Below are 57,671 nucleotides of genomic sequence, written 5' to 3'. Positions count from 1 at the left end.
ATCAGGGGTCATTTCATCGCCGTTAATTCTAACAGATATGGGAAAATTCTTCCCAAGAGTGGCTCTGATACCATCAATGATCTCATCAATGAAACGCATCCTGTTGTCAAAGCTTCCACCATATTCATCCGTTCGCTTATTATAATATGTACTTAAAAACTGCCCAATCAAATAGGAATGTGCTCCGTGAAGCTCTACGCCGTCATAGCCTGCCTTTTTGGCACGCACTGCCGCATCAACAAACTTCTGCTCAATCTCCTTTATTTCGGTAACAGTCATCGCCCGAGGAACCGCCCCCCCCGGCGCAGCAGGCACTGCGCTGCAGCTGATGGACTGTCTGCCAGCAAGCGCCGGATTCGATGTGCTGCCGGCGTGATGCAGCTGGGCAAAAATACAGCAACCATATCTGTGAACAGCTTCTACAAGCTGCTCACAGGATGCGATATTAAAATCCTGTGCCAAACGTAGCTGATAGTTCGTCGGTATGCTGGTAACATCATCCACACCAGTGTACTCGTTGATAATCAAACCCAATCCGCCTGCAGCACGTTCCTCATAGTACCTAATCAGCCTCATGGATGCCGTACTGTCAGGATTGGAGAAATCCGTACCCATAGGAACCATTACGCCACGGTTTTTGATTTCCAGTCTGCCGATATATCCTTTCTCGAATAGCTTTTTATATTTCGTTTCCATAAGAAATTCGCTCCTTCGATACTACTTTTTCTCTCTGTTATGATAGTAATGCCCCTGATTTGCCACCGGCTCAACTGTACTAACCCAGCGGTTCGTATAATTGAAGAAACCGGCAATATAAGCTGCTTCAAGTATCTCGTGATCGTTAAATCCCGCTTCTCTGAGATCCTCAACCTGTTTTGCATCAATTTCTCGTGGGTATGCTGTAACAAAATATGCATAATCGCATAATGCTCTCTGCTTTTTCGTCAATTTAGCCGCTCTATAGTTATATGTTAGCTGATCCACCCATGCCGGGTCACCTGTCATACCTCTTAGGTAATCTCCGTGTGACGTCAGGCAATACATGCATCCGTTCGTTGAGGAAACCACAAGACCCATCATTTCCTTATCGGCATCACTCAAATAACATTTATCGTTAAATAATGAGCCTTTGAAATTAAGGAAGCCCATATATTGGGATGCATTGAGAGGCAACACCTTAAATAGGTTATTGATAAACCCCCAGTTTTCCGTCATTGTATCAACATTCTTTTCAAATACCGCAAATTCCTCATCTGTCATTTCACTTCTATTCGGTTTCTGTAAACGTGACAACTGTTCATCAAATTTTAAACTCATCATTCTTCTCTCCTTTTGGTTAATCAAATATGATTCTATATATTAAAATTATAATGCTTACTAAGGATTGTGTCATAACTTGTGCATTTTTAACTCAAAACCCAATTCTATGCAAAAAATAAATGCAATTCATTTAATTTTTTCATTTTTCCTTCTATTTTGGATACATTGCTGTTCACTTCACATTGAATGCTCAACTGGCGGAATCCCTTGCACCATGCTGCATAGATAAACCTATTTCAACATTTTTTTAATTTCTTCACCGAGAATCTTCATACCTCTGTGGATATCTTCCTTGGCTGTGGTTGAATAGTTCAAGCGGAGAGTATTTTTTACGTTGCCATTGGGATAAAAGCCTGAACCAGGAACAAAGGCAACTTTTCTTTCCAGACACTTTTTCTGTAATTCTTTAGCATCCATATACTCCGGAAGAACCACCCATGTGAAGAGCCCGCCTCTTGAACGGGTGAATTTACATTCTTTCGGTAAATACTCATCTAGAGCCGCCATCATTTCGTTTCTTCTCTTTCTGTATACCTCAATAATCTCAGCAACATGTGCATCCAGATCATTATCTCTGATGTATCTGGCAGTCTCCATTTGAGAAATCGTAGAGGACTGCAGGCATGCGGCCTGTTCCATAAGATTGTATTTCTCCAATATTTCCGTTGAAGCACAAACCCATGCAAGACGGTATCCGGGAGCAAGTATCTTTGAAAATGTTCCAAGGTATACTACGAGTCCCTTGGTATCAAATGACTTTAATGTAGGCATCGACTCCCCTTCAAATCTTAATTCTCCATAAGGATTGTCCTCTATCACAGGTACTTCATACTTGTTTATGATATCAATAAACTCCTTACGCTTCTGTAAACTCCACTCTCTTCCTGTGGGATTCTGAAAATCAGGAATAACGTAAATAAATTTTATATTCTTTTCCTTATCCAAAATTTTTTCAAGCTCCGACATAATCATTCCGTCTTCCTCAGTAGGAATTTCAATGAATCTCGGTTCACAGGTCTTGAATGCATTAATCGCTCCTAAGTAAGACGGACTTTCAAGCAATACTACATCATCCTTATCCAAAAAAATCTTGGCGGAAAAGTCCAACCCCATCTGAGAACCAGGGGTTATCAAAATATGATCTGCGTCCGTCTTAACCCCTTGTTTTTTGACCATTCTGTCAGCAATCTGCTCTCTGAGCTCCAGGAAACCTTCGGTTGAAGAATACTGCATAGCATCCGCGCCGTTCTCTTTCATAACCTTCATTGCAGCTTCCATCATCTTTTCAACGGGAAACATTTCCTTTGCAGGCATACCACCGGCAAAAGACAGCACTTCAGGTTGAGACAATACTTTCAGCATATCTCTAATTTCCGACCCATTCTGTAAATTCATTCTGTTTGCATACTTTACCATTTTACAACCTCCTTTGTTGGTACTATTACTATTTTATTATAATCCGCTACAATGAAAGTGTCATAACTTGATCATTTTTCGCCAAAAACAATAATTTGTACAGTTTTCATTTCCAATATCTAAAAAAAACCTGAGTATTGCATTTTGTACAATGCAATACTCAGGTAAATAGTTGTTTTTTCTATCAATATATAAAAAATCCGAAAAAATTAGTAAAAATATTTATTATCGCAGAAAATACATTTCCAGCATTCCTTGGATATCAAGGCTAATCACTTTTCGAGCGGTATCAGACAATCCATGTTCTATAGCAAAAATAATTGTATCGTGACATTTTTCACGATTCTGTAATTCCGCCCTTGATTTTTCTGAACCTATTAAATACTGCAAATAGCACCTATTCCTCAAAGTATAGATACCAATATCCTCATACATTTTTATAAGGTATTTGTTCCTTGAGCTGTTAACAATTTCCGTATGAAACTGGTAATCAACCTTTGCCGCTTCTATAGGATCATTACTCACAAGGGATTCCATATATCTTTTTTGAAGCTTATGTAAGTTATCAAGCTGTTTTTTTGTTATATACCTGGCCGCATAGAATGCAGCCTCTCCCTCAACGCAGACTCTCGCATCGCAGATTTTCAAGCAATCATCCGTACTAAACGGCGCAACCATGGAAATTTTATTCCTTTCTTTAATCAACAGCCCATCGGCAGTTAATGCATCGATGGCATGTTTAATGGGAGAACGTGAAACACCAAGTTCGGACGCAATTTTACTTTCGTTCAGTTTTGTATTCGGTTTCAGCTTCACTTCTAAGATTTCCTGTTTCAAACATTCATAAATCAGTTTCCCAACCTGTTCAAATGGATTTTCTTTTCTGAGTCTGTCCAAATCTTCAAAATTCATATTGTCCCTCCTGTCCCTATTATCCTTAACAAATCTTGTTTTTTACCGAAGCTTGTTGCAGTTAAAACAGTGTTATGGATAACCTGAACACGCACTCCCTTGCTTCCCTTTATGAGGCCTGTCAAGGCATGGAGGTTGGCTTAATATTGCGGAGATGAAAGCAGCTCAATTCCCACTGTTGTTTTATACTTTCATAATTCATCCCACGGCTTTTCCACAATGTAAACAAAGAAAGGCTTCTTGCTTTGGAAGCTTGCAATTAGCCGTTATTTTCGCCGTAATGTTTCGTTTGGCAACACCCTTGCAAACCTGCATGGTACTGCTTTCATAATATTCCTATTATGTTATTCTGTTTTATTGTATTTGTCAAGAAACATTTGTAAAAAAATTCTGATTCGAAGAGACGCTCTTCTTAGCACGAAAAAGAAGTGTGAAACAGCATTTGTCAGGGCTGATATGGAGCACCTTATGGGATGAAAAAGTTATGAGCGTGTGCGCAGCGCAACACAGACGGTGCTTCTTTGAACAGCTACCTTTTGTATCCTTTACTGTTGCTTCAAGCTCCGATGATACCGAATTGGGTTTGGATTCACATATCTTTGCTGGCTTCGGAATGTTCCGCAAACACGAGGTGTAAAGCCGAAAAACAGTTGCATTTCTATTTCTATAGCAGCGAGAGGTGTATCTCTCATAAATCTTGTAATCACTTTATTCAGTCCTTTCTTTTTCTGCAAATCGGGCAACAAAAAAGAGGTTATGTTTTTCAGTAACGAAGAACATAACCTCATGGTTGTTTTTCCCGATGGCAGATTTATTAAGTTGTTTTGGGGGTTATGAAAACAAAGACATCAAGATTTTTTATCCTGACGTCTTTGGATTTTCCTATCTGAAATTGAAATTTTGGAAGCTACCCTTTGGCATATCTGAAAACAATTAAACTTTTTTATGTAATAGATCCTTATAGCCTATTCTTCCATATTTAAACTATTGCCTTCCACTTCTCTTAAGTACATTCATAGCTTCTTCACGAAGTTTACTCCATGCAGGCATAGGTATACATGCCTTTTCATTTAATTCTTGAAATTTTTCATCTAAAGCCTTCATTTCGTCAACCGCATTCGCACAATGATTACTAATAACAAACTTACCCGCCGGAGTTTTTATCAATAAATATAATGCCTTCTGCTTATTTTTACGATTTTTTGTATAAGATTCTTCTTCTCCATCAGGGCGAATCGGATAGCCAAGCTTCTTCAAAACTTTATGCGCTTCGACTATTGCATCCATTGCAAGACTGATTTGTTCTTTATTTGCAATTTTCAAGTTGCAATCCAGAATATAGCAAATATAAGCGGTTGGCAAAATATGTGCAGCATGAGATAAAAGCCACCCCTCCATATTTTGTTCGAATGTCAAACGATATCCCGTTTTTTCAAACGCCATCATAATATTGTTATGAAATCCTAGAGATAAATTTTCGGTTAAGCCACCTATAATCATCGATACTTTAAAATGCATGCTAATAATTTTATCTTTTTCTCTCCGTCCACCAGTCCCTTGAAATCCAAATGCAACTTCTTTTTCTGTAAAAGACTGATTAACAATCTGTGCCTGACAATATGAAGGATTCATATTATTTCCTACCAATATAATATGGCGACTTATATTTTCAGAAAGTTGGGGAATTATTTCCAATACTTGATTGTACTGCACCACCACAAAGATCAAATCGAACTTGTCATTTGGCTGCAGCTTATCAATTGTTTTTACATGATCAATGGTGGTACTTAATTGACCATAATGGCGAATTATCAGACCATTTTTATCAATACTCTCTTTCCAGCTCCCTCTTGCTAAAATTGTTACGTCATTCTTACCTCTGCATAATTCGTGTGCTAGTTCACATCCAATAATTCCTGCACCAAATACTAAAATTTTCATATTCCTCGTTCCTTTCCATATGTGCAAGACAAATTGCATATCATTTACCTGACATGTTGTTTCAATTCTATTCCTATATCCTCTATCATTTGGGACATTACATAAAACCTAAGTGACTTTTAATCGAAGTGATATGGTAAACATGTTTACTATATCACTGGCAATCCTAATTTGTCAACATGTTTACTTGTTTAGTTTTTCATGCTATAATGTTTTATATCAAAACCATTTGCCATACGGGAGTGAAATCAACTTTGGAGAAGAAAAATGTATATGGAAAATTATAAAGAAGAACTTGATGTATTAAATGATATGCACCAATCATATAGCCTTCTGTTTATAGCCTTAAATAAAATACAAGCAGAAGCAGATTCACGCTTGGAAGACCTTACTTTAAGACAATTAATGTTACTTATTGCGATAACACACCTAAATCCACAAGAAACGACCATCGTAAACATTGCCAGTGCCCTTGGTACTAGTAAGCAGAATATAAACCGCCTTGTAAATTACATGGTCAAATCAGGTTACCTCTCTCGTAAGTATGGTCAAATTGATAAAAGGAATGTTAATATCGAAATTACCAATAAAGGCCTATCGGTAATGCAAAAAAACACAATCAATTCCAACAAATATTTTCTTGAACTTTTTAAGAATTTTTCAAAGAAAGAAATAAAAGCACTCCACCAAACTCTTAAAAAACTGGCAGACTATGATTACAAAAATCAAAACCCCTTTGAAAAACAAGTTGCTATTGATATCGGAAAAAACTCAGAGGACATGAAAAAATTTCTAAAACAAATTAGGGAAGTATTTTTGTGACCCAGTAAAATTAAAGTAACGGATGAGCTACTACGCCGATCAGCATTGTTAGAAACAAAATCAGAAAAAACGGAATAAAGCCAGCAAAACAAGAATTCGCTTGTCCTGCTGGCTTTTCCGTTAATCTTAAAGACTGGCTAAATTCTCTAAAATCAGTCTGTATTTTCTTTCTCGCATAATTCAACTTTTAAGAAACTTCATTACTGTTGACTAATTCAGTCCGTTAAGCATATGTTTGTGCTTTTCTAAAATCAACACTAAGCTGAACAATCATATTCAATTAGACTCCATTTTAATAGTAGTGGTTATCTGGAGAAATCCTTTTTCGCCTCCTTTAAAATCGCATATTTTATAACTTTGTATTTCAAACAAATAATCAACAACATTGAAACTATCTGTTTATGCCAATTCCTTTGTAACAACTTAATCAGGATCATTTGAATTAATCCACAAATTTGCCAAATGTACAGCTCCACGAAAGCCAACAAAAGGAGGTTCGTAAGGGTAAATCCTCCACTTTGTGTCAGGGTTCGAAATTTGCATATTTGTGTTTTTTCCACTCCACTCCAATGCCTCTCCGCTGGCCATAAGCCAGCCTTTGTCGTGACTAAAAACAGCTTTGCTCCAATCGTCTTCTGATAAATATGGGATATCTTCGTCTTCCATATCCTGGCAGTCACACCAGCAAATCCCCTTAGTAAATGATAACTCATCGCATCCGTATGATAGAATACCCTTTACAACATCGGCATGACCACCTAGTGACAGCGTTGCTGATTCTGGAAAGGAACGAACAATGCGCCTAAAATTTGGCATAACCTCCTCTATTCGTCCAAGCGAAGCCTCCTTTTCATCTATTAAAAATTCGCTGTTAATCTCCATATCAAGAAGCTGCGCTATCTTCATAAGCCAATTTGCCGTACCTTCTATGCCATAGGGACGACCCATCAGATACGGTGTGCCAAAGCGCTTTTCCATTTCTCTACCGGCATCTTTCCCCTCTTGACGAACAATGAGATTTATATGGGCTCCGCCCATGCGTTCAATTCCCTCAACAGATACGTCTGATGACAGAATACACAGCGGGTCCATGTTGAAAGCCCCCTTCATAATACGAATTATTTCATCTGCATCAGCTTGAAAACGGAACAAATCGGCGCAAGAACCAATCAGATTGAAGGTTGGAAGCTGTGTCCTTCCCATATCCTTTGGCAACGTTTTAACCAAGAATGTAAGAGCCTCCTGTACCCCTTGATGCTGCGTTCTATCAAAGCCGCCGCAACCAAAGGGAACGAAACAAGTATCAGGATATTGTGCTTGCAACCCCTCACAGATGGCAGAAATATCTATTCCAATAACCTCTGGAATAGAGGAAGGCGTCAAAAAGATTACCCGAACACGTTCACGCTCAATGACGTCTTCTATGACTTTTTCCAATCTTGACGTATCGCCCAACGCAATGTCTGTTTCATTGATATGGGTAGAGTACAGTTTACAGGCGTTATATACCCCTGCCCGTTTTAATGCTACCCCAGTGTAGAGCATATGACCCATACAGCCAAATTCAATAATTGCCGCATTACGGATCGTGGACAGTGTCCATAAAACACCCATGCGTCCTGATGGAACGGGTTTAAATCGATGAAGTCCCATATGTACCCCCTTTTGAAAAATGGCTTGATTTATTTACCGCACATAATAGTCGTTTCAAAACAGCATTTGACCGCCCGTAGCCTACCTGTCCATAAAAATCGAACATGTCTGTTACCCACGGAAACGTATCATTTGTATTTGGAAGATAGCCGATACCTAAATCAGGGCTAAGCTCTTGTAAAATCTGCAAAGCCGTATATTCATTTACAACTCTACACACAAGGGGATCATAGCCGCTTTTTCGGATTGACTTGGCATAATTCTTATCTTCTGGATAGTACTCTTCCATATGTAAGAGCAAAGGCTTCATTCCTAGCTTTGTGATAAAGTACTGGGTTAGCGGAAGCGGAAGATCAACCCGGAGAGACAATACATATTTAAGTCCATGACATATATTTGCCGCCTGCTTTTCCAAAACAAGGGCTTCTTTACGTTCCTCATCAAATACACCTTTGCAGGAAAGATTGAACTGTTTTGCTATCTCCTCATAGGCTTTGTCTATCTCCTCCACGGAATAGCAGTTATGTAAAGAAATAAACGGCACCCCAAATTCTTTTTGCATTTTTATAGCCAGTGGCTGTGTATAGGGAGACACAACAATATTTAATACTGCATCTGGCGCCACACAAAAATCATCCAATGAAGCACCTGGCGCTAAATATCTCAGCTTCAGACCATTTCTTTCTAAAAAAGGAAACAAAGACGGCAAGGGCGTGTGCTCCTCCTTGGGAGAACGTCCCAAAATGTTGACACCATTAGATACTGTGATTTGTCGCTGCATAAGGGCCACCAGAGCCTCCATGGTTTTCCATGATCCAGCGGGATAGCTGACATTTTTAAATTGTCCCAGCATCACGAACGCAACACGGATAGATAGCTCCGACTGTATTTCCTGTATAACCCCTTCAAAATCCTCTCCTATCAAGTCAGGAATACATGTAGCAATAAGCAGAATAGAGCGAGCCCCTGCTTTCTCCATTTTTTTCAGAGCCTCCATTACGCCATCTCTGCATCCAAACACAACCTCACGTGAATCCAGAACATAAAGCCAGTGAAGCTCGCCTTTCTCACCCTCTGGGTAAGGGCTGAACAGTCTGGAATGGGTGGTGCATTCCGGCATTCCAACAAGAAGAGAGGAAAGCCCTTCAATATCCTCGACAATTACAGAAGCCATACGCATGGGGCAATGCGTCCCCGGTGATACATCCGGTGTGAGGAAGGGAATCCCTTCACCGCTCTTGATTTCAGACAAACATTTTAATCGGAGCAATGAGCTTTTCATGCTTCCACCTCCAATAATAATTTAGCCAGCCGTTTGTAATGTGAAGCCATTTGAGAATCCGAAAAAGCCTCTACGACTGTTTTTCCTTGTGCCTCAGCCTGTTGTACAACCGGATCTCGCGGAATACGGTATACAACCTTTGTCCCAAGTTCCGCAGCAGCTTTATTCACAAGATTATTTTCATCTTCAATATTTTTTGCGTTCAGGATTAATCCTTTCAGGGAAGCATAACCTCTTTTCCCGAAACACTTTACTGCATTCGCAATATTCGAAGCTGCATACAGAGACATCATCTCACCCGAAGTAACAATGCACACATCATCGGCATATCCTCCTCGAATCGGCATAGCAAAGCCTCCACATACAACATCCCCCAAAACGTCATAAATCACTATGTCAGGATTATATATCTCATAAGCATTCAACTCTTTCATTTTTTCAAAGGCAGTTATGATTCCTCTTCCAGCGCAACCCACACCAGGAATCGGGCCTCCGGATTCTACACAATATACGCCCGTACTGCTTTTAACAACAATATCCTCAAGGGATGCATCCCCTTTAATTCTAAGCGTATCCAATACAGTGGGAATACTGTTTCCACCAGTCAGGTTTCTGGTAGAGTCTGCCTTTGGATCACACCCAATTTGCATAACAACATATCCCATGGCCGCCATAGCAGCCGACATATTGGATACAGTCGTGGATTTCCCTATGCCGCCCTTCCCATAAATCGCTATTTTTCTCATTATATTCTCCTTTTTAAGCCAAATCATAAGACACGCAAATAGGTCTACCTGTCCTTGAATCCATAATTATTTCAGCATCAATACAAAATGCCTCTCTGAGCACCTCGGTAGTCATAACCTCCACGGGAGTACCCGTACATATAATATTTCCGCTACGGATTGCAATCATATAGTCAGCGTGCCGTGCCGCAAGATTCAAATCATGTAAAACCATGACAATGGTATGCCCTCGTTCCCGGTTCAATCTATATAGCAGTTCCAATATTTCAAGCTGGTAAGACATGTCAAGATAAGTTGTAGGTTCATCTAATAATATGATATCTGTCTTTTGTGCCATTGCCATTGCAATCCAAGCACGTTGGCGCTGCCCTCCGGAAAGAGTATCAACTTCTGTCGTTTCCAGCTCTGTAAGCTTTGTTACTTCCAATGCCCACGATATGGCATTTTTATCTTCCAAAGAAAGCTTTCCAAATCCACGCTTGTGGGGAAAACGACCATAGGATACCAATTCTCCCACCGTTAACCCAGGGGGAGTTTGGGGCGATTGTGGAAGAATGGCCATTTTCTGTGCTACTTCCAAAGTAGAGAGCTTGCGTATGTCATGTCCATTTAAATATACAACTCCGTTTTTGGGCTTCAATATTCTCCCTATTGCTTTCAAAACCGTTGACTTGCCACAGCCGTTGGGGCCAATTATGACTGAAATTTTTCCCTGTGGTATATTCAGTTCCAAATCATCGACCACAATTGAGTCGTTATAACCTATCGATAGATTTTTGGCTTCCAAATTGTTCATTATGATTCACATTCCTTCCATTATTTGCTTCTCACCAACAGATATATAAAATACGGTGCACCAATGATTGCCGTCATAACACCAGTAGGTATTGAAGAAGGCTGAATAACTGTTCGCCCTATTGTATCAGCCACAGTAACTACAACCGCTCCCACAAGTGCACAGACAGGCAATAGAATACGATGTCTCGGCCCCACAAGGCGTCGTGCCAGATGTGGTGCAACAAGCCCTACAAACCCAATGTTTCCTCCTACTGCTACACAACATGCAGCGAGCGCAACTGATACCGCAAGCAAGATGCGACGCTCCTTTTCCACAGATGCACCAAGACTAAAAGCCACCTCGTCGCCTAAACTCAGTACATCCAGTGATCTAGCCTTTAACATAACGTATGGAATCAGCAGGCAAAGCCATGGGAAAAGCGCCCCTGCAAATTTCCAATTGGCCCCTAGAAACTGCCCTGCTTGCCATGAGGCAACAGAATTATACTGTTTTTCATCCAATCCCACTACCAACACCATGGTGAAAGCGGAAATCCCCGCTTGGACAGCTATACCTGTCAGAATTAGTCGTATCGGCGCAAGACCTTCACGCTTTTTATATGCAAGCACATAAACAATGACTGCCGCGGCGCTTGCACCTATTAAGGAAAAGAGCGGCAAAGTGAATATTGACAGGAAAGTATCTCTTCCGAAAAATATCACGCAAAGGATTACAAGCAATCCTGAACCAGCGTTGATACCAAGGAGTCCCGGATCCGCCAGAGGGTTTCTTGAAACACCTTGTATGATGCAACCAGACAGAGAAAGTCCCATTCCAACCAAGATAGAAATCACGATTCGAGGCAAACGAAATTGAAATAAAACAAGCTCCTGCTTCTCAGTTCCATACCCTAGAATTGTATAAAGCGTATCAATGGGAGATAGTTTGGAGTACCCCGTACTCATGCTAACAAAGAAAGAAACCACCAAAAACAGTGCGCAAACCGTAACTATTAGTATGTTGCGGGTGTGAAGCCTCTTCTTGTATGCTTCATTTTTCTCAAATAATGTCATCATTCGGCTCTCCTTTGTTTTCTGGCAAGATACAAAAAAAAGGGCACTCCTATCAGTGAAATAAGTGCACCAATAGGCATTTCAGAGGGCGGATTTATCTTTCGAGCACCCAAGTCCGCCGCAACCATCAACAAACTCCCCATAACCGCTGAAGACGGAATAAGCGCGCAATAGTCCACACCCACAATAAAACGTGCAATATGCGGGATGATTAATCCGATAAAACTAACAGCGCCCACGACCGAAACCGATACACCAGCCAAAATAACGATGATTATGGAGCAGATAATATTTACCAATATGGTTTTTAACCCAAGTCCTTTCGCCACTTCCTCCCCAAGACTCATGAGTGTTATTTTCGGTGAAATCAAAACTGCACCTATCAGCGCTACAACTATACACGGCGTCATAACAGCTATCTGATTCCACGTTGATGCGGATACTCCTCCCACAACCCAGAACATTATATTTTGTGAAACATCAAAGCATAGTGCAATTCCCTGACTGAGCGCGGTAAGCAATGCGCTAACTGCCGCTCCTGCGAGAACCAAACGCATAGGAGCATTACCACCTCGCCTAGAAGAACCAATCCCACCTACAAAAGCAGCACTTAAAGCTGCTCCAGCAAAGCAAAACAAAACGATTTCTATATATGTAAGTTTCGGCAGAAATGCAAAACATATAGACAATGCAAGTCCTGCACCCGCATTAAGCCCCATAAGCCCGGAATCCGCCATAGGATTACGGGTAATCCCCTGCATGACTGCCCCTGCAACAGCAAGCGCAGCTCCAACAAGGGTACTTGCAATTACCCGAGGTAGGCGGAGGTCAATAATGATTAAATGCTGTTTGTTTTCTGGATCGAAGCTCAGCAGCGCATCCAGAATTGTTACAATTGGCGTATCGGAAACTCCCTGAGTAACAGAAAACGCTGCAAGAAAAAGTAATAAAACCAATCCAACAATGACGAGAGCATACATCTTTCTGGTATTTGTGTATTTGCTTTTTTGCGGCACTGCCTTCGTCAATTTTATTTCATTCAAGCAATTATCTCCTTTCATATAGACTATCAGCAAGTGCTAGGCGCAGCTAAAATTTACGGTTGCCCCTAACACTTTTATTTTGGGTATGATTATTCTTTGGTATAAATTTCTATCAGTTTTTCAGCGGTAAGATTCATAGCAAGTGGACCAAAGGTGTTCATATTTTCATCAAAATAATATATTCTCCCATTTTTAACCGCATCAAGTGACTGCCACACAGATGAGTCTTTCATACTTTCAACAAAGGTAGTCGCTGCATCGTAATTGTGCTGAAACACTATGTAGTATGGATCCATTTCTGTTACAGCTTCAAGTGAGATAGTCTCATATGTGTCTGGATATCCTTCAGACCTCGTAAGGCCAAAAGTCTCGTAGTATACCGCATTGCCCCGTGTGATAAAACCTTTACTGTCTGTACGAAACAATACAAACGTTCTGTCCGGATACTTCTGTGCTACTTTTTTAGCGTCAGAGATTTTTTCCTCGATTTCTGCAATTAGGTACTGTGCCTTGGTCTCTTTGCCTACAATCTCAGCACAACCTAAAAGCTGGTTCTGCCATGTTGCGGTATAGTCCAGCAACACCACTGGTGCTATCTGTACAAGTTGATCGTAGTTCTCGTCAACACCACCTTGGGCAGCAAATGTTACGATAACATCAGGAGCCGACTCCAAAATCGCCTCGAGATTGATTTCTTTTGCACTCCCAAGGTCCATGATTTCTACGCCTTTAAGATAAGGTGCAAACATCTCGGAGCTTGAAAGTTCTTCCGTCTGCCCTAATGAATTTCCAATCGCACACGATGTTGGCGGCGTACCCAACGCAAGGAAGTCTTCCATATAGTAGGAATGTAGAAGCGTAATCCGTTCAGGTTGCTTATCCAAAAAGACCTCATGTCCTGCTGCATCTGTAATCGTTCTTGGCCATTTAGCAGTATCCTTAGTTTCCTCAGTTTCTGTTGAAGCAGAAACTGGTTGCGAAGTTGTTTTCTGTGTAGAAGCATTGGCACATCCGCTAAACAGCGCTAAAGCAAGCGACATGGCTAAAATTAATCCTAATACCTTTTTCAAATTGTTTCCCTCCTAAATAAAAAATTGTGTTGGTTAGCTTTATCTAACCAACACAATTTTAGCAAATACAATATTATTAAGGAATAGGCTTATCTTGAAAATATTATGGATTATTCCTGAATTTCTTTCTCATCTCACTGGGTGGAAATCCAAAATGTTTTTTAAAAATTCTGCTAAAATACAAGGGATCCACATATCCCACTTCATTTGATATTTGATGTATCGCAGAATCAGTTGTAAGCAAAAGCTCTTTGGCTCTGTTGAGTCGGTATGCAATCAAATAATCACCTGGCCCCATACCGGCGTATTTGTAAAATAAATAATATAATTGATTCGTATTCATTTCATATAGCTCAGCCAATTCACTTATCGGCATTTCATCGGCATAATTGTCCTGTATATAGCAGCTTATTTTTGAAAACACACTATTATCTCCGCTGACTGCTTGATTTTCGGCACAAACAAACATTTCTTCTAGGATACAACGAAATAGTGTTTCTTTCTGAAATGCCGATATAGCACCCGGCATATGAGAAACCTTCCACAATCGATTTATCAAGCCCTTCAATCGCGGACTCTGCCCGCTCTCTAGCTCAAAATGTACGTCAGGCAGAAAAATAGCATCTGTAGATTTCTGCTTTATGTCATATAATACAGATATGTATTGCAGTTCTGTACTTCCTATCACTTTTTTATCCAATTTCATTTCTGCGCCGCCGTGGATTACTTTTTGAACATCTGTTAGATAGGAGGTTCCGTTAAAATCAAACTGAGCTTTACCGCCTATAGGGAAAATAAATCCTGGAAATGGAGCTGAGCTTTGCCTTCCTTGTTTTCCGGCAACAACTTTATAACGGTATACTCCTTGGACGTGGAAAGATGATGTTGTAAAACACTCAACAAGTTGGTTCAATGCAAAGTCCATTATAAAGACACCTTTCTTCATGTAGTTTAGAGTTTGTAGTTAGTATTATCTAACTCAATATCATAACATTTCCTACAGTATTTTGCAAAGATTAGCATAATCGACAGAGCATGAAGCGTGTCTGTACTTCGTTCCACCCATACTAGCCGCTAAAACAAAACCCTCTATTTCATACTCTTATCGCCACTTCAATTATTGTCGCTTAATTTATATCACACTCCATATCCTTGTCAAGTATTGTTTGTTATATCACTAAATATCACACTTGTTCAGAAGAATATCCTAAACTCCTTGGGGGGAACTTTGAACTGCCTATGGAATGTGCTGCTACGTCGATCAGCATTTCAAGACACAAATTTGAAAAAATGGCATAAGCCAGCAGAACAAGAATTTCCTTGTTCTACTGGCTTTATTCTGTGTATTTGCACTATCAAAATTACCAACAGTTAGCCTATCCTAATTTATAGTCAAAAAAATTTTTTCTTTCACTATTTTTCATATTGTTCCTTATCCATTCATTACATTTTTATCCATTTACATTCATCTGTATTCGTACAAAAAACTATTACTCCATAAATAAACATTCATTCATTTTTTTGCAACAGCTCTTCACGATATGTTTTTTTATGTACGATTCATTTTTCTTAATAGACCAAATTCTTTTTTCAACATTAATATTATGATAAATGTTAGAACAAAATCTATTACGAATGATCCTATATAGACGGAACTTATTCCAAAGAACATAGGAAGAATGATCATGAGCGGTATGTATAAAAACAATTGTCTTCCTATACCGATTAACATAGCTGGTTTTGGCTTTTTGATTGCAGGCCAAAATGTCATGGCAGTAAGTACGACTGAAAGCAATGGTGCTATGGATATGAATACTCTGAAATTCAATATTTGGTCCCCACTAAATGTAGAAAACGGCAACATTATTTGTAATACATTTTCTGAAAACACCATTGATGTCAGCCATAATGGAAGCATTACAATGAGTGCCGCAAAGGAAAAAATCTTAAATGCACGAATAGTTCTGTCATATTGCTTTGCTCCAAAATTAACCCCCACTGCGGGCTGTAATGCTCTCATCAGACCGTAAATTGGTGTTAAAAACAAATTATAGAGTCGAAATACCACGCCATAAAACGCCAGGTCTGCAGTTGTTCCATATGTTTTTAAAGCTTTCATAATAATAATTCCCTGGATAACCGTCATAATTGTCATAATAAAAGAAGGCATTCCAAGGGATATGATTTCCTTTATGATATCCTTATCAAAATAAATTCTGAAAAAATTCACGTCAAAGCTTGCCTTGCCGCGAACACTGTAAATAGTAAATAATAGCACATAAACAAACATGCCAATATTAGTTCCCCATGCAGCTCCTTCCACGCCAAAGTCAAAGATTACCATAAATAAATAATTTGCTATGATATTAATAAGAAGTCCGATACCCATCATAATTGCAGCGGTTTTCATTCTTCCCTCGGCTCTGACAATCATATTGTAACCAATCCCAGCAATCCAGAATACACTTCCAAACAAAGTGATTTTAAAGTAATTACTAGCAAAAACATATTCCTCTCCGGTTGCACCCATAACATTTAAGAGAGGTTTCAAAAAAACAAAGCCAAAAATCATCATTATAATCGTAAGAATAAGAATCAGAAGGTTTACATTTCCAATTAACCTATTTTGAATCTTTTTATTATTTTCACCAATTAAAATACTTAGATATGAACCTGCACCAACTCCCACCAAAGAACCTAATCCCAAGGATATTTGTGTTAGGGGATATACAACAGATATTCCTGCTAAAGCAGTTTCTCCTACTAATCTTCCAACAAAAATACCGTCAAATATGACATTAAGCCCAAATAAAACCATTGCTATAATTGCTGGTAATGATAATCTGTAGCAAACCTTCCATAGATTATCATTTAATATCATTTCTTTTTCTTTATTCATTCTTTTTGTCCCCCCTTTTATAATATCGACATATGCTTCAGATAGGCTAAAAGCATTACCTTTAACATGTCTCTTACCTCTGCTTCATCATTATTTCCAAGTATATTGCTCCCCACTATCAAGGAGTTCATAAAAAAATCACACGCCGCATTGGTAAGAGGTATATACTCTGGTAAATTTTCATTGATGCAAAACTGAATAAATTCTTCTTTGGATTCATTATAGATCCTATTATATAATTCAGTTAACTCCTTGTTTGAGCGTAATTCCGTTAAAAAAATCGCGTATATTGTTTTATATGGATTTGTATCTAATATTTTATCTAAAAGCATATTCATAATTAATTCTTCTCGACTCATGCCTTTATTGTTACTAACATATTCGACAACTAGCTTTTTTCTATATGTCATCGAATCTTTAATCAATTCGGAAAAAATCTCCTCCTTATTTTTATAGTGGTAATACACTCCTCCTTTGGATATTCCCATTTTTTCTATAATATCGTCCATTGTGGTTTTGACCAGTCCTTTTTCAATAAAGAGCTTTAAAGCCACTTCTTTAATTTGCTTTTTTCTCTCTTCTTTCTCTAGTCTCACCCTTGTCATTTAATATACCCCCTTTCACTACCGACTATATAGTCGGTAGTGAAAGCTTACCATTCTTCATTCCTATTGTCAAGGTATCTTTGCATTTTTTGAGCTTATTAATAAATCTTATCATTTATTCCTTCATACAGAAGATCTGCATTCAAGCAGAACAAGTTTATCACCAAAAGTTGAAAATAATCAGTCCATGGTATCTAATTAGATAAATCAATATTTCTCACATTTTTTCATGAATAAATAACTATATTATATCAGCGCAAAGGACATCATAAGTAGCAATGAGCGAATGGCAGCCGATGCCACACATATATTTTATCTTTTACTAAATCACTTTTCTCCAAGCAAATATCCTTCAAGCTTTTCTAAGGTTTGGCAACTAATTAAATGCTCTATCTCGCAGGCATCTTTTTCGGATACTTGCTTGTCTACACCAAGGACTTCAGTTAAAAATCCTTGAATAACCCGATTACGACTTCGTATGCAGAGAACTTAAAAAGCTTTGTACTGACAATATAATTGAAATAAATAATAATAGGATTTATATTTTAAACGAAAAAGATCTTATTGATTTACTTCAAAAATAAATAATTTTATTTAATAATTTGTTTTATTTTTACGTCACTTCTTGCAGTCTTCCTTTGACATATCAAATATCTAAAGCACAAACAAAAAAAACTGACAGATTAATATGCACCTGCCAGCCTAAATGATTATCCTAAAATATCTGTTTTTATAGGTTTTGCTACAACATAATTCAGAGGGAAGGAGGCTTGAAAAATTCTAGATTCTACAATTTCAAAAGAATTCTCATTTAAAAATTTATGGTAGCTCTGTTCAGTCCATTTATGATAGGCACGAAAACCCGTGATCCTCATCAGCCTTGATAAAGCCTCTGCCTTTAAGCTTTCTGCATGAACGAAAGTTGGTGCAATTAATCTTCCCTCTGGTGTTAGAACCCTTTTGATTTCCATTAATACCATATCTGGATTAGGCATAACATGCAACGCATTTGCAATCATAACCGCATCAAAGCTACCTGAATCATATGTAAGTTTGCATGCATCCTGCACATCAAATTTTAGAGAGTTCGCTCCCATCTGAGCAGCCTTTTTCCTCGCTACTGCTATCATATCAGTAGAAAAATCGATAGCCTCTATATTCAGAATATGTTCACATAAACCAAGAGCAATGATACCCGTTCCAGTAGCAATCTCCAGAACATGCTCCTTCGGCTTCAAAAGCTGTGTCGTCCGCTGAATGATTTCCTTATAAGTTGCTTCGTCCTTTTTCATGAAAAAGTCATACACAGATGAAAGCCTATTCCAAACAGATTCTTCTTTTCTTGCCATACCTATACCCCATCTATTCTGCTCTACCCACAAAACTAGCTATTTTGATATTGTGTTTTTAACATGGTTGAAAATAGCCCTTGCTTTTCCTTTAACTCTAAAGGTGTGCCGATTTCCGCAATAACACCATCTTTAATCACCACAATCTTATCTGCACCTAACACGGTCCTCATGCGATGGGCAATAATCACCACTGTCTTATTCCTTACAAGTTCACCAAGAGCACTTTGTATTTTGCTTTCATTTTCCGCATCAAGGGATGCAGTTGCCTCATCGAGAAGAATAATAGGTGCATCCTTTAGAATAGCCCTTGCAATAGAGATGCGCTGTCTTTCGCCACCAGATAATTTTTCTCCATTTTCGCCAATTAAAGTTTCATATCCCTGGGGTAGCTTGTTGACAAATTCGTGGCATTGGGCAAGCTTTGCTGCCCGAATGACTTCCTCATCAGTGGCGTCCTTCTTTCCCAGACGGATATTATCTTGAATGCTTGAATTAAACAAAGTGACATCTTGAAATACTATAGAATAATACTGCAGAAGTGTCTCCGGATCAATCTGTGAGATTTCCTCTCCGCCTAGGGTTATTGCGCCCTTATCAATATCCCAAAATCTTGCAGCTAATTTTGCTATTGTGCTCTTTCCTCCACCTGAAGGCCCTACAAGTGCTGTTACATCCCCTTGCCTTGCTGTAAAGCTGACGTTATTTAAAATTTGCTTACCATCCTGATAGGAAAAATCAACATTTTTAAATTCTATATCGTAATTCTTTGGATTAAATTTATCTCTTCCATCCTGTCTTGGCATTTTATCCATTTCTTTCATGCGATTAATCCGCACATTTAAAAATAAGAGCAGTGCAAAATTTTCCATTGCCTCCATGATTGGATTGTAAATGCGAGCAGTTACAATAAGAAATACCAAATATGTAAATATCCCGATTTCCCCTTGTGTCAAAAGATACGCACCGTACAGGATTACGCTGGGCAGCCCAAGCTTTAAAAAGACATAGGACAGATTAATAAATGCGCCGATTAAAAGCTCCCCTTTAATCATAAACTTTTCCAGCGTATCGAGTTGCGTATTTAATGCATTTGAAAAAGACTCCTCTCTGTTATAGGCTTTTATTTCATGAGCTGAGTCAAGCCCTTCTTGGATTTTTTCTGAAATATCCCTTTTTATATCATATAGCTTAGCATGCATATTTTTTTGAAGTGATTTAGTTAAAATAAAGATAAATGCTGCAACAGGGACTACCCAGAAAACCGCAATAGACAACTGCCAGTTATAAAAGAACATCATCACACCCATAATGAATACAGTTACTGCTGCAGCATAAATCTGAGGTACCGAATGGGAAAAGAGCATCTCGATCTGGGTCGCATCATCCATGATGGTTGCGCTTAAATCGGCGATATCTTTTTTCCCGAAAAAAGCCAATGGCAGCCTTCGCAGCGTTTCTGCCAAGCTAATCCTTCTTTTGGCACTTTCTTCATAAATCTTCGTATAAGCCGAATTATATTGAAATAAACCAATAACCAACATGACTACGAAGAAAGCCAAAGACATAACTGCATAATATGAAATGGTCCTTTGTGTGGCACTGGAGGAATTCAATAGCTCACCCATGTATTCATCCAAAAATTTAAAGCCTAAAATAACTGGAGCCATAAAGCTGATATCCATAATTATTGTCCAAATGATAGCATGGAAAAGATCCTTTGCTCCTTTTTCCGATAAAGCATATTTATTTTGAAAATACTTAAGCATATTGACCTCCTATCACTGCATCGTTGTCCTTTATTTTCCAATCTACAGATTTTTGGTATTCCTCCCACATTGCTTTGTAAATGCCTCCCTGCTTAAGCAATTCTTTGTGACTTCCCTGTTCCACAATCTTCCCTTCTTGAATAACCAAAATTCGATCCACGTTTTGCACAGTTGTAAGACGATGTGCAATCATGAGAGTGGTTTTCCCTCGACTAAGCTCCTTCAAAGCTTTTTGAATTAAATGCTCATTCTCTGGATCGGCAAAGGCAGTGGCTTCATCAAGCAATACTATAGGAGCATTTTTTACAATAGCTCTTGCTATGGCTATTCTTTGCTGTTCCCCACCAGAAAGATAGGTACCTTTAGAACCTATGATTGTATCAAGTCCAGTTGAAAAATTTTCAATAATCTCTCTTGACTGTGAAAAATCAATGGCTTTTTCAAGTTCTTCTTTTGTAACATTTTCTTTTCCAAATATAATGTTTTCTTTTAAAGAATCTTTAAATAGCTTAGTATTTTGGAATACTAAGGAAATACTGTTCATCAGTTCTTTTTTCGGGATTTCCTTGACGTTTACACCACCAACCAATACCTCCCCGTCATCAACATCCCAGAATCTTGCCGCCAGCCTAGCAATCGTGGTTTTTCCACCCCCAGAAGCTCCCACAAGGGCTATCGTTTCTCCTTCATTTAATTTAAAACTGATTTTTTCCACAGCAGGCTTATCGCTACCTGCATATGAAAATGATACATTTTTAAACTCTAGACTATGATTTTTTATGGCAATTTTGTTTTCTGTATTGCTCATGGCAGGGTATTCTAGAAGATGATCCAATCTGTCGATTGCCTGCTCCGCAATCATGGTATTTTGCTGAAAGTGCATAGATTTCATTAAAAGCATAGTAAATATTGGTGATATAAGCATATAGAAAACAAAATCTGCAATGACAAGGGCAAGATTTTCTCCTCTTCCTACTAAAAAAATAGCCATTGGAATTAAGAAGAATGCTGCCGATTGCATAATTGTACTGTAAAACGACATGGGCTTTTGCCAAAGCAATGTATATGCATGAACCATATCCTTGTATTTGATAATGCTGTCATAAAAACGCTTAAACGAAAAAATACTTTGCCCAAAGGTTTTTACCACAGGAATCCCACGAATGTATTCTACAGATTCAGAACTCATTTCCTCCAAAGAATCATAATACATTTTCTGAAAATTTTTCCCTTCAGCACTCATCATAAACCGCATGGTTATAAAACCCAATGCAATGGGTACAAGAGAAGCTACCCCCATTCTCCAATCCACAGTAAAAATCAAAATGATAAGAATGATTGGTGATACAACACTTCCTGCCATATCCGGAAGCTGATGTGCCAAAAAGCTATGAGTCGTTGCTGCGCCGTCATTGACAATCTTACGTATTTTACCGCTGGAATGTTCATCGAAAAATCCCAATGGCATAGAAAGAATCTTTTTCATTCCAAGCTTTTGCATTCCAATTTCTACACGAAAGGCAGCTAAATGAGAGCACATAAGGGAAAGAAAGTATACTAAGATACCTCCTACGGCACTTCCGAATGCAAGCCACGCATAAAAACCGATGCTTGATAAATTAAGCGCCTGGGAATTTGACAAAATATCCCGTGTAATATACCATACCAACACAAATGGAACAATATTAAGTACTGCCGATAAACCTGACAAAATCAAGGCCAAAGGCAAAAGAATTTTCTTCTTCCCCATATAAGGTGTAAATCTTGATAATATAAATTTCTTTTTCTCTTTTATCATATTTGACCCTCCTATTTTCTTGCAATATCCACGTCCATGTCCCCAGTGAGCATGCTGACCGTCTGCTTAAAAACGTTTCTAAAACCATTTCTAAGCATAGCATCACTAACCTCTCCTTGCTTCAATTGAAAGTCAAATCCCCTCAAAACGCTTGGCAACCAAGATACCACCATCTCCTTAGGTCTGGTTTCCTCATGGGTTAAGCCCTCTGAAATGCACATAAATACCCCATGAGGGTTTAGGGCATCATATATTTTCTTTACCGCCAAGTCTAGGTTGTGCTTGGCAAAATTTAAGGTTCCTATGGCAAGAATAAAGTCATAGCACTCTCCAATGGAATCCTTCAGGTAATCACCTGTCATTACCTCTACCCTACTTTCAAGGTTGTTTTCCTTTATCGACTCCTCGGCAACCCGTCCAACCTCGGCCGTATCAAAAATAATAGCCTTCAGCTCAGGATGATGCTTTACAATTTCCAAGCAAATCAAGCCCGGGCCACCACCAAGGTCCAGCATTTTTCTAAATCCCTTAAATTCCGGAAGCCCAGAAACCATATCCGAAATTTCCTTAGCTCTGCCACCTCTTTGTTGTGTCTTCATCATTTCAGCCCAATCTCCAAATATGGAATAAGCCTCTAATCCCTCTTTTTCTTTCGCTTCACTGCCAGGGCCTTCCTTTATCAGCTTAACCATATCAATTTCATCAAAACCAGTACCAGCGTTATACACCCTAAGATGATCTCCAATAAACCACTCTGATTTTCTTAAAAGATATTTGTTTACCAGTGGGGTATTCCTATATCGAGCCTCATTCTTTTCCAAAAGCTCCATCCCTGTCAATGCATTAAGAAGTAATCTCGTATTTTCTGGATGCAGCATTAATCTTTCAGCGACTTCCGTAAACAGTTTCCCCTCTTCAAGTTCAGAAAAAAGTTCCAGCTCCATAGCCGTAAACAGTGTTTTCGTATACATAGGGGCATAAATCATATCAAGCAGCTTTTTTACGCTTGCATCTACGTGCGAACAATGTGTCATCGTTTTTCCTCCTTTTTTTATTCCACACTTATTGAATCAATATTCCTTTATACTATTAAGATAGTTCCCACATGTTTGATTTGTGTGTCCCTTGGCTACAACCTGCGCAACTACTACAACCACTAGCACAACCTGTATGTAGCTCCACCTTCTTTATATATCCCTGTCTTTCCAGATAATCCATTTGTGCCTTAACGGTTTGAACATCCGTATTCAGACTGCCCGCAAGCTCCTGGAGAGAAAAGGTTTTTCCTTTTTTAAACTGGTCTAGAATTTCATTTAGCATAGTTTATCACCTCAAAAAATCAAAAGTCCAACATGATATGCAATGGCCGACAACAGCAAGGCAACCCCCATGTAATATCCTGCTATGCGTAATGTCCATTTTATGGAATGGGTTTCTTGCAGCGTAGTTGCCAAAGCCATAAGGCAAGGCACATTAAAGAAAAATGCATAAATAAAGGCTAAGGCTTCTGCCTTGGAAATACCAGTAAGCATGGCATTGCCAAGGCCAGATGTGCTTACTGCCGCCTGCTTGGAAATAACATCCCATATGCCAGCAGTCTGCCCCTGAGAATTAAACAATGCCGCCAATACACCCAGCGCCGCTTCTTTCCCCATAGCAGCTGCTAAGAATGCCATAAAGGTCTGCCAACGCAACCCAAACCACATGGTCACCGGCTCAATAATGGTTCCAATCTTATAAATCACACTATTTTCTATATTACCGTCTGCTGTATAGGATAAAGCCCAGAATATAACTGCTACAAATATAATGGTCTTCAATGCACGTTTCAGTACATCTCCCATTCGCATAAAAACAAACCGGAATAAATTCCTGTATTGGGGCTTGTGATATGGTGGTAACTCCATAATCAGCCCAGTTTTATCACTTTCTTTAATTAGGTGTCTGCCGAATAGTCTTGAAGTAATTGCCATGTGCAACGAGGCTACTACAAATAGAGAAAGAACAACCAAAAAAGCTTGGCTTCCAAAAAAAACGGTACTTACAAGCCCAACAACACTCCATGTGGCAGCGCAAGGAACCACCCATGATAGTGCTATTGTGGTTACTCGCTGTCCCCATGAGTCAATCACCCTGCTTCCGCTCACACCACCAATATTACAGCCAAAGCTTACCAAGAATGGCATAATTGCCTTTCCCTGTAGTCCAAGTTTAGACATGGTGCTATCAAATACATAAGAAATACGAGCCATGTACCCTATTTCTTCTATAAATCCAAACACTAGGCTAATGCCAAATACAAAGCTCACCATCATTAAGGCAAAGGTTACCGCAGTCAATACACCATAGCAGAGCAGTGAAATTATCACTTTAGGGACACCAACGGCAACCAACGCGGTCGAAAGCTGCACAGTAACAATTTGCGCTATATTCTGGAATACTCCCATGATGGGAATCGCAATTACCATAGACAAAATAAGTCCTAAAATAATGATTCCCACCGCAATGGGCTTACCCCAAATTTTGCTTGTGGCTATACGATCGAAACGGTTCATCTTTCCTTGCTTATTTTCTGGTTTTTTTACACTATTCTTAAGTAATATTTCTATCCATTTAAATTTGCAGTCTGCTGTCAATAAATTACCATTTTTCACACTGGAGAGTACAGTTTCAATCTCTTTCCAACAACCTGAATCAACCTTGGATTTTACAAGCTGCATTGCATGATTATCCTCTTCCAGTAACTTTGCTACCAACCATGAGGAGGAAAAGGCTCCCACTCCATCTTTCGGCAGCAGCTCCAGCAGTTGCCTAAAGGGTTCCCCAATTATCTCCAGATAAATGTCCGCCAGCTCTTTCCCTTTCAGCATGGAATGTGATTTTTTTGAAACTTCAATATTTTTGTAGAATTCATCATAACCTTTTCGATTGGAAGCGGTAATAGGAATTACTGGAATTCCTAGTTTTTTTGAAATAGCTTGGCTGTCAATGGTTTTCCCCTGCTGAATTGCTACATCCATCATATTGAGAAGCAATACTACAGGCTTATTGATACCTGCGTAATCCGCCAACATGAACAAACTTCTTTCTAACTGTGAGGCATCTGCAAGGATGCAAATCAAATCAGCCTTATTGCTAGCTATGTAATCCCTGGTAACAACTTCCTCTTCTGAGTTTGCAGACAGGCTATAAGTACCCGGCAGATCCACAACGGCATAGCTTATTCCGTCGTAGTTAAAAGCACCTTCTTTTTTTTCCACGGTTTTACCTGGCCAATTTCCTACATGCTGTCGAGAACCGGTAAGTCCATTAAATAGTGTCGATTTCCCTGAGTTTGGCTGTCCCAGCAACGCTATCGTTGTATCGCTCATTTTGCAGATACCTCCATAATTATTTTTTCGCATTCATCTCGGTTAACCGCAATCATGGTATCTCTTCCATAAATCAAAACGGGCTGCTTTTTCTGATTTTGCATTATTTCTACCTCGCTTCCCACCGTAAGCCCAATAGAAGTAATACGGCTTAAAAATCGAGAATCTCCCTGAAGGGAGGTAATCTTGCCTTTTTCGCCTTTCTTTACCTCACTTAATTTTTTCATGTTCAACCTTCCTTTCACTTTATTATTCAATAAACATAATTCTTTTAAATTAAAATCAATTGTCTTTCCATAAGTATTGTAAAACCCTTCCTACCATGAAAACTGCTCAAAGTACATTAACTGCATTAATTGCAAGTCAAAACGAAGCTACCATCCCCTTCCATATCCACAGAATTAATATTACATCTTTTGTTTTACTTTCCTCTCAATATGAAAACCCCTCTTTCCACGCATCCTGGTTAGCTACGTCTAACTCATAGGTAATTTTTTTGAGGTTCCTCAGAACCTCAACTTGATACTTACCGCACTTCTATAAAAACTCTTAAGGATTAAAAATCCTAATCCATCCTGCCGTAAAAAACTGCCTTAAGCTATCTATATAATTGTCTGCCGTTTCCCTTGGCATATCATGTTTAACCGTCTCAAAAACTGCAGAAAAAAAGGCACTTGAGATAATGTGTAACAGCTCCGGAGTTGCCCTTCCAGATGCCAAAGCATCATTACCTGTAGATTCCATAAACTTTATGGTGTATTCCACCTCAATTTCTACAAGATCATGGATAAAATCCGAAAAGTCTGTCCCTTCAGCACAAGAAATGAGTAACTTGAATTCATCGAAATAATCATAAACATAGGCTATGAATTTTTTAACCTCATCAGACGAATAATCATAAACGGCTTTCTTTTTTTCCACTTCCGTCAACTGATCAAATTCCTGTTGCGCTATCATAAACATAGCTCTAAGCCCTTCTACCGCAGGTGATACCAATGCTTCAAACAATGCTTTTTTATCGGGATAATATCCGTAAAATGCACCCGTTGTGACACCTGCACGTTTTACAATATTTCTCAGGGAAGCATCTTTAAAGCCTTTATCTAAGAACTCTTTTTTGCCCTCAGCCATAATTTTCTGCAATGTATTCAAATCATCCGTGCCCATATTATCCTCCACCTGTTATATAACACCGTTATATAACATTGTTATAAACAATAATATTACAATGAGCCTAATCTGTCAAGCACATTGTGGATATCTCTCTTTGAATTACGGTACACAACTTTTTGCCTTACTCCAGACAAACGCATCTGCAGAGAGTAAAAAAATAGCGGCTGCATATCCGTAGCTTTCTTCTAGCTTCGGAAACAGACCACTTTTACAGATACTTTGAAATCTCCTTTTATGCTCTGCATTTCTAAAAAGCATTTGGTTCACCTCGCTTTCTCCGAGATTGCTCGTAACCTCTATGATTCTTTGCACTCGCAGAGCAAATGCCTGAATCTCTATCTCTTTCAAAAACAACCCTAGCGAATCTTCATATAAAATAGCGTTTGGATTCACATATCTTTGCTGGCTTCGGAATGTTCCGCAGGCACGAGGCGTAAAGCCGGGAATAAATTGCATTTCTATTTCTATAGCAGCGAGAGGTGTATCTCTCATAAATCTTGTAATCACTTTAATCAGTCCTTCCTTTTTCTGCAAATCGGACAACAAAAAATGGATAGTGTCAATAATTTTTCGCAAATTCTTTTTCAACCGTTAGGTAAGTGTTAGTCAACCGGCTATGATATCAGACTCGTGTTGGAGATCCAACTCCTTAAGGTGCTCCATATTCATATAGCGTTTTGCTCCCCATTGGGTTCCTGCTACATGACGAAGTCTGGCACATACAAGCATTAACGCACTTTGTCCATCAGGAAAAGCACCGATTGCTCGGGTTCTGCGCTTGATTTCTCGGTTTAATCTTTCAATGGTATTATTGGTTCGGATTCTTGTCCAATGTTGGGTAGGGAAATTCATGTATGTAAGGGTTTCTTCGATTCCATCCACTATTTTATTGGCCGCCGAACCTAGCTTCATTTCATGGAGTTTTTCAGCTACCTGCATCGCTTTTTCTCTTGCAGATTCTTTTGATTCTTGTGCATGGATGCCTTTTAGCATCATAGAAACTTCTTTCATTTTGGTACGTGGGGTTACTGAGAAGATGTTGCGGTAAAAATGTACCGTGCACCTTTGGTATAAAGCTATGCTCAAGAAAACTGACATAGAGCCGCTTGTCGTCGAGGCAATCAGGGAGCTGATTAAAAATCAGGATTTTGCAACAGAAATAAAATCAAGGATCGGCAAGGAAATTGATACTTCCACTTTAAACAGAGAACTCAAAAACTATGAAAATAAACTCAGAGAAGTGGAACTCAATAAAACTCGTCTTGAAAATGAAATTGACAGTCTGCCGGAAGATACCCGTTTTAGAGAACGCAAGCTCCACGATATGATCCTCCGGCTTGATGGGCTGTATGACACCATCGTAGAGCTTGAAGAAAAAATTGAAGATGTAAAGCTGCGCCGTAAAGCTGTGGAGCAAGATGCCATCACACTGGAAAACATCTACACCCTACTGGCAAACTTTGATAAGGTGTATGACAAAATCAGTGATGAAGAGAAAATATCTCTAATTTCTTCGCTAATCAAAGAAATAGAGATTTTCCCATGTGACGAGGCTGAATTGCCTTTAAAGTCTATTTTATTCAATTTTCCTGTTTATAAAGACGGTGGAGATGTTTGTGGGTTTTTGTGGGACAAAAGTACGCACGTCTCGTCTGTTGTACTCTTCGAAAACATATCCCCACAAATTATCATCATGAAATTTTATTAAAGTAGTTGCTAGTTTTATAAAAAAATTAAAAACTTTTCACATATAAAAAAGTTGCCTACTCTATTTGGAGCAAGCAACTTTTTATTGGCATGTTCAGTTAATTATATTACTTCAAAATATATGCATTTAATTAAAAATACCACAAATCTTGACAGCCTTACAGTTCTAACCTGAGTATTATTTTTTATTAAGTTGTGGTAAAAAGATTAATTTTACAGATATTTCTTTATATCTTCAGCTGCTGGAACCCTGCCCATAACCTTCACTTGCTCATCCACAACCAATGCAGGTGTTTTCATCACTCCATATTCCATGATGTCTTCAATTTTCTCCACTTTTTCAATTGTTGCTTCAATACCCATTTCATTCACTGCCTGTTGTGCATTAGCCGCCAACTGTTTACATTTAGCACAACCAGTTCCTAAAATTTTAATTACCATAATTAACATCCTCCATTAAATATAAATTATATATCCTGCCAGCATTCCAATCAATGCCGACAAAACTATCACTAATCCAACATATGTAAGCGTCTTCTTAATACCCATTACTTTAGAAATAACGATCATGTTTGGCAAGCTAAGTGATGGTCCCGCAAGAAGCAAAGCCGTCGCTGGACCCTTCAACATTCCAAGAGCCATAAAGCTGTTTACAATCGGAACTTCTGTTAAAGTCGCAAAATACATAAAAGCACCAAAAACTGCTGCTATTGCATTCGCTCCAAAAGAATTATTCCCTACAAATTTAACCATGTATTCAGGTGGAATCACCGCTTCAATAACACCTGCTAAAAAAACACCAATTATGAAAAGCGGAACAATTTTCTTTGCCAAATCAAAAGTTGCCCTGCACCATTCAAGTAACTCATCTTTTTTGAAATATAAAACCAATTCCACAATGAGACCAATTGCAAATAAACCTGTAATAATTGGATGCTTAACTCCTGAAACTAATATTGCAATAAGCGTTACAAAAAACATGATGTTTTGCCATGTCTTCCTGCTGTGATCATCTTCAATGTTAAACATCGATGCATTTGCATCAACCACTTCACTTTTGTTGAATAGCAAATACATAATAAGTCCTATAACAACAGATAATCCAACAGCACCAAATACTCTAACAAAACCAATATCTACACCTATTAAGCTGAAAGTAAAGGTGATTGCCAGTATGTTGATTGCAGGACCCGCAAAAAGAAAGGTTACTGCCGGACCAATCCCAGCTCCTTTTTTTCTGATGCTTGCGAACATAGGAAGCACCGAGCAGGAACACACTGCTAAAATTGCGCCCGAAACAGAAGCTATTAAATAAGATAATCCTTTTTTTGCATTAGGACCAAAGTATTTCATTACGGCACCCTGAGACATAAATTGTGATATTGCACCGGACAGGAAGAATGCAATTATAAGCATAATAATTCTACTTATGGTCAAATAATGAACCAAGGCGTGCCAACCTGCCAATAAAGCATTAAGTACGGCTTCCATACAATATTTCCTCCATTTCAATAATATTTATACAATGACAATGAAGGTATTAATAACCACTCCATCTACAGAAACAGAAGTTCTTCGAATTTCTCATATTACCTCCAATTTTATGTACGAATTTGCTAATTACAAGAACAACCACAGTTAACAGTTTTTTGCTCTCCATTGTCACCAACATAGTCAATTGCTTCTGCAGGACATAGATTTTGACAACCTCTGCATCCGTCAATGCAACCATCTGGATTAATTGCATTAGGCTTTGTGGTATTTTGTTCATAAACACCATTTTTACATTTTTCAACGCACGCACCACATTCAATGCAGTTTTCATAATTAATAACTGGATACCATTTCTTTGACATGATTATCTACTCTCCTTTTTTTATCCAGGAAGTTTTGTTTTACATTGACTCAGATGAATCTGTTTATCCGCCAAATGCTTTCTATCTTCACTAAGAACCGGATAATGTTCTATATTCTCAGCAATATTTTGAACTAACTTTTTAATTACATCATCCTTCAAATTTAGCGAATACAGAATGTACTTTTCCTTTCTTTCGTCAACAACATAATTCAAATCCCTGAGCTTTGAAAGATGTTTTGATACCTTAGGCTGAGAAAGATTTAAAATCCCGCTGATTTGACATACATACAAATCTCCCTGAGCAAGTAAAATAACAATCCTCAATCGTGTCTCATCGGATACAATCTTAAAAAATTCCGTTAAATACGACATTAAATCCTCCTTCCATATATATATACACATACCCATTCGTGCATATGTATATAATATGCTCATTAAGGGCATATGTCAACAACCTATCCATAACTTTATTTTTGATCTTTTTTCTAAATGCAAAAGCTGCAATTCTTTATTTCAAAGAATTGCAGCTTTTGCTATTTTGCTTATTTACCTCCAAAATATTTCAATGTATCTTTAATTTCCTCTACCTTTTCTAGCATTGACGAACAATCGGAGGTATTCTAATACTACGGCACTTTTTATATTTTGTAGGTCACTATCTCGTTTGGTCTATACTTATCAGCTTTTTCTGCGATTTTATCCACCGGGATTTTTCCATCACCCTCACCAAACTCCACATTTACGTTGATATGTATGTCTGCATTTTTGCGGGAAAGGAGTACAACTCGTCTCAACGTGGGGTGAGAGTAGCCATCAGCTATAATTTTTCCACCTACAAATTCCTATGATCATTTCTTGAAATTAAAACGGAGTGCCTATATTTTCTAAGCACTCCGTTTAATATTACTACTTGCTAATTAACTTTGATTCAACTAACAAGTTCTTTATAGCCTGTGCTGATTCTGCATAGGTTAAACTTGCCTTTGGTGAAATTGTAGTTGCTGTTGTGCCATTAAATACATGGGCAGATAATACATTCCTAACATTTATTTTTGCCCAATCACTTACTTGGCTATAGTCAGTGTAACTTTCACATCTGTTATCATCACTTCCTACAAGCTTCGTAATTTTCATAGCTCGTTGGTACATAACCATGGCTTCTTCTCTTGTAATCTGGTTATTTCCTCTAAATGTGCCATCGGAGTATCCTGAAACAATTCCATACTCATTTGCTATCAGTATAGCTAAGGTCCTTTCCCCTGTAGCACTTACATCTTTAAAATTATTCTCATGGGTTGAGTTTTCTCTGTAAAGCCCCAAAGCTCTAACTATATACTCTGCAAAATCTCCTCTTGTTATCGCTTTATTGGGCTCAAAATTCTCGGCATTAAAAATAACCAATCTGGAAGCCATATCATTAACTGCATCTTTTGCCCAGTGATTTTCAATGGTCTTTACAGTTACTGGATTCCAAATAACTGAGTAGTCTGAATTCGTCATGGAGTTCAGTTTGGCATACCACTTGCCATTTTTTTCATATACCGATGTAGGTACATGGCTATAGGTTCCATTGGAATTAAATACAATACCTGTTGTAATTTTACTCGTATCTACCCCTGCTGGTATCTCCATAACTCTTTCTACATAGTTGCTAAACTTGCTGATGCTCTGTTCCCGCGTCGTTCCGTCTGTATTTGTGGTCTTTGCTACGATTTCAAATTGCAACGGCGGAAATACCAATTCTGCACCATTTGCCTTGGCAACGTCGTTGTACTTTTCAACCACCTTTTCATCCAACTTAGTAATTTTCACTTCCACTTTAATGTCTGCAAGGTCCTTTTCCTTTAGTCCAAGGCTTTCTGCCACTTTGCTTATGGTGAATTCAGCCGCAGGAATTACGTATTCTACGTTATCACGTTTGACAGATACATCAAAGGTGTTCTCTTCTAGTTTCTTAACAATATCGCCAGTTAATTCAACTTTAGCTACTTCGGATTTTGTGTCGTCTACTGGAACTTGAATAATATTTCCTGTACCAGTGGTATTATTTTTAATTGCTTCGTCAATTTTACTTTCAACGGCTTTACTATCAACAGCTACTGTTACCGTTGATTTTCCATCTTCAGTTTTCTGCGTTTCTTTTCCCGCATTCTGTTCTTTTCCGTTCACAACCACAACTGTATTCTGGCTTGTGCTCTGGCTTGGTTGGGTTGTCGAGGTAGAACTGCCTCCACCGCCTCCACTGCCACCGCTAGATGCTGAGATTACTGTTACGTTTACTCTGTAAAAGTTTAAGGTTGTTGAATCCTCTGCCATCACCTTGATAATAAAGAAATCTCCATTACTAATTGCCTGATTGGCATAAGCTATATCTGTTCCGAAATTTGCGGTTGAAACACCTGAAGCATACTTCACTACTTTAACGGTTGCGTTGGTATCATTTTTATCAAACAATGTAATGAAACTACCTGTATTACTAGTATCCGCCGCTTTTGCAGCTGTGATAGTTACTGCTCCTGGTGTTTGAGAACCCAAGGTTGCATTTGGTGTGCCAAGACTTGTTACTGTTTGTCCCTTCACTGTTGATGATGCTTTTAATGTTGCATCTGAACTAATTGCCACGTTCCACTTCGCATATAAGGTCACATTGCCTGCACCCATTGCAAAGGTTGATGCAGGTGCATAATCCGTACCCGTGCCATCTGCTAATGTATTCCAACCTGCAAAGGTGTAATTTGTATTTACAAGTGTGCCTGTGTTCCCGAGAACGTTTACAGGGTCTCCTTCATAATATGAAGCAAGATCGGTTGGAATTGCTCCACCCGTTGAACCATTCGCATCATAGGTTACATTATAGAGTGGATTCGCTATCCACTTCGCATACAAGGTTACATTGCCCGCACCCATAGTGAGCGTCGCAGAGGGCGCATAGTCCGTACCAGTGCCATCCGCTAAGGTGTTCCAGCCTGCAAACGTACTGTACATTTTCACAAGGGTACCCGTGTTGCTAAGAACCGTTACCGAGCCACCGCTGTAGTACGTAGAAGCATCGATTGGTACAATTCCACCGGTTTTACCATTGCCATCGTATGTCACCGTATACTTTGGATCCTCTGTCCACTTCGCATATAAGGTCACATTGCCTGCGCCCATTGCAAAAGTTGCTGCTGGTGCATAATTCGTACCAGTGCCATCTGCTAACGTATTCCAGCCTGCAAAGGTGCTATTGGTCTTTACAAGTGTTCCTGTGTTACCAAGAACTGTTACAGTTGCACCATTATAGTATGTAGCACCATCGGTTGGAATAGTGCCTCCTGTCGACCCATTTGCATCATATGTTACACTATACGTTGAATCCTCTGTCCACTTCGCATATAAGGTCACATTGCCTGCGCCCATTGCAAAAGTTGCTGCTGGTGCATAATTCGTACCAGTGCCATCTGATAGTGTATTCCAGCCTGCAAAGGTGTAATTTGTCTTTACAAGTGTGCCTGTGTTCGAAAGAGCTGCTACGGTTGCACCGCTGTAGTACGTAGAACCATCCACCGGCACAATTCCGCCAGTTTTACCATTGCCATCGTATGTCACCGTATACTTTGGATCCTCTGTCCACTTCGCATATAAGGTCACATTGCCTGCGCCCATTGCAAAGGTTGCTGCTGGTGCATAATTCGTACCAGTGCCATCTGCTAGTGTATTCCAGCCTGCAAAGGTGTAATTTGTTTTTACAAGTGTACCTGCGTTCGGAAGAACCGTCACAGAGCCACCCTCAGAATAAGTATACCCATCAACTGGGACACTCCCCCCTGTTGAATCATTCCCATTATAAGTAACTGTATACGAAACCGCTGTAACCGCTGGTGAAAAATCCAGATCATCAATAGTAAAATCTAAATGAGATCCTATCATTCTAACTTCATCGATATTTTGCCAATCCGAGTCGCCAGAGACATTAAACTCAAGCGGAACCTCCTTTACTAATGGAAACGCTATCTCAGCAATCTTCTCCCCATCTCTATACGCCTGTATTTTTAAATCATTCATAAAATCTGTAACGACAAGATTTGAAAAATACTCAGCGTTAATCATAAATGAATTCAATTTAAATTCAGAACCATCCTGAGTTTTAAAAGAAGCTACTGTAAGTGTATTACTATCTGTAGACGCATAGTAAAGCGCATTGTCCCCAGGTCCTGCAAGCATAAACTGACTTGGGTCATTTACAATCCAAATATCCCCAGTCCCACTATCATTACTTGTATACACCATCCCATTTAATATATAATTTTGTGTTCCAGTGTAAAATATGCCGTCACCATCAAACGGCCCCGCCACACTATCGAAGTTCTCATCTGTTGCAGCCGCATAGGCATTTGTACTAAATGCAAAAGCTATCAATAGGCTTAAAACTACTATTTTCTTTAATTTGTTATATATACATTTCATAAAACCTTCCTTTCCGCTAATACTAACCCATACCAAATAACATACCTACATATAACAAATAATATCTTATTTTTATCCATTCTGTCAACAAATTCCAAGGGCTTATTCAATTTTCAACTTCATTGATTTATTTATTTTTATTTGGTCGAATATCAGCATTTTTACTACCCTTAACAGAATAACAAACATTCATTTATTACGCAAATTTCGTGACAATTATATTTTATAAATTTAGTAACCTCTTGGCATTTTTATTTAAAATATAATCCCTTGCTTCTTTATTCTCTTCAGTCGCAATTAATACTCTCGAAAGGGTAATGGCCTGAGGTAATGCCGGCCAATCAGAACCGAATAACAATCTTTCATAACCTACTTCATCAATCAAGTACTTTATGCTATCCTGGGATTGACTTGATAGTTCTGCATAGCTTGCAGGAAATTTCTTTAGATATTCCGCAACAAGTTTATACTCAGAGACTCCGCTATGTCCAAATATAAACACAAAATCTCTCGGCATATACTCTAACAAATGTCCAAATATTTCTACTCTTGTTGACATAAGAAGCTTTTTACAGAGGCGAGAACCACTGTTCTGGTTCACTGCGATTGTGCCTGTATGTAACAGAATAGGTAATTCAGCTTCATGACAAGCTTTAAAAAGATTAATTAAGGAACGGAAATCATTTTTCAGCTCTATATCAGATATTTTTAGTTTTAAACCTTTTGCTCCAAGTGCCTTATATTTTACTATTTTTGCTTTTGCTTCCAGGTCGTCAGGATGTACGGAACAAAATGCAATAAAACGGTCTGGATAATCTTTTACAATTCTTAAAGCCTCCTGTGAACAATCACGTTTTTTTGTACTTAATGGTAGAACTACATTTATACCTATCTGATTCTCCTCTTGAGATCTAAAACAGTTTGAATAATTCCCACCCTTCATCATGTCCTGTACAATACTGTAGGCATTTAATAAATATTTTATTAATGACAGAAATCCGTTCCTGCTGATAGGTGCATCTTCTCTTGTCCAGTAAGGAATAGAAAAATCAATGTTTTCAATAGAAGGAACCGTAGGATATTTAAGATTGTTTCCTTTTGTGTTTGGGTCAATTGGCTTTAGTGGAAGTATATTACACATATGCGTATGAAAATCAATAATCTCCAGTTTATCATCATAGTCCAGAACAAAATCTCCTAACTCGTTCAATTTCAGGTATTTTTCATATTGAATTAGCTCCTTTTTCGTAAACATACAACACCAGCCTTCCTTTCTATTATTTATTTTATTCCTTTCATTATAGCGTCAAGAACCCTCTCTCCTAATTCTATAATACTTCTATAGTCATTTTTATTATAAAATTCGATGTTTACCATACATTGTGTAATAATATAAGCTACCGACTCAATATCCAGATTTTCTCTGAGTTCTCCTTTTTTAATATACAAGTTTATTACTTCTGTTAGCAATCTATAGCTTTTGGGAAATTCATTGTCCAATATTTCTTTTCTGATTTCCTGAGGGCATTCATTCATAAATTTATCTTTCAGTTTGGTAAGCTTAATATCTTCGTCCTCAAACCTGCCTGCCTCTTCAAGCAAAAGCATGATATATGACTTAAAATCCAACTTCCCTATATATTTTTTTGCTTTCTCTAGTGTGTGCTTCTTTTTATTTCCGATTTGATTAAATAAATAAACATATAAATCATTCTTATTTTGAAAATACTGATAAAAGCTGCCCTTTGGAATTTCAGCTTTTTTTACTATCTTATCAATAGTGATTTTTCCATAATGATTCTGAGAAAACTCATGAATCGCTGCTTCATAGATTTTATCCTTTTTTTCATCAGGCAAATTAAAAAATGTTCTCTTTGGCATATAATTATCCTTTCACGCAATTATGACCATCAGTCATACGACTGATGGTCATAATATCACATGTATAAGTTTTTGTAAACACTAATTTATATAAAAAAATCAGACCCTTTGTTTCACGTCTTTGTTTCACCTCAATTGTTTCATTTAGTTTCCGCCTCTCGACGGACACCCCTGCCTTTTCAATTTTAAAAAATATAAAATTTCTTTTTCCTAATTGAAACAAGAATCTCCCACACTCTTTCATATGCAGGTGCTATTATATCTACCAATAGGCTGCTAGCCTCATGCTGACCATCCGCCAAAATATAATCTTCCTGCCAAGCTTGGCGATATTGATTTTTCGTACCCTTTACTTTTTCTCTTGCCCGCCTTCCAAACGCAATCTTCCCGCAGTAAACCGGATTGTCCAAAATCTGCCTGACAAAATGGCCACTCCACTCTTTGAGCTTCCCATTCTGCCTTTGGATTTTCCTAACACCTTGTAAATTAAGATATTGAGAGCAATTTTTCTCATCATATAATTGTTTATCTTTGCTATTGTTTGTTGGTTTAATATATGCTCCATCAAGCAGGCATCTTTTCTGGATATGTCTTTTGGAACACCTAAAATTTCGGTTAAAAAGCAATCAAGTATATGAAATGTTTCCTGTACACTTTCCGCCTTTTCTTTTCCTAGCTCTGTTAACCATACCCCTTTTGATTTTTCCTTCTTCACACATCCCAGAGCGACCAATTTATCTGTCGTTTGAGAAACCGTAGCCTTTGCAACATGCATTCTATCCGCAATATCAGTAACGCGTGCCATGCCATTTCGTTGTATGAGTTCATAAATTACTTTCAGATAATTTTCCATTGCATGTGTAACGGTTATCATTTTTCTCACCGCCTTTCATTGGACACGCTAGGTTGTTTTAAAAATTCATTTTTAAATCAAATCAGTTAATACAAAAGCATTTATCTCTCTATCATCCTTTTGTGCTGTAACAATGATGGAATCCACTCCGAAATACTCTCGTATATTTTCTTTTGTAAGTATTTGATCCGTTTTCCCTACAAGAAATTTGTTCCCCTTTAAAAGTAAGGTCTTATCAGCAATATTAAGCGCATGATTTGGATAGTGTGTATTCATTACACAGGCAATTCCTTTTTCCTTTGCTAATCTTTTAATTATTTTCAGTATTGTGATCTGATTTCCAAAATCGAGATGAGATTCCGGCTCATCCAATATCAGCAATTGGGGTTCTCCGACTAACGCACGGGCAAGCAACACCATTTGAAGCTGTCCGCCGCTTAATTGATTACAGGATTTATCACGAATCGCTGAAATGCCTACCTCTTCCAAGGCTCTATCAGCAAACGCATAATCCTTTTCCCCAGGTGATGCAAATGCAGGCAGATACTTTGCTCTGCCAAACACAACCATATCCCTGACTGAATACGGAAATGAAAATCGATGAGCCTGTGGTACATATCCAATCTGTTTTCTTGCGTTACCAGTATCCTTTCCGTCAATGAGTGAATGACCTGATTTCCACTTATAAATCCCCATCAGGCATTTTAAGAAAGTAGTTTTTCCTATGCCGTTTGGCCCCATAACAGCAATTACTTCGCCTTTTTCCAGCGACAAAGTAATATCCTGCAAAATAGGTGTATCTGATGTATAATAAAAGCTTCCTTTTTCTACACGAAGCAACATTATGATTCTCCTTTCATTCGATTATAAATGAGTGCAAAGAATGGCGCCCCGATTAACGCTGTTAGTATTCCAATTGGTATTTCAGCTGCAGTCAGATTACGGGCAACACTATCTACAATTACCATAAAAGTTCCACCAAGCAGCATAGATGCAGGCAGTAATGCCTTGTGGTTTACTCCCATAATCCTTCTGGATATATGCGGAATAACCAGACCAACCCAGCCAACAATACCGGAAACCATTACACAGGCAGCTGTAATAATTGTACTGAACAGAATAACTGCGATACGTGCCGCTTGTGGATTTACTCCAAGAGAATATGCCTCTTCTTCTCCTAACGACAAAATATTAAGCTGCCACCGTAAAAGTAGCAGCCCTGCAATACCGATAACAATTGGCAAAATAATTATTTTCAAGTCATTGAATTCCGTATTTGCAAAGCTCCCCATTAACCAGAAGGTTATTGTCGGAAGTTGATCGTTTACATCAGCAACATATTTAATCAGTGATGTTAGCGCAGAAAATACCGAGGTCACAATAATCCCTGATAAAATATAGGACATGGTTTGCGCTTGCCCCTTGGCTCGCACCATAAAAAGTGTTAGGAACATACTGATCAGGCCGAATGCTAACGACAATACAGATGTCATCACACCCATGCCGGATGTAAGGAGTATTCCAAGGGCTGCACCAAAGCCAGAGCCGGAACAAACACCAAGAATATCAGGACTGACGAGCGGATTCTGAAATAGTCCCTGCAGTGAAGCTCCTGCGATGGACAAGCCTGCTCCAACAAGTAACGCAATAAGAATACGTGGCAGTCGAACTTGAAACAGGACATGCTCTGCAACTTCAAAGCCCGGATACGAAACTCCCGATAGCTTTGCTTCTATCAGCTTTAAGACATCCCCATATTCCATATGGTAACGCCCTCCAAAGAGTGACGCTACCATTACAAGAACAAGAAGCCCTGCGAGCAAAATGAACTTTAATTTATAACTATCTTTTGTTTTAATTGTTTTTCCTTTTTTATTCATAATCATTATTTCTGCAACTGTCGTGGACTAAGCACAGCAGAAATCAGCTCCTCCTCCAACGTAATTTTGTACATCCTGCTGTAATAATCTTTAAACAGCATTTTAAAATCACTCTCACTCAACAACTCCGGATAACTTTTTGAAATCATCCAAAGGGGTGTAAGGGGAGCATCTGAGCATGGGGCACCCCATGAATAGATTCCCTGTGGAATATCAAAGATTGTGTTGTTTTTATAAGCGGAAAGCAAGCTCCAGTCTTGTCCGTTAATTTCGTTTTTCAGCATAGCAGAAGCAGGGCTTCCGATAAATACATAAATAAAATCGGGATTCCACTCATAAAGCTGTTCCATACTAACTTCAGCCTGTCCTGATATTTCTGCTGCCGCATTGACAAGACCGCTTTTTTCAAACCACGTATCTGCATAAGTTCCACTTCCATATACGGAAATCACACCTCCTGTATTGCTGAAAAGAAATAGTGCAGTCTTTTTTTCTCCTGTATATGTATCAAGAACCTCTGCTCCTTTTTTGTTGGAAGCTTCCCATTCGTTTTGAAGCGAAACGGAATTATCGACCTCAAATATCTCACGCATCAGGTTATCCCATGCGATGGTAACTGTTTCCGGATTGTTATCTCCTTTTTTCATCATATCGATAATAGGTACCCCTAGATTTTCAATGCCCGATTTCTGAGCTTCTCCATAGTAAAATACAATATCCGGATTGAGATTTAAAAGCTCCTCTGTATTTGAAACAAAGCCCTCACTTACGAATGACGTCTCAACGCCATTCCAGTTGGGAAAAAGCTTGCTTACAATTTCAGTATTTGAAGTCGTAAAAGCTCTGGAATTAGCTCCTACAATCCTATCGGGATCAGAAAGAACACCCAAAAGCACGGATGTCGTTGGCGGGGATATGATGACTACACGCTGAATTTCTGATGCCGTCGGCACAGTCACGGTGTTTCCGCCTAAATCGGTTATCGTTCTCATGCCTGATACCGATAAATTTTTAGACTCTGTAACAGATGCATTCTCAGTCGCTCCGCAGCCTGTGAAAGCCACAGTCAAAACAATAGATAAAATTAAGAACAATATTTTTTTAGATTTCATTTTATCCCTCCAGTTATTTAAGGTAATACTGCATAGTTCTGTATATCCAGCTGTGCAGTCAGGTTTTTCGTCAGACAAAACAAAAAGCGCAGTGAATACTGGAGGTATTTGCGAGCATTTTTGTGCAGGATGACGGAAAAGATGCAATCAGATGGGCGTACAAGGCGTCAGCCGCGAATTGTGCGGTGTTGCCTTAAAAATGATTTTCTATCAAAGCATTTGCATGCTTCAAAAATTCCTGAATGATATGAAGTTCGTTGTCATTCAAACTTTCAAGATAAGCAAACAATGGGCGGTCATATTCCTGATGATACTGATTATGAAGCTTATAAGCCATTTCCCCTTTTGCTGTAAGGAAAAGACAGAATCGCTTTTTATCCTCGTCATCCTCCTTTTTTTCGAGAAAGCCATGTTCTTCAAGTTTTCGAACAGTTTTTGCTACTACAGCACGCGTTACGTTAAAGTTGCGTGCCATTTCAGAAATAAATATACCCGGATGATCACCTATCATTTTAATCATGTGGATTTCTCCACGATAGAACTGCATTCCTTCCAAGCCAAAATCTAACAAATTTGTCTTTCCATTGGCTATTCGCTCTATCATCTGTATAAAATCATTAATCACAAGTTTCTGTAGCTTTTCCATCTTGGGAACCCCTCGTTTTTTTTAAATAAAATTCGCCTTGCAGCCCTTCAAATACTCCACCGGCATCATCGCTATGCATTTGTTGAAATCCATGATTTGTTAAAGCATTTTCAATATCCTTTTTTGTAAGCAGTACATCAAGTCCATCCAAATGGCTGGATAACCAGCCAAGAATACTCTCAGGCGGATTCTGATAATCCTCACTGACATTATGCGTAACAACATATAGGTACCCATTTGATGTTAAAGCGTTATATAATTTGCTCATCACGGAATCCAAATGGTCTTTTGCAAAGTCCAGTACTCCTGAGGCAATAATCAAATCATATCCTTTTCCGATGTCATCTGCATTAAAGTCTCCTTCTATCACACTTACATGCTCGGAGAGGTTTCTCTCTGACACTAATTCACGTGGCAGCCGCGCTACGTTAGGATGCTCAAAAACAACGCTTTTGCAATTCGGAAAGGTAATTGCAAGCTCTATTGCAAGAATCCCTGAACCTCCTCCCATGTCAAGTATTTTTTCAGGGGTTTTATTCCCATAAAGACTTGTAACTGCTTGAATCAGAGACTGAACACGCCCTGTATACATTTCAGGAATACTCACCCGTGCAGCCTCATAAAAATCATATACCTCGATCCCTTGATTATTATGTAGAACGTTTTTATTAGGGCCGTTTATCAAACGCTCTTCGATATTTTGCAGAGACATCATTTTCTCTCTAAAAAGAATACTTTCGCCCAAATAAACTGAACTGTTTGGATTTAAAAAATCATTACTCTGCTGAGTATTTCTATAAGCTTCGTTATTTTTTTCAAGCAATCCAATGGATGCTAACGCATTTAGCACAAAAGATAAATTCCGCTCATTTAAGTCTGATTTCGTTGCAACAGCTTTTGGAGTTTCCCAGTTTTCCAGATATGAAAACAACTTTAATTTTAATGCTGATAGAAGCAGTTCTGTTTCTCGTTTCTGATGAAGCATTTTATAATACAACTTTTGATTTCCTTTTGACTGATACATTATTTCACTTCCTTTCATCGGTTAGTTATCGCTAACCTATTGTATGCCAAGTATACATCCTTTTTATTTGTATGTCAAGCATACAAATAAATTAATGGAAAGCCTCGTGATAAAATGGTAAAGGGCATATTCGGCTGCCCTTACCCATTTAAATTTAATTACTTATTCCTACTGAGTTTTCAACTTGACTCAACTTTTTGTGAATACTGATTGCAAAGATGATGGTAACTATCGTGGTCAATAAATCCGCAACAGCCTGAGCGTATATAATTCCTGTTAGTCCTAGCATTGTCGGCAAAAGCAAAATCACCGGAATAATCATAATTCCCTGACGGCATACGTTCAAAATCCCGCCTGCCAGAGCTTTTCCCATAGCCAAGTACAACGTAGAATAAGTAAACTGCAAGCCAAATGTAAAAAACATGATTGTATTCGCCCTAAGTGCCGGCACCACGATGCTTAATACCTGTGGATCATTGCTGAACAAAGAAAGAATAGGATTTGCCAGCAGGAAGATAAGTGCCGTCCAGATAATACAAAATCCAGTTGTCCACTGCATACAGCTCTTAATTGCAGACCGCAGGCGTAAATAGTTTTGTGCACCATAGTTAAAGCCAGCCATTGGCCGAAATCCTTTCATATAACCAATTACTACATTGGCTCCCAAGGTTACAATTCGTAAGACAATGCCAATAGCGGCAACAGCCTCATCTCCATAGTTACTTGCTGCATTGGAAATCAAACTCATAGATAAACTGGATAAAAGCTGCAAAAGCAAAGTGGAAATACCAATTTTGATGATTTCTCCATAAATCTGAGACGTAGGTTTAAAGTAAGAAAAACCAACCTTTACAAAAGTATTTCCGCCAGCGAAAAACCTAACATAGATTGCACTGGTAACAATTTGAGAAATAAGTGTGGCGATTGCCGCTCCCTGTACTCCTAAATGAAGCGTATAAATAAAGATAGGATCAAGAATCATATTCAGGATTGTGCCTGTCAACATGGCAGTCAGAGAAATATTAGACGCACCCTGAGATACTGCCAGATTGCCGGCTGTTACATTTGCTGCGCTGAAAACTGTACTAATGACAAAGATGATCGCGTATTTTTTTGCGTATGGCATAATCGTCGAAGTTGCACCCATAAAACTCAATATCCAAACGCTCTTGCTCTAAATCTTCTTGTATTTGTGTAATATCTTTGTTTCCCTCAGCAGGTGGGGAAAACACACAAGCAATATTAAGTGGGGCATAATCAGCATCTATTGCTATAAGTTCATGCTGTGCATCTTTAAATTCTTTATAAAAATCTAAATCATGGATCATAAGCACGAAGTTAGTAAATGGTATCCATAAATACCACAGAGTAGACCTCTTCCATATACTCCTTTCCTGCCAAGAAATACCGTTGAATAAGTCTGCCCTCTTTCAGGTTAGGGTAAATTTTGAAGCCTTATACGACTTCATTACAAAGTCGGCATTCGCTTTTTACCCAGTTCATCTGTCCTCTATGCCATTTCATCCCCTTGCGGTTAAATACCTCCTTTTGGAGGAGCATATAGGGTTCCGCATAATACATAATTGTGAATGCCTTAGGAGCCACCTTTAAATCGAGAGTTCTCTATCCATCCCCATTGGTTTGCAAGTCCGCCTTTGCTCAACTCCTTACCTTTTGGTCAAAGGGTTTCAGCCTATTTCGCTTTCTCCAGCGTAACGATTCCTAAGCTGACTTCCTCTTACCTTTGAGTACACCTCAAAAAAACTTTTATTTCAAAAATAATTTAAGCCATAACTTGTTGATCCTTGAGGAAGCTTTCTTCGTTTCGACTTTGAACCTCAACAATGCTCTGGATACATTTAAAACTATGGTGTTCGCATTCACCATCATAAATTAACCGAAGGAAAGGCTGCATTCCTTTTACCGGAAAATCAGAAGATGCGTAGGACATCAGAGGTGAATCTCCAATACCCATCAAAAGCAATCCCTTATTTTCAATATCACCGGTAATCCATGCCTTAACAATGTCTGTTATATCAATCTCCGTATAACCCAAATAACTGTTATTTTCAAAAAGCACTTCCATACTTTTATCCACTGCGGGAGCGCAAAAATTGCACATATAGACGTTGAAAAAATCTAACAATGGATACAACCCATACGCATTATTATCACTGGGTGCACAATGGGAAATACTATTAAGTGGTTTTTTAAACAACACAAGCTTCGCCTGTTCCAATTGCATTGAGCAATAAACCTGACCCATGCGCAAATCAAAAAATAAGTGTAAAGCATAATCCTGGCAAAATCCTCTGCCAAGAAGCAAATTGTACCCGTTGTAAGAAGAACTACAGTCATTTGATGCACTTATGGCATCCTTTACTTTCAAATCCACCAACTTCATTTTATCACCTCCCTTCAATATACTATATACATCTTTTTTATTTAGGAAACTGTTTTTAGAAAACTGTTTTTAGGAACTTGTCTTATTCTTTGTAACAACTTATCCCTTAACGAATATACTGTAATTGAAAGAAGATATCCAACTTTCACAAACAAAATATCAAGGAGGTGAACATTATGGCCATAGCTGTAACTGTAACAACCAACGAAACCTTATCAGAGGTTCAAGATAATGCGGTGCTAGACATTACCTTCACAAACTTAGAGGCCTTCACCTATGCCGCTGAATCAACTGTTTACTATTTAGCACTCCTTACAGATTCAACACCCGTAACACCACTTACCAGAGAGGTTACTTTTTCTGTTTATCACGAAACCGGTGGTACAGTAGATGCCGATGAAACGCAGTCCTTTACTTTCGAAAACACAACGAACCTTATTCCAGAAATCACCGGTTCCGACGGAAGAATTTGTTATATGGCATAACAAAATTGAAGAACTAGGCAACAAGCATATTGAACTATCTCGCCTTAAGTAAAAAAAAGTCAGTATTTTCAAGCCACAGCCCAAAAATACTGACTTTGCTTTATACTGAAGTTTTTCCCTATCCCTGTTCCCCTGTCATTATCCGCATTATCTGCTCGCTTTGCAGTAAAACCTTGATCCTTTAAGCTCTTTTCTATACGCGATAAATAAGGAAACACATCACTTTCTTTCTCATTTTTCAATCGAATGATTATCAGAAATTCTCGTGCAGTAGCCATCTGCACCTGCATTCGGTCGAGATTAGTGCTGTCTTGCATCAGAAGCTTTCGTATAATAGGATTTTCCTCTTCCTCCATACGCTTTTTTAGATATTCCTTATTGTCATCAAAATTCTCCTTGGAATTAAGGCAGAGCATTTCAATTTCTGCAATCCCTTTCAGCACCGTCATCAGTGCGTAGATTCTACTGCTTACACTGCTTTCCGAAAGTACAGAGATATTTGTTGGGTGGATGATGAAATATACAAGTTCACCGTAAGGTGTAACAAGGCTGTAATCAGTAATTTTCGTAATCCCAATCAGTTCTCTTGTGGAATTTTTATGTTTTTCTCTCTGTTTTTTCATACTCAAATAATTTCCTCTCTACATTTATCTTTCTGGATAATCAGATCGTGATTTACTCTTGGCTCAAACAAAATATGGGTGCAGCATCATGCTGCCCATTCATATGCCTGTGGCTTTAAAATAAAAAAGGACACAGCATATCGGATAAAATCCAAGATACTCATATCCTCAAATCGAATGCTTAAAAAAGCGTATGCAGCAGTAATCACAACTGGGAATAGGATGCCTGTTTGAGCAAGGGCAAAAACAGAAATAAGCAATCCTATTCCAATGATTCCAATATCACGCAGTTCCCACAGCCATAGTGTTGCTTTTGCTTTTAAGTTATCGGGATACATATACATTTTAACTTTCCTCACTTTCTTCCTTGAATTTTCCCAAGTAAAAAGCAATCCCACGGAGAACAAAATCTACGCATGGAATTGCCACACTGTTTCCAATTGCCTTGTATCTTGGCGAATCTGATGCTTTTGGTATATTCGTCCACCCATCGGGAAAGCCTTGCAGTCTTTCGCACTCAAGAGGTGTCAGCCTATCCTGCTTGGAAAGGAAGTACATCAAAAGCCGCCTCAAATGCAGATATCAAATCATCACTTGGGCTTGGAGTTGTGCGTTTTACAGAATTGCCTGAATCTCCTGAAATTGTAACCCAAGACTATGAGTATCGTGTAAATACTGAGGTTATTACGGCAGTTACTGTCAGCGGAGGGCAGAGTGACCCAGATAACTCAACTAAAGTCAGCTTTTCTATTGACGGAAAAACTTATAATGTTGGAAATGTCTATTATCCTCAAGGTGATAGTCAACTTGCGTGGGTAAAGTGGACAACACCAGATACTGAATAAGACATAGTAATTCATGTATCGGTGAAGGGATCAGGTGGAACAGATAAAACCACCATTATTGGGGCTATACTTGGCTTATAGGTAAAGAGATAGCCGCTACACAAGATTAAAGTGTAGTGGCTATCGTCTCATAAGATGCCAGTTATTCTGTGGCAAATCCGTGCGATTTCTTAGTAGTTTCTTTTCTGATAAAGAACAATGTCAGAAATAGTGTTACTATTTCTGTAGTTGGTGCAACCAGCCATACACCCATCATCCCCAGAAATACTGGAAGTGTGAAAATGCAAATGAGTAGAACAACTAATCCTCGTGCTGAGGAAATAATAGCAGACTCATTTGCCCTCCCTATAGAGGTAAAGTAAAAAGAAGTGATTGTATTGATTCCTGAAAAGAGAAACGAAATAGCAAAAATCGCTACACCGGAATGTATCATCTGTTGCACCAAATCATTCTTTATGAATAAACCACTGTACCAATCAGCCCCAAACACTACCAGTAAAAGTACCACCGCTCCTGCAATCAATACCATTGTGTTGGTGATTTTACGCAGGCTCTTTGACAGAGAATATTCCTTGGCACCATAAGTGAAGCTAACCAGTGGACTGGCTCCTTGCCCAAAACCAATCAGCACCATGCTAAAGATATATGCCACATAGCCTACGATAGTAAATGCAGTAACACCATCAACGCCGATATGCTTTAGTATCACAAAGTTGTAGGCAAACATCGAAATACTAAGGGACATCTCGCCGATAAACTCTGAACTGCCATTGAGGAGTGTGTTTTTAAGCACATCCTTTGAAAAAGTAAATTTATGGAGTTTGTACACACTTGACTTTTTGATAAAGAAGTAGAGTATGCACACCAATGTAACCGTTGCTGAAAGAAGGGATGCTGCTGCAATGCCTTTTACACCAAACCCCATCCAGCGAACAAATAAATAGTCCAATAAGATGTTGAGTAGCACGTTCAAAATATTAACCTGCATAAAATATTGCGGTTTTCCTTCTCCACGGATAAACATACCAAAGGATGCGTTTATCACCATAACGGGAAGCTCTAACAGCAGAATGACATAATAGTCTTTGAAAAATCCTACTACCTGTCTATCGGCATTTAACAGATAAAGCATTGGGTCAAGGCAGAACCAGACAATCACACTCAGCAAAATGGTTGCAAGTGTTGAGGTGACCATCGTTTGATTAAAGACGCTGTTGCATTTTTGGGTGTCTTTTCCGCCCAGTGCAATTCCTGCGATTGCCACACCACCGACTGAAACCATTAATCCTACTGCAAGGTACAAATAAATAATCGGTAAACCTAAGTTTACCGCAGCAAGTCCCTCTGAACCCACATAGTTTCCGATAAAAAAGCCATCTACTACAGTAATCAGAGAGGTTAGTACCATAGCAATAATCGATGGAATCGAGAATTGCAGAATGGTTTTTACTTTGTTATTCTTGATGTTTTCTAAATTCATATTCATTTCCTCCAATCCTTTGTTCACATCCTAAGGATAGCAGAGGAAGCAAAAATAAACTTCTGTATTTGTGCTCTATTGAATAGGAATACAAAAATCGATTTCCATATACATGGTATTGCAATCGATTTTTCTGTAAATATCAAAGCCGTATCGGTCGTCAATTTCAAAACCGCTTTTCGGTAGCCATACATTAAAGATGCTTTGATAAGCGGTATAGATCCGATCCACTGTTCCCTTAAAGTGATAGTCAGCAAACTTGCCACCTATTAGTGTATAGATGTTTTCCAGGGCACAGTCTTGTGGTGCAGTGATGCACAGATCATACAAGCACTCATCAATATGGGTAATAGAAGGATCATCATAGGTGCGCTCAATCAGCAATGTTTCATTGGTGATGTATTGCTGATACTTTTCTTGGAAGTTGCACCAATGGGTCGATAAATCCCGATAACTTCCCTTATATCGTTCATAGATTACCCTGTAATCCGCAAGAGTATTGATAGAGATTTTTTTGTTGCATTCTTCAAATGACTCTAAACTGATATCAGCAACGCAAAACATGGGGTTAGATAAGGATTTCTGTGCAATGCTTCGACGAAATTCAATAGGAGACAGATCATGATACTGCTTGAAAGCAGAGCTGTAATTTGATGAGCTGTAACCATATTTCCAGCCGATATCAGTGATGTTTTTATTTTTTTCAACCTTTAGGCGAAACGCACTTTGCTCCAGCTTTACACGTTTAATAAACTCATAGATACTTTCATCGGTTTCTGCCTTAAATAATCTGGAAAAATAATATTTAGAAAAGTTGCAATGAGACGCAACCTCATCAACCGATAGGTCTTCGCTTATGTTATTTAAGATATAGTCTATTGCACGATTGATAGATTCGTTGGTTATTATAACTTCTCACTCCTGTCTTTATCTCAATAGATAGTAATAAGCCTTAATAGGGCTTGGTTAATAGATATTTGCAGTATGATTTTATCACAGTAAAGTAACATCTTCAAGTAACCAAATATGAACAACAGAAAGGGAAAAACCACCGCCCTTTTGCAAGGATACTCTGGACTATATTGGGGATATGATATTTAAAGAGAAATAGGACAGCCTTGCATTATCAGCAAGGCTGTCCTCAATTTTATACGGATGATATTCTGCTTAGGAAACAGCTATATCAATTTTCATTGTTAGATGGCAAAGTCTGCATTAGCGCAAAAAAATGTTCAGGCTTTCCGGTGCTAAAGTAGTTATACCAAGCTTCCAATGTATCCGATTGAAACACGCCTAAATGTTCAATGATTTGCTTTGCCCACAATAAGCCTCCAGTAGAACCTGCAGTAATAAGGTTGTGATCCGCCACAGACGAATCGTCTATATAAAAACTTTGTCCTTTATAACAGGGAGAAAACATTTCAAGAAATCCCGATCCATTACTGGTGTGTGGACGATTATCTAACACCCCAATATTAGCAAGTGCAACAGTGGCTCCGCAGATTGCACACACAAGGACACCAGAAGAAAGGAATTTACTTGCTTTTTCTATGATAGTGCCATGCTTTGGGTCGCTCCATGTATTTGCGCCCGGCAATAGTAGTACACTTGTTTCACTTGCAACCATATCCTCAATCAAGCAATCAGGTACAATTGTCAGTCCGCCCATTGTATGGATTGGGTCTTTCGAATAACTGACTGTTTTTAGAGATACACTCTGTGCATCCTTTTTGAAAAATCGACCGGAATTAAGTTCTGAAGTAACATACCCTAATTCCCAGTCGGCTAAAGTATCAAGAATATAAACATAGATTGTAATCATAAATTTCCTCCACTTGGTGTGTAATATTGTTTTGTTTGCTTTTTTATTGTATCATATGATTGTTGACAACAGTATGGCAACAATTAAAAAAGGAGATATCAGTTCGATGAAAATAGACAGACTAGTTAGTATGATTATGATACTTCTGGATAAAAAACGGATAGGTGCACAGGAGTTAGCGGATATGTTTGAAGTTTCACCTCGCACAATCTACCGTGATATAGATACAATTAATATGGCAGGTATTCCTGTCCACTCCACATCGGGAGTGGGTGGAGGCTTTGAAATTATGCGAAACTATAAACTTGATAAAAAGTTTTTTTCCACTGCTGATCTTTCTGCTCTCTTAATGGGGCTTTCCAGCCTTTCAAACACAGTACAAGGGGATGAATTGGTAAATGCCCTAGCAAAAGTTAAGAGTTTTATCCCTGCCGATAAAGCGAAAGACATAGAATTAAAGGCAAATCAAATCCATATAGATTTGAGCCCTTGGATGGGTAACAGGAATATCCAACCGTATTTAGAAATTATCAAAACAGCCTTACAGGAAAGTAGGCTACTGACCTTTCAATATTCAGCTCACCACGGAAATAAAACTGCACGAATAGTCGAGCCGTATCAGCTTGTATTGAAAAATAGTCATTGGTACTTACAAGGCTATTGCCATATGAGGAGTGATTATCGCTTATTCAAGCTATCCCGCATATCAAATATACAAATAAAAGATGAATCTTTTATACCACGAGATTATCAGAAACCGATTTTAGAATTTGAGGATATTTTAGAAACAATGGAAACAAAAATTAAAATCCGTATTCATAGAGCTGTGATGGATAGGGTGCTTGATTATTGTGCTTATGAAGAATTTGCTCCAGATGGCGACGAGTATTACATTGTTGATTTCCCTTTTATAGAGAATGATTACTATTTTGATGTTCTTCTTAGTTTTGGAAATAAATGCGAGTGTTTAGAGCCGTTATATATACGCAAAGAAATGAAACGAAGAATACACGATATCGCTGTCATGTACGAAAACTAAAATATGGATATTTTTATGGCAGAGGGAAAAGATAGTAAGTCAAATAAACCACCGCCCTTATGCAAGGATACTTTGGACGATACTCGGGATGTGATGGTGAAATAGAAAGAGGGTAACCAAGCCAAAGATGGCAAGGTTTCCCTCTTTCGTAGTTATCAAGATTCGCTTTAGTATAGCCAATTTAGGCTCACTAAGGTGTTTTCTCATAATCGTGCCACTAATATGATGTTTAATATAGCATCAGTTAAACGAAGAAGGCATTAGATATTTATCGGGAGAAGTAGCATAGCCATTTTGATACTTTACAGTCATATACAAAGTTTTTTCATCGTTTACCAGCTTAATATAGCAGATATTATTTTCGAATTTATCAGTAATATCAATTTTTTGGTCGAACCAATAAACCCAAACAGAGCCATTGTCTTCATAGTGAACATCAGGGGCTGTTATCTCTTCTAATAATTCATCTTCTGTCAATGGTCTTTCTGTAATAATACAAGTGGGAATGGCAAAAGGTTACATACAAATAAAAAATATTTCAAATTAGCTGTCTGCGAATGCAAACAGCTAGAAGCATTAAAAAAGTAAATTTATTCACCATCCTTATGCAAGGATCCTCTGAATTATTTTGGGTATGTAATGAATATGAGCCAATGCACTAGTGAAAGTACATTGGCTCAATTGTATAATTATCGGACATTCTGTAAACAGGAATTGGTAAAAGTAGTATTCATTTATCCACGTTGCTATAATCACAAGGTGGCTATTTTTCTTACTGTATTTGCAGTGCGTATTGTAATCTTGCTACTTATCTTTGAGTTTGCAGTCTTAGACCACCAATTTGTCTTTTTATAATCCTTTCGACCAAATGACCAGAAAACAGCATTTTTATAATTCCAAACTTTTTCGTATTCGTCTTTAGGGTTGCCGATTGCATCACAAAACTCCTCATAAGATAAGGGAGGCATAAGGAAAATCAAATTATCGTATATTTCTTTATTGTCATCTCCCCACCAATCAGGAGTATTATTTAAAATTTCCGCTAATTCCTCTTGTAAAACAATAAAAACCGGAATTGCTAAATCAAACTTGTCTTTTATCATTAACATTATTTTATTTGAAAGATTATTTTTATCATCAATAACACTGGAAAAGATAACATTTCCACTATTGAGATATGTAATAACATCGGCAAAGCCAAGTTCTAAAAAATACTCTTTTAATTTAGACATGGATATCTTATTTTTTCCGCTTACATTTATTCCCCTTAATAAGGCAATATACCTTTTCACGGACAACACCGCCTCTTTAAATTTTGATTTACGATTATTTCATATATTTATTATACAATTTACCAAGTGTGTTGTCCACCGCCCTTTTGCAAGGATGCTCTGGACGATTTTAGATATGTAACAGTGAAAGGGCAAGCAGTTGCTTGCCCTTTCATATCCATCACCTCAATCAGCAGTAAGTGATGCGATAAAATGGTCAATATGTTTAGTTGAAATAAAAATGCAAGATCGGTACAGCTTTTTTCATAGCCCAGGCCTAGCAATTTTTACATAAGACTTTTTACAAATTCTACTGGGAACATGGTTCTCTCTGCAGTTTCCTCAATGCTAAGTCCTTGTGCTAAAAAACGTTTTGCTACACTTGCCATGCTTTCGGCCACTTCAATTATAAATTTGTCATAGTCATAAAACCTTATAACACGTTGCCCCCACGGATATTCTTTAGCCTTATGTATAAATTCAATTCCTTCTGTGTCGCTAATTTTATCTTGCCAATAATCTAAATCTTCCACTTCAAAATAAAGCTGAAAGTTGTTTGGCTGTGCCTTGCAGGGTAAATCTGCTCCAACAAGTTCAGCGTAATTGGATTGCAGAGAAAGTCCCCTTTCAAAAGAGACATGTACCCCCAAATCCATCATGATCTTTTGTTCCATTACAGTTTCATAAAAATGCTTTGCCTTCTCCATATCAGATACGGCAATCAAAGTGCCTTGATATTGCATACTATCACTCCTCATTCGTTTTACTTAATGATATATTAGAATTTGGCTATCTCGCTGTAAAAATCGGACATATTATCCCGATACGCCTGCGGAGTGATACCGCAAATTGCCTTAAAATCATGGATGAAGTGAGGCATATCATAAAATCCTGTTTCCATAAAAACCTGTGTTAAGCCATAGTTGTGTTGCTGTAAAAGCCGTATAGACTTGTTTACACGTACAAGGCGAGAGAACGATTTTATACTCACGCCCAAGTATTCGTCAAAAAGTCGTCCTAAATGGCGTTCGCTATAAAAAACATTGTGTGAAAGCTCTTTTACTGAAAGACACCCTCCGCTATTTATAATCAAATTATTTGCTTGTGAAAATTCCCGGCGATAAAATGTACCTTTCAGGTGAGCCAGAAAGAGCCTGTCTATTTTATTAATTAGGTTATGGATATTTAACGACATTTCCAGTTCATTTGCCATCAGTCGGTTCATTGCGGGATTAACATTTTCAAAGTCAATAACAAAATCTGTTATTTCTTTTTGTGGCATTCCGCTAAAGGCATAATAACCCGCTGGTTGAAACTCTACAATAAACAAGAGTTTGAAATTATTGCCTGATTTGCCAACATATGAAGGTTTTGTGATGGGGCCAAACAATTTGCCGTGGATGTGGCTATCATTACATGATAGAACAAGTGTAGCGCTCCCGTGTGGTAAAACGGAGTAATTATCTGACATCATACCGTTACTCGGATAAGTGATCGTGTAATTGGAAATAAAATTTCTAAGTTCTAAATGTGGTTGAATATATATAAAATCAACACCTCGAATTAGTACTCGGCTATAATTCGTATAGTTCTGAATTGATTCTTTTGTAAGCATGGCACGACCAACTCCCCTCTAACATTTGTGATTCAAGTGTAATGTTCTCAAAATATTAATACTCTTCAATCTTATGCTATCAAAATTTAATTGTATAATACAACTGTTAATTTTGCCTATGAATTAGCTGTTTTCTTATTTTTTGGTGTTTAAGGGTTGAATTAAAAGGTGCTTCAGGCAGGCTTTTTGTGAAGTTTACAAGAAGGGAGAATTTAAATGAGCAAGGGAACAAAAGTAATATTGCAGAATTTATTAACGGTGAAATCTGTGGTTACTAAATTGATGCATCCTATCATGATCAGATGTATCTACTACAATCAAACCAGTTGCAACCATAAAGTTCAATGTTCCAATTTCCACATCCTCGGGTTCAGTACTAGGTGTTTCCGCAGGGGCAAGTTTCAGAAGAACCGGTATAGCTATAAGTAACATAGCAACACCTAAAAAAAGCATGTACCCTTCGGGTGTAAACTTTATTACACCTAACACCAAAATGATAACTCCACTTGACATCAAATAGCAATTTATTGCCTTTTTGCAGTGATACCCACCTGCATATGTACGAATAAAAGAGAAAGATCCCAGAAATACAAGGCTTTCCAATACCAATCCGAACATAATACCTAACACTACTGTTGTAATGATATTAAAAGCTAACTCTGTTCCAACGGAAAGTCCATAAACAATGACTTCTTTGTTTTGGCCTTTAGTCATATCATTTTTAATCAGTACATCCGCAAGTTTTTCCATCTGTTTCGTAAACATTAGAATTTACGCAGTTTTTTCGCTGAATCTGGCAGCTTAACATTGATGTTTTATGCCTTTGGTCGTTGTAGGGAACTGGTCAACGGCGTTTTTAGGTCTTGGGTTGAGAGGTCAGACTTGGTGTTTTGTATCCTTGAAGTTTCCTCGGAAGTCTTGGCTCCGACTTTATACCATAAGAAAAGGTTTAAGAGCCACTTTGTCATCAGGTCAAATTTTAAAGGGTGAGATTGATAAATCAACCCCACCCCAATTATTAACAAAGAGAATCATGATTCGTCTTTAGAATCTTTAATATACTTCTTTGCTAAACGTTCATATTCTTTATAAACGTCGTCCTTAACATATGCAGTAATCACCTCGCCCCAATCAGAACAATATATTGCGCGCTGATTAGGACGCAATTCATAGTCGCTAATATGAAATAAGGTTTTACTATTATCTTTTTTATGATTTATTTCTAACTCATAATCACTGGAACCATAAATTAGGTTCTCTGGTGAGCCGGGGTCAAGCTTGGGATTCATATATTTAACAGAAGATATTATTTGCAAAAAAGATTCATAATCTGCCTGATCAATTTGTATATGATCTTCTCCAATGGGCCCCAGGCTTGCTTCATAAATATAAACCGTTACGTCTGTTCTAGGAAAGTTATCTAGACCCTGTATCCGTTGGTAATGTGTTGTAAAATAGCTAAACAGAAATACGCATACAAGAATTAAACACCCAATTATAGCTTTTAATTTTTTCATTAAATTACTCCATAGTTATAGTTTGGTACCACGTAAATGTGTGTCCATTAAAAACAATAGCATACCTATAATCTGCGGCCGTAGAATACACGAATTCTTGGGAATCGGGATCCATGAATTCTGCAGAAAAATGTTTATCTGTTCTTGAAAAACCGCACAAATCAATCATATGTCCCTTTTTGTTATATTTATAGCCAGCAATAGCTGGTAATTCATTGTCATAAATTGTATTAACGATTTCTGATGTTGTAAGTCTTCCATCAGTAGAAATAGTATAATTTCCGCTGCCCTCTTCATTAACAATAGTATCTAATACATCAGCAGCTTCATCTAATGATAGCCCTTCATCTGTTGATTTACCGCTAATCCTATGTACTTCTTCAACTGTCCAATTTTTAAATGTTCTTGGCTCTAAATACCTTGCAATAGCCAAAATGCTTGCTGAAGCACAAGTATCACCTGTAGGTTGCCCAACGATTGGAAATTTAGAAAGCCGTCCGCCACTTGAACTTACGCTTCTTGCTTGAATTAATGAATTTTCAATGTTTGTTTCATTTAGCAAATCTGCAATTTGAATGGTGGGTTCTAAAATACTTTCTGAATCTATGTAATCTAAACCCTCAAGTGTGGAGGAATCTTCTAAAACTGAGGCCTGTAAATTAACACTCATTTTATTATTAGACAATTCAGAATCAGATAATTCAAAGTTTTTTGTTTGTTTATCAGAGATTTCTTCTGTCCAAAGAGATTCACCATCACCAACAATAATATAAGGCTCATCTGATTTTTCATTTAACATTTCGCTGAACGATTCTCCAATATTACTAAATAATGTTCCTTCACCAGTTTTTCCAATCGTTAATATTGTCACAACTTCGTTATCAGAAACGATTGGGAAATAGATAATTTCTTTATTTAAAATAGTGCCAGACCCTTCCTCGGTATCATTATAAAGATAGAAGGGAGTGCCAAAATACAAATCAGAGCAGTCTTCAGGCAAACCGTAGTCAGATGCATGATTCATTGCAAATTCTATTGAGTTAGTTCCATACTCGTGTAGTGCTTCATTAATTTCGTCAGCTGTTAGCCCGCCATTACTTGAACTTGCATAAACAGGGGCGGTAAAAGAGCATAACATAAGTGCAGATAATACAAACGTAAATACTTTTTTCATTATATCATTCCTCCTATAATAACCTAAATAAATATACTATTTATGTTGAAAGCATTAAACAAAATAAACATCAAATTAGATTGCCAAAGTTACATATCCCTTTTATACTATAATAGTAAGTATCCTGTTTGAAACAGATTTTGTGTTGTCCGGCACGCTCTCTGATTTTTCATGCAGGATATTTTTATGCACCTCCCATTTTTCTGATTTTCACACAATTCAACTTTTTCAGTACATTGTTGCATTACTAATTTAAAAGTTATCAATAGCAATTACAAAAATCATCAACTTACCCCATTTCTCATTCAGGCAATGTTTTACAAATCTCTTAATTACTTATCTTTTTAATCTTTCCGGCACTTTCGGTTCATATAGTCTACCGTGGCACATCATGATTGCAAAAAAGGATGCTGACGCACAAAGCATTTGTGCTGACAATTTAACGCTACTACTTGTTAAAAACTCTTTAATTTTTTTCATGATATTTCCTCCTTTTAATATTGACTAATAGTGACCTAATTTTTCTGTACGCTTGTACCTCCTTTCACGAAATATGTTATCACAAAATTTACCAAATTCTAGGGCTAGGTCGTGAAATAGCCTTTCTAGGTCGTGAAATAAGGTTTTTTACGATTGTATGTCTATTTTTGCCATGCTATGATATATGAGGAAAATATTTTAAAACATTTTTACGGAGGAAATTATGTCATTTTTATGGATTGGATGGGAACTATTAATTAATATTGTTGAAGAAGGAATGTTTTGCTATCTACTTACAAAAACACTTGGATATCATCACCACCAGCTCAGCTGGTGGTTTGCTCTGCCCCTAGAAGGGGCTTTTACCAACTTGCATCTAAAGATGCATTGAACGGTTTGCCAACCGTTTCTTATTCTCTGGCTACTGCTAAAGCAGTTTACTTCTTGCCTGTGCTCACTTGCTCACCCGTAAACGGGTCAATGTATTCT

At 38.1% G+C, this 57,671-nt stretch carries 61 protein-coding genes and 3 pseudogenes (1 of these 64 running past the window's edge); 6 read left to right on the top strand and 58 right to left on the bottom strand.

The window, feature by feature from the left end:
* The 6 genes from CLNEO_RS12190 to CLNEO_RS12170 form a co-directional block, all read right to left on the bottom strand.
* Positions 1–696 carry the 5' portion of an oxidoreductase gene (locus CLNEO_RS12190; protein WP_066089440.1) on the bottom strand. It extends 1,263 nt beyond the left edge of the window, so 696 of the gene's 1,959 nt are visible here — the first part of the coding sequence; the start codon lies at positions 694–696; the stop codon falls past the left edge of the window.
* Positions 697–717: 21 nt separating this feature from the next.
* Positions 718–1,320: a peroxidase-related enzyme gene (locus tag CLNEO_RS12185; RefSeq protein WP_201032929.1), complete on the bottom strand. Its 603-nt coding sequence runs from the start codon at positions 1,318–1,320 to the stop codon at positions 718–720.
* 231 nt (positions 1,321–1,551) lie between these two features.
* Positions 1,552–2,736: an aminotransferase-like domain-containing protein gene (locus CLNEO_RS12180; protein ID WP_066089434.1), complete on the bottom strand. Its 1,185-nt coding sequence runs from the start codon at positions 2,734–2,736 to the stop codon at positions 1,552–1,554.
* A gap of 225 nt (positions 2,737–2,961) precedes the next feature.
* A complete protein-coding gene (locus CLNEO_RS12175) occupies positions 2,962–3,648 on the bottom strand; it encodes a GntR family transcriptional regulator (RefSeq protein ID WP_066089431.1) in 687 nt (228 codons plus the stop codon).
* A 545-nt stretch (positions 3,649–4,193) separates the two neighbouring features.
* Entirely contained in the window at positions 4,194–4,436 is a 243-nt protein-coding gene (locus CLNEO_RS15585) for a hypothetical protein (protein WP_096348810.1), read from the bottom strand.
* Positions 4,437–4,632: 196 nt separating this feature from the next.
* The gene (locus tag CLNEO_RS12170; RefSeq protein WP_066089428.1) at positions 4,633–5,589 is read right to left on the bottom strand and encodes a ketopantoate reductase family protein; all 957 of its coding nucleotides are present in this window, start codon (positions 5,587–5,589) and stop codon (positions 4,633–4,635) included.
* A 267-nt stretch (positions 5,590–5,856) separates the two neighbouring features.
* On the opposite strand from CLNEO_RS12170, the gene CLNEO_RS12165 reads away from it, so the two are divergent.
* Positions 5,857–6,411: a MarR family winged helix-turn-helix transcriptional regulator gene (locus tag CLNEO_RS12165; RefSeq protein ID WP_083532000.1), complete on the top strand. Its 555-nt coding sequence runs from the start codon at positions 5,857–5,859 to the stop codon at positions 6,409–6,411.
* A 423-nt stretch (positions 6,412–6,834) separates the two neighbouring features.
* Here CLNEO_RS12165 and CLNEO_RS12160 read toward each other — a convergent pair whose 3' ends face one another.
* The 21 genes and pseudogenes from CLNEO_RS12160 to CLNEO_RS12065 form a co-directional block, all read right to left on the bottom strand.
* Positions 6,835–8,064, bottom strand: coding sequence for a nitrogenase component 1 (locus CLNEO_RS12160; protein WP_066089425.1), 1,230 nt, complete (start codon positions 8,062–8,064; stop codon positions 6,835–6,837).
* Entirely contained in the window at positions 8,045–9,346 is a 1,302-nt protein-coding gene (locus CLNEO_RS12155) for a nitrogenase component 1 (protein WP_066089422.1), read from the bottom strand. Before CLNEO_RS12155 ends, CLNEO_RS12160 begins: the two co-directional genes overlap by 20 nt.
* Positions 9,343–10,092, bottom strand: a complete 750-nt coding sequence (locus tag CLNEO_RS12150; protein WP_066089419.1) for a nucleotide-binding protein — start codon at positions 10,090–10,092, stop codon at positions 9,343–9,345. The genes CLNEO_RS12155 and CLNEO_RS12150 overlap by 4 nt, the downstream gene beginning before the upstream one ends.
* Before the next feature lie 13 nt (positions 10,093–10,105).
* The gene (locus CLNEO_RS12145) at positions 10,106–10,888 is read right to left on the bottom strand and encodes an ABC transporter ATP-binding protein (protein WP_066089416.1); all 783 of its coding nucleotides are present in this window, start codon (positions 10,886–10,888) and stop codon (positions 10,106–10,108) included.
* A 20-nt stretch (positions 10,889–10,908) separates the two neighbouring features.
* The gene (locus tag CLNEO_RS12140) at positions 10,909–11,946 is read right to left on the bottom strand and encodes a FecCD family ABC transporter permease (RefSeq protein WP_066089413.1); all 1,038 of its coding nucleotides are present in this window, start codon (positions 11,944–11,946) and stop codon (positions 10,909–10,911) included.
* Complete coding sequence (locus CLNEO_RS12135; RefSeq protein ID WP_330382598.1) at positions 11,943–12,986, bottom strand: FecCD family ABC transporter permease; 1,044 nt, start codon at positions 12,984–12,986, stop codon at positions 11,943–11,945. The genes CLNEO_RS12140 and CLNEO_RS12135 overlap by 4 nt, the downstream gene beginning before the upstream one ends.
* An 89-nt stretch (positions 12,987–13,075) precedes the next feature.
* On the bottom strand, positions 13,076–14,056 hold the full coding sequence (locus tag CLNEO_RS12130; RefSeq protein ID WP_066089410.1) for an ABC transporter substrate-binding protein: 981 nt from the start codon (positions 14,054–14,056) through the stop codon (positions 13,076–13,078).
* Between the two features lie 103 nt (positions 14,057–14,159).
* On the bottom strand, positions 14,160–14,981 hold the full coding sequence (locus CLNEO_RS12125; RefSeq protein WP_066089407.1) for a helix-turn-helix domain-containing protein: 822 nt from the start codon (positions 14,979–14,981) through the stop codon (positions 14,160–14,162).
* 624 nt (positions 14,982–15,605) lie between these two features.
* Positions 15,606–16,955, bottom strand: coding sequence for an MATE family efflux transporter (locus CLNEO_RS12120; protein ID WP_066089404.1), 1,350 nt, complete (start codon positions 16,953–16,955; stop codon positions 15,606–15,608).
* Positions 16,956–16,972: 17 nt separating this feature from the next.
* Positions 16,973–17,560, bottom strand: a complete 588-nt coding sequence (locus CLNEO_RS12115; RefSeq protein ID WP_066089401.1) for a TetR/AcrR family transcriptional regulator — start codon at positions 17,558–17,560, stop codon at positions 16,973–16,975.
* Between the two features lie 327 nt (positions 17,561–17,887).
* A complete protein-coding gene (locus tag CLNEO_RS16775; RefSeq protein WP_083532003.1) occupies positions 17,888–18,040 on the bottom strand; it encodes an iron dependent repressor, metal binding and dimerization domain protein in 153 nt (50 codons plus the stop codon).
* A gap of 230 nt (positions 18,041–18,270) precedes the next feature.
* Positions 18,271–18,909: a class I SAM-dependent methyltransferase gene (locus tag CLNEO_RS12110; protein WP_066089398.1), complete on the bottom strand. Its 639-nt coding sequence runs from the start codon at positions 18,907–18,909 to the stop codon at positions 18,271–18,273.
* 35 nt (positions 18,910–18,944) lie between these two features.
* Entirely contained in the window at positions 18,945–20,678 is a 1,734-nt protein-coding gene (locus CLNEO_RS12105) for an ABC transporter ATP-binding protein (RefSeq protein WP_066089395.1), read from the bottom strand.
* On the bottom strand, positions 20,671–22,476 hold the full coding sequence (locus tag CLNEO_RS12100; protein ID WP_066089392.1) for an ABC transporter ATP-binding protein: 1,806 nt from the start codon (positions 22,474–22,476) through the stop codon (positions 20,671–20,673). Before CLNEO_RS12100 ends, CLNEO_RS12105 begins: the two co-directional genes overlap by 8 nt.
* Before the next feature lie 11 nt (positions 22,477–22,487).
* Positions 22,488–23,510, bottom strand: coding sequence for a methyltransferase (locus tag CLNEO_RS12095; RefSeq protein ID WP_066089389.1), 1,023 nt, complete (start codon positions 23,508–23,510; stop codon positions 22,488–22,490).
* Between the two features lie 55 nt (positions 23,511–23,565).
* Positions 23,566–23,796, bottom strand: coding sequence for a FeoC-like transcriptional regulator (locus CLNEO_RS12090; protein ID WP_066089386.1), 231 nt, complete (start codon positions 23,794–23,796; stop codon positions 23,566–23,568).
* An 11-nt stretch (positions 23,797–23,807) separates the two neighbouring features.
* Positions 23,808–25,847: a ferrous iron transport protein B gene (gene feoB / locus CLNEO_RS12085; RefSeq protein ID WP_066089383.1), complete on the bottom strand. Its 2,040-nt coding sequence runs from the start codon at positions 25,845–25,847 to the stop codon at positions 23,808–23,810.
* Positions 25,844–26,074 (bottom strand): FeoA family protein, encoded by a 231-nt coding sequence (locus tag CLNEO_RS12080; protein WP_066089380.1) that lies wholly within the window; start codon positions 26,072–26,074, stop codon positions 25,844–25,846. The genes feoB and CLNEO_RS12080 overlap by 4 nt, the downstream gene beginning before the upstream one ends.
* Before the next feature lie 322 nt (positions 26,075–26,396).
* Complete coding sequence (locus CLNEO_RS12075) at positions 26,397–27,014, bottom strand: TetR/AcrR family transcriptional regulator (protein ID WP_066089377.1); 618 nt, start codon at positions 27,012–27,014, stop codon at positions 26,397–26,399.
* 105 nt (positions 27,015–27,119) lie between these two features.
* Positions 27,120–27,527: a hypothetical protein gene (locus tag CLNEO_RS12070; RefSeq protein WP_201032927.1), complete on the bottom strand. Its 408-nt coding sequence runs from the start codon at positions 27,525–27,527 to the stop codon at positions 27,120–27,122.
* Positions 27,528–27,626: 99 nt separating this feature from the next.
* Positions 27,627–28,097: pseudogene (locus tag CLNEO_RS12065) on the bottom strand (transposase); the annotation flags it as partial.
* 1 nt (position 28,098) lies between these two features.
* Between CLNEO_RS12065 and CLNEO_RS12060 the strand changes: the two are divergent.
* Entirely contained in the window at positions 28,099–28,728 is a 630-nt protein-coding gene (locus tag CLNEO_RS12060) for a hypothetical protein (protein ID WP_201032925.1), read from the top strand.
* Between the two features lie 212 nt (positions 28,729–28,940).
* Here the strand turns inward: CLNEO_RS12060 and CLNEO_RS12055 are convergent, their stop codons facing one another.
* The 16 genes from CLNEO_RS12055 to CLNEO_RS11980 all read right to left on the bottom strand — a co-directional run bounded on the left by CLNEO_RS12055 (position 28,941) and on the right by CLNEO_RS11980 (position 44,831).
* Positions 28,941–29,168 (bottom strand): thioredoxin family protein, encoded by a 228-nt coding sequence (locus CLNEO_RS12055; protein WP_066089374.1) that lies wholly within the window; start codon positions 29,166–29,168, stop codon positions 28,941–28,943.
* Between the two features lie 15 nt (positions 29,169–29,183).
* Positions 29,184–30,218: a permease gene (locus tag CLNEO_RS12050; RefSeq protein WP_066089372.1), complete on the bottom strand. Its 1,035-nt coding sequence runs from the start codon at positions 30,216–30,218 to the stop codon at positions 29,184–29,186.
* 125 nt (positions 30,219–30,343) lie between these two features.
* A complete protein-coding gene (locus tag CLNEO_RS12045) occupies positions 30,344–30,583 on the bottom strand; it encodes a 4Fe-4S dicluster domain-containing protein (RefSeq protein WP_066089369.1) in 240 nt (79 codons plus the stop codon).
* A gap of 20 nt (positions 30,584–30,603) precedes the next feature.
* A complete protein-coding gene (locus tag CLNEO_RS12040; protein WP_066089366.1) occupies positions 30,604–30,957 on the bottom strand; it encodes an ArsR/SmtB family transcription factor in 354 nt (117 codons plus the stop codon).
* 534 nt (positions 30,958–31,491) lie between these two features.
* Positions 31,492–35,031 (bottom strand): InlB B-repeat-containing protein, encoded by a 3,540-nt coding sequence (locus CLNEO_RS12035; RefSeq protein ID WP_066089363.1) that lies wholly within the window; start codon positions 35,029–35,031, stop codon positions 31,492–31,494.
* 223 nt (positions 35,032–35,254) lie between these two features.
* Complete coding sequence (locus CLNEO_RS12030; RefSeq protein WP_066089360.1) at positions 35,255–36,286, bottom strand: amidohydrolase family protein; 1,032 nt, start codon at positions 36,284–36,286, stop codon at positions 35,255–35,257.
* Between the two features lie 26 nt (positions 36,287–36,312).
* Positions 36,313–36,912, bottom strand: coding sequence for a TetR/AcrR family transcriptional regulator (locus CLNEO_RS12025; protein WP_066089356.1), 600 nt, complete (start codon positions 36,910–36,912; stop codon positions 36,313–36,315).
* 185 nt (positions 36,913–37,097) lie between these two features.
* Entirely contained in the window at positions 37,098–37,379 is a 282-nt protein-coding gene (locus tag CLNEO_RS16685; RefSeq protein ID WP_334292157.1) for a recombinase family protein, read from the bottom strand.
* Entirely contained in the window at positions 37,262–37,786 is a 525-nt protein-coding gene (locus CLNEO_RS16545) for a metal-dependent transcriptional regulator (RefSeq protein ID WP_066089350.1), read from the bottom strand. Before CLNEO_RS16545 ends, CLNEO_RS16685 begins: the two co-directional genes overlap by 118 nt.
* A gap of 51 nt (positions 37,787–37,837) precedes the next feature.
* On the bottom strand, positions 37,838–38,608 hold the full coding sequence (locus CLNEO_RS12010) for an ABC transporter ATP-binding protein (RefSeq protein WP_066089347.1): 771 nt from the start codon (positions 38,606–38,608) through the stop codon (positions 37,838–37,840).
* Positions 38,608–39,645, bottom strand: coding sequence for a FecCD family ABC transporter permease (locus CLNEO_RS12005; RefSeq protein ID WP_083532002.1), 1,038 nt, complete (start codon positions 39,643–39,645; stop codon positions 38,608–38,610). The genes CLNEO_RS12010 and CLNEO_RS12005 overlap by 1 nt, the downstream gene beginning before the upstream one ends.
* A 5-nt stretch (positions 39,646–39,650) precedes the next feature.
* Positions 39,651–40,757, bottom strand: coding sequence for an ABC transporter substrate-binding protein (locus tag CLNEO_RS12000; RefSeq protein ID WP_066089344.1), 1,107 nt, complete (start codon positions 40,755–40,757; stop codon positions 39,651–39,653).
* A 193-nt stretch (positions 40,758–40,950) separates the two neighbouring features.
* Positions 40,951–41,403, bottom strand: coding sequence for a MarR family winged helix-turn-helix transcriptional regulator (locus tag CLNEO_RS11995; protein WP_066089342.1), 453 nt, complete (start codon positions 41,401–41,403; stop codon positions 40,951–40,953).
* Complete coding sequence (locus CLNEO_RS11990) at positions 41,375–42,427, bottom strand: methyltransferase (RefSeq protein WP_066089339.1); 1,053 nt, start codon at positions 42,425–42,427, stop codon at positions 41,375–41,377. Before CLNEO_RS11990 ends, CLNEO_RS11995 begins: the two co-directional genes overlap by 29 nt.
* A 154-nt stretch (positions 42,428–42,581) precedes the next feature.
* Positions 42,582–43,583: an MATE family efflux transporter gene (locus CLNEO_RS11985; protein ID WP_278276629.1), complete on the bottom strand. Its 1,002-nt coding sequence runs from the start codon at positions 43,581–43,583 to the stop codon at positions 42,582–42,584.
* A gap of 627 nt (positions 43,584–44,210) precedes the next feature.
* Positions 44,211–44,831, bottom strand: coding sequence for a DNRLRE domain-containing protein (locus CLNEO_RS11980; protein ID WP_066089332.1), 621 nt, complete (start codon positions 44,829–44,831; stop codon positions 44,211–44,213).
* A 176-nt stretch (positions 44,832–45,007) separates the two neighbouring features.
* Between CLNEO_RS11980 and CLNEO_RS11975 the strand changes: the two genes are divergently transcribed.
* Positions 45,008–45,316, top strand: a complete 309-nt coding sequence (locus CLNEO_RS11975) for a hypothetical protein (RefSeq protein WP_066089329.1) — start codon at positions 45,008–45,010, stop codon at positions 45,314–45,316.
* Between the two features lie 68 nt (positions 45,317–45,384).
* Here CLNEO_RS11975 and CLNEO_RS11970 read toward each other — a convergent pair whose 3' ends face one another.
* The 3 genes and pseudogenes from CLNEO_RS11970 to CLNEO_RS11960 form a co-directional block, all read right to left on the bottom strand.
* Positions 45,385–45,939, bottom strand: coding sequence for a hypothetical protein (locus tag CLNEO_RS11970; protein ID WP_066089326.1), 555 nt, complete (start codon positions 45,937–45,939; stop codon positions 45,385–45,387).
* 86 nt (positions 45,940–46,025) lie between these two features.
* Entirely contained in the window at positions 46,026–46,283 is a 258-nt protein-coding gene (locus tag CLNEO_RS11965; RefSeq protein WP_066089322.1) for a hypothetical protein, read from the bottom strand.
* 1 nt (position 46,284) lies between these two features.
* Positions 46,285–46,473 (bottom strand): annotated as a pseudogene (locus tag CLNEO_RS11960) (DNA cytosine methyltransferase); the annotation flags it as partial.
* A 74-nt stretch (positions 46,474–46,547) separates the two neighbouring features.
* On the opposite strand from CLNEO_RS11960, the gene CLNEO_RS11955 reads away from it, so the two are divergent.
* The gene (locus tag CLNEO_RS11955) at positions 46,548–46,784 is read left to right on the top strand and encodes a hypothetical protein (RefSeq protein WP_066089316.1); all 237 of its coding nucleotides are present in this window, start codon (positions 46,548–46,550) and stop codon (positions 46,782–46,784) included.
* Between the two features lie 142 nt (positions 46,785–46,926).
* Here the strand turns inward: CLNEO_RS11955 and CLNEO_RS11950 are convergent, their stop codons facing one another.
* The 4 genes and pseudogenes from CLNEO_RS11950 to CLNEO_RS11940 form a co-directional block, all read right to left on the bottom strand.
* Positions 46,927–48,264: an MATE family efflux transporter gene (locus tag CLNEO_RS11950; RefSeq protein WP_066089313.1), complete on the bottom strand. Its 1,338-nt coding sequence runs from the start codon at positions 48,262–48,264 to the stop codon at positions 46,927–46,929.
* A 75-nt stretch (positions 48,265–48,339) separates the two neighbouring features.
* Complete coding sequence (locus CLNEO_RS16540) at positions 48,340–48,828, bottom strand: AraC family transcriptional regulator (RefSeq protein WP_330382597.1); 489 nt, start codon at positions 48,826–48,828, stop codon at positions 48,340–48,342.
* A 42-nt stretch (positions 48,829–48,870) separates the two neighbouring features.
* A pseudogene (locus CLNEO_RS16680) lies at positions 48,871–49,122 on the bottom strand (AraC family transcriptional regulator); the annotation flags it as partial.
* 325 nt (positions 49,123–49,447) lie between these two features.
* On the bottom strand, positions 49,448–50,086 hold the full coding sequence (locus tag CLNEO_RS11940; protein ID WP_066089306.1) for a type 1 glutamine amidotransferase family protein: 639 nt from the start codon (positions 50,084–50,086) through the stop codon (positions 49,448–49,450).
* Between the two features lie 106 nt (positions 50,087–50,192).
* Here CLNEO_RS11940 and CLNEO_RS11935 point away from each other — a divergent pair, with 106 nt between their 5' ends.
* Complete coding sequence (locus CLNEO_RS11935) at positions 50,193–51,125, top strand: helix-turn-helix transcriptional regulator (RefSeq protein ID WP_066089304.1); 933 nt, start codon at positions 50,193–50,195, stop codon at positions 51,123–51,125.
* A 240-nt stretch (positions 51,126–51,365) separates the two neighbouring features.
* Here the strand turns inward: CLNEO_RS11935 and CLNEO_RS11930 are convergent, their stop codons facing one another.
* The 8 genes from CLNEO_RS11930 to CLNEO_RS15895 form a co-directional block, all read right to left on the bottom strand.
* A complete protein-coding gene (locus CLNEO_RS11930; RefSeq protein WP_201032923.1) occupies positions 51,366–51,602 on the bottom strand; it encodes a hypothetical protein in 237 nt (78 codons plus the stop codon).
* Positions 51,603–51,877: 275 nt separating this feature from the next.
* Complete coding sequence (locus CLNEO_RS11925; protein ID WP_066089301.1) at positions 51,878–52,417, bottom strand: DUF1697 domain-containing protein; 540 nt, start codon at positions 52,415–52,417, stop codon at positions 51,878–51,880.
* 266 nt (positions 52,418–52,683) lie between these two features.
* A complete protein-coding gene (locus CLNEO_RS11920) occupies positions 52,684–53,139 on the bottom strand; it encodes a VOC family protein (RefSeq protein WP_066089298.1) in 456 nt (151 codons plus the stop codon).
* 35 nt (positions 53,140–53,174) lie between these two features.
* Positions 53,175–54,011 (bottom strand): helix-turn-helix transcriptional regulator, encoded by an 837-nt coding sequence (locus CLNEO_RS11915; RefSeq protein WP_066089295.1) that lies wholly within the window; start codon positions 54,009–54,011, stop codon positions 53,175–53,177.
* A 252-nt stretch (positions 54,012–54,263) separates the two neighbouring features.
* Positions 54,264–54,776 carry an accessory gene regulator ArgB-like protein gene (locus CLNEO_RS11910; protein ID WP_066089292.1) on the bottom strand — a complete coding sequence of 171 codons (513 nt, stop codon included), beginning with the start codon at positions 54,774–54,776 and terminating at the stop codon, positions 54,264–54,266.
* Positions 54,777–55,042: 266 nt separating this feature from the next.
* Positions 55,043–55,528 (bottom strand): hypothetical protein, encoded by a 486-nt coding sequence (locus tag CLNEO_RS11905; protein ID WP_066089289.1) that lies wholly within the window; start codon positions 55,526–55,528, stop codon positions 55,043–55,045.
* A 4-nt stretch (positions 55,529–55,532) separates the two neighbouring features.
* On the bottom strand, positions 55,533–56,702 hold the full coding sequence (locus tag CLNEO_RS11900; RefSeq protein WP_066089286.1) for a hypothetical protein: 1,170 nt from the start codon (positions 56,700–56,702) through the stop codon (positions 55,533–55,535).
* Positions 56,703–57,038: 336 nt separating this feature from the next.
* Positions 57,039–57,182 (bottom strand): hypothetical protein, encoded by a 144-nt coding sequence (locus tag CLNEO_RS15895; protein WP_157723560.1) that lies wholly within the window; start codon positions 57,180–57,182, stop codon positions 57,039–57,041.
* A 223-nt stretch (positions 57,183–57,405) separates the two neighbouring features.
* Here CLNEO_RS15895 and CLNEO_RS15890 point away from each other — a divergent pair, with 223 nt between their 5' ends.
* Entirely contained in the window at positions 57,406–57,573 is a 168-nt protein-coding gene (locus tag CLNEO_RS15890; RefSeq protein WP_157723559.1) for a hypothetical protein, read from the top strand.
* The last annotated feature ends 98 nt before the right edge of the window (positions 57,574–57,671 follow it).

The organism is Anaerotignum neopropionicum (assembly GCF_001571775.1).
GTDB classification, from domain to species: Bacteria; Bacillota; Clostridia; order Lachnospirales; family Anaerotignaceae; genus Chakrabartyella; species Chakrabartyella neopropionicum.
This window is presented reverse-complemented; position numbering and strand designations above follow the sequence as displayed.

Coding starts and splice junctions, on each gene's coding strand:
- CLNEO_RS12185 (WP_201032929.1), bottom strand. CDS start 1,320: ATGATGAGTTTAAAATTTGATGAACAGTTGTCACGTTTACAGAAACCG.
- CLNEO_RS12180 (WP_066089434.1), bottom strand. CDS start 2,736: ATGGTAAAGTATGCAAACAGAATGAATTTACAGAATGGGTCGGAAATT.
- CLNEO_RS12175 (WP_066089431.1), bottom strand. CDS start 3,648: ATGAATTTTGAAGATTTGGACAGACTCAGAAAAGAAAATCCATTTGAA.
- CLNEO_RS15585 (WP_096348810.1), bottom strand. CDS start 4,436: ATGAGGTTATGTTCTTCGTTACTGAAAAACATAACCTCTTTTTTGTTG.
- CLNEO_RS12170 (WP_066089428.1), bottom strand. CDS start 5,589: ATGAAAATTTTAGTATTTGGTGCAGGAATTATTGGATGTGAACTAGCA.
- CLNEO_RS12165 (WP_083532000.1), top strand. CDS start 5,857: ATGTATATGGAAAATTATAAAGAAGAACTTGATGTATTAAATGATATG.
- CLNEO_RS12160 (WP_066089425.1), bottom strand. CDS start 8,064: ATGGGACTTCATCGATTTAAACCCGTTCCATCAGGACGCATGGGTGTT.
- CLNEO_RS12155 (WP_066089422.1), bottom strand. CDS start 9,346: ATGAAAAGCTCATTGCTCCGATTAAAATGTTTGTCTGAAATCAAGAGC.
- CLNEO_RS12150 (WP_066089419.1), bottom strand. CDS start 10,092: ATGAGAAAAATAGCGATTTATGGGAAGGGCGGCATAGGGAAATCCACG.
- CLNEO_RS12145 (WP_066089416.1), bottom strand. CDS start 10,888: ATGAACAATTTGGAAGCCAAAAATCTATCGATAGGTTATAACGACTCA.
- CLNEO_RS12140 (WP_066089413.1), bottom strand. CDS start 11,946: ATGATGACATTATTTGAGAAAAATGAAGCATACAAGAAGAGGCTTCAC.
- CLNEO_RS12125 (WP_066089407.1), bottom strand. CDS start 14,981: ATGGACTTTGCATTGAACCAACTTGTTGAGTGTTTTACAACATCATCT.
- CLNEO_RS12120 (WP_066089404.1), bottom strand. CDS start 16,955: ATGAATAAAGAAAAAGAAATGATATTAAATGATAATCTATGGAAGGTT.
- CLNEO_RS12115 (WP_066089401.1), bottom strand. CDS start 17,560: ATGACAAGGGTGAGACTAGAGAAAGAAGAGAGAAAAAAGCAAATTAAA.
- CLNEO_RS12110 (WP_066089398.1), bottom strand. CDS start 18,909: ATGGCAAGAAAAGAAGAATCTGTTTGGAATAGGCTTTCATCTGTGTAT.
- CLNEO_RS12105 (WP_066089395.1), bottom strand. CDS start 20,678: ATGCTTAAGTATTTTCAAAATAAATATGCTTTATCGGAAAAAGGAGCA.
- CLNEO_RS12100 (WP_066089392.1), bottom strand. CDS start 22,476: ATGATAAAAGAGAAAAAGAAATTTATATTATCAAGATTTACACCTTAT.
- CLNEO_RS12095 (WP_066089389.1), bottom strand. CDS start 23,510: ATGACACATTGTTCGCACGTAGATGCAAGCGTAAAAAAGCTGCTTGAT.
- CLNEO_RS12090 (WP_066089386.1), bottom strand. CDS start 23,796: ATGCTAAATGAAATTCTAGACCAGTTTAAAAAAGGAAAAACCTTTTCT.
- feoB (WP_066089383.1), bottom strand. CDS start 25,847: ATGAGCGATACAACGATAGCGTTGCTGGGACAGCCAAACTCAGGGAAA.
- CLNEO_RS12080 (WP_066089380.1), bottom strand. CDS start 26,074: ATGAAAAAATTAAGTGAGGTAAAGAAAGGCGAAAAAGGCAAGATTACC.
- CLNEO_RS12075 (WP_066089377.1), bottom strand. CDS start 27,014: ATGGGCACGGATGATTTGAATACATTGCAGAAAATTATGGCTGAGGGC.
- CLNEO_RS12060 (WP_201032925.1), top strand. CDS start 28,099: ATGCTCAAGAAAACTGACATAGAGCCGCTTGTCGTCGAGGCAATCAGG.
- CLNEO_RS12055 (WP_066089374.1), bottom strand. CDS start 29,168: ATGGTAATTAAAATTTTAGGAACTGGTTGTGCTAAATGTAAACAGTTG.
- CLNEO_RS12050 (WP_066089372.1), bottom strand. CDS start 30,218: ATGGAAGCCGTACTTAATGCTTTATTGGCAGGTTGGCACGCCTTGGTT.
- CLNEO_RS12045 (WP_066089369.1), bottom strand. CDS start 30,583: ATGTCAAAGAAATGGTATCCAGTTATTAATTATGAAAACTGCATTGAA.
- CLNEO_RS12040 (WP_066089366.1), bottom strand. CDS start 30,957: ATGTCGTATTTAACGGAATTTTTTAAGATTGTATCCGATGAGACACGA.
- CLNEO_RS12035 (WP_066089363.1), bottom strand. CDS start 35,031: ATGAAATGTATATATAACAAATTAAAGAAAATAGTAGTTTTAAGCCTA.
- CLNEO_RS12030 (WP_066089360.1), bottom strand. CDS start 36,286: ATGTTTACGAAAAAGGAGCTAATTCAATATGAAAAATACCTGAAATTG.
- CLNEO_RS12025 (WP_066089356.1), bottom strand. CDS start 36,912: ATGCCAAAGAGAACATTTTTTAATTTGCCTGATGAAAAAAAGGATAAA.
- CLNEO_RS16545 (WP_066089350.1), bottom strand. CDS start 37,786: ATGATAACCGTTACACATGCAATGGAAAATTATCTGAAAGTAATTTAT.
- CLNEO_RS12010 (WP_066089347.1), bottom strand. CDS start 38,608: ATGTTGCTTCGTGTAGAAAAAGGAAGCTTTTATTATACATCAGATACA.
- CLNEO_RS12005 (WP_083532002.1), bottom strand. CDS start 39,645: ATGAATAAAAAAGGAAAAACAATTAAAACAAAAGATAGTTATAAATTA.
- CLNEO_RS12000 (WP_066089344.1), bottom strand. CDS start 40,757: ATGAAATCTAAAAAAATATTGTTCTTAATTTTATCTATTGTTTTGACT.
- CLNEO_RS11995 (WP_066089342.1), bottom strand. CDS start 41,403: ATGGAAAAGCTACAGAAACTTGTGATTAATGATTTTATACAGATGATA.
- CLNEO_RS11990 (WP_066089339.1), bottom strand. CDS start 42,427: ATGTATCAGTCAAAAGGAAATCAAAAGTTGTATTATAAAATGCTTCAT.
- CLNEO_RS11980 (WP_066089332.1), bottom strand. CDS start 44,831: ATGAAGTTGGTGGATTTGAAAGTAAAGGATGCCATAAGTGCATCAAAT.
- CLNEO_RS11975 (WP_066089329.1), top strand. CDS start 45,008: ATGGCCATAGCTGTAACTGTAACAACCAACGAAACCTTATCAGAGGTT.
- CLNEO_RS11970 (WP_066089326.1), bottom strand. CDS start 45,939: ATGAAAAAACAGAGAGAAAAACATAAAAATTCCACAAGAGAACTGATT.
- CLNEO_RS11965 (WP_066089322.1), bottom strand. CDS start 46,283: ATGTATATGTATCCCGATAACTTAAAAGCAAAAGCAACACTATGGCTG.
- CLNEO_RS11950 (WP_066089313.1), bottom strand. CDS start 48,264: ATGAATTTAGAAAACATCAAGAATAACAAAGTAAAAACCATTCTGCAA.
- CLNEO_RS16540 (WP_330382597.1), bottom strand. CDS start 48,828: ATGTTTTGCGTTGCTGATATCAGTTTAGAGTCATTTGAAGAATGCAAC.
- CLNEO_RS11940 (WP_066089306.1), bottom strand. CDS start 50,086: ATGATTACAATCTATGTTTATATTCTTGATACTTTAGCCGACTGGGAA.
- CLNEO_RS11935 (WP_066089304.1), top strand. CDS start 50,193: ATGAAAATAGACAGACTAGTTAGTATGATTATGATACTTCTGGATAAA.
- CLNEO_RS11920 (WP_066089298.1), bottom strand. CDS start 53,139: ATGCAATATCAAGGCACTTTGATTGCCGTATCTGATATGGAGAAGGCA.
- CLNEO_RS11915 (WP_066089295.1), bottom strand. CDS start 54,011: ATGCTTACAAAAGAATCAATTCAGAACTATACGAATTATAGCCGAGTA.
- CLNEO_RS11910 (WP_066089292.1), bottom strand. CDS start 54,776: ATGTTTACGAAACAGATGGAAAAACTTGCGGATGTACTGATTAAAAAT.
- CLNEO_RS11905 (WP_066089289.1), bottom strand. CDS start 55,528: ATGAAAAAATTAAAAGCTATAATTGGGTGTTTAATTCTTGTATGCGTA.
- CLNEO_RS11900 (WP_066089286.1), bottom strand. CDS start 56,702: ATGAAAAAAGTATTTACGTTTGTATTATCTGCACTTATGTTATGCTCT.
- CLNEO_RS15895 (WP_157723560.1), bottom strand. CDS start 57,182: ATGAAAAAAATTAAAGAGTTTTTAACAAGTAGTAGCGTTAAATTGTCA.
- CLNEO_RS15890 (WP_157723559.1), top strand. CDS start 57,406: ATGTCATTTTTATGGATTGGATGGGAACTATTAATTAATATTGTTGAA.